Source organism: Streptomyces sp. NPDC027185 (genome assembly GCF_055567035.1).
The window spans coordinates 1-56,624 of record NZ_JBVHRF010000004.1; the positions used below are offsets into that span (position 1 = coordinate 1).

The window sequence follows — 56,624 nt, forward strand, 5'->3', positions numbered from 1 at the left end:
GTGCCTGTTTCACCAGGCTCTCCGGGCGCTTCCCTTCGGTCTTGCGTTTCCGACTCTATCAGATCCTTTCGGTCCTGATTTTCGCCGGTGCGGTCGAGCCTTTCGGCTTTTCCGCTATTTCACTCTAGCAGGCCTTTCCGGCCTCTCGAACCGCTGGCTTTCCGCAGGCATGCGGAATTGGATTCGATATTCCGAATCATGATTCGAGGAGTGCTGTCCACGACGCTTGATCACTTTTCTGTGATCGTGGCGCTCTCGGGCAGATCTCAGACAGTACAGGCCTCCCAAGGGCGAGGCAAATCGCGGGGCGCTGTTCGGCGCCGCTCTATGGGTGTCGTTCATGCGGAGGGGCTGATTCTTATGACTTACGCTCTGAACGGTGCGCCGTCCGGGACAGGTAGTGACGGCGGCCTGATGAATCTCCACCCCTGGGAGGCTTCCCATGACCACCGTGACGTCACCGCTCGCCGGACGCGCCATCGGACTCGCGGCTGTGCCCGACCCGGTGTTCGCCGGCGCGATGGTGGGACCCGGTACCGCCATCGACCCCAAGCGTGAGCCTTCCGAGGCCGTTGCCCCCGTGGACGGCGTCGTCGTCTCACTCCACCCGCACGCCTTTGTCGTGGTGGACGCCGAGGGGCACGGGGTGCTGACGCACCTCGGGATCGACACCGTGCAGCTCAACGGCGAGGGGTTCGAACTGCTCGTCAACAAGGGGGACACCGTGCAGCGCGGCCAGGCGGTCGTGCGCTGGGACCCCGCGCAGGTCGAGAAGGCCGGTAAGTCGCCGGTCTGCCCCGTCGTCGCGCTGGAGGCCGCGGCCGACTCGCTCGGCGAACTCCGCGAGGACGGCGATGTCGCCTCGGGCGACGCGCTCTTCTCCTGGCAGTAGCCGGGGGCCGTCCCACGACGGCGGGTTCGACATCCACCGCGGCGGCTCGCACCGCCGCATCAACCGGAGACGGGTGCAATGGAGACAACGCTGCGAGGCGTCGGCGTGAGTCACGGTGTGGCGATCGGCGAGGTGCGGCACATGGGGACGGCGGTGCTGGAGCCGCCGGCCAAGCAGATTCCGGCCGAGGAGGCGGAGCGTGAGCAGGGGCGGGCCCGTCAGGCCGTGGAGGCGGTGGCGGCCGATCTGATCGCGCGGGGCAACCTGGCCGGCGGCGAGGCACAGGCCGTGCTGGAGGCCCAGGCCATGATGGCCCAGGACCCGGAACTCATCGCCGACGTGCAGCGGCGGATCGCCGTCGGGAGCACCGCCGAGCGCGGGGTGTACGACGCGTTCGCGGCGTACCGGGCGCTGCTCGCGGGTGCGGGTGAGTACCTGGCGGGCCGGGTCGCCGACCTGGACGATGTGCGGAACCGGATCGTGGCGCGGCTGCTGGGTGTGCCGATGCCGGGGGTGCCGGACAGCGACGAGCCGTACGTCCTCATCGCGCGGGATCTGGCGCCGGCCGACACGGCGCTGCTCGATCCGACGCTGGTGCTCGGGTTCGTGACCGAGGAGGGCGGGCCCACCAGTCACAGCGCGATCCTGGCGCGGGCGCTCGGAGTGCCCGCGGTGGTCGCACTGCCGGGCGCGGGCGAGCTGGCCGAGGGCACCGTCGTCGCGGTGGACGGGAGCACCGGCGAGATCTTCGTCGAGCCGAGCGCCGCGAAGCGGGAGGAGCTGGAGACGGACGCCGCGGCGCGGAAGGCGGCGCTGGCCGCGTCGACCGGGCCCGGTGCCACCTCCGACGGTCACAAGGTGCCGCTGCTGGCGAACGTCGGCGGGCCCGCGGACGTTCCGGCGGCGGTGGAGGCCGGGGCGGAGGGCGTGGGGCTGTTCCGTACGGAGTTCCTCTTCCTGGACGACAGCGGGCGGGCTCCGTCCGAGGAGAAGCAGGTCGAGGCGTACCGGACGGTGCTGGAGGCGTTTCCGGAGGGCCGGGTCGTGGTGCGGGTGCTGGACGCCGGTGCCGACAAGCCGCTGGACTTCCTGACGCCGGCCGATGAGCCGAACCCGGCGCTGGGCGTGCGGGGGCTGCGTACCCTGCTCGACCACCCGGAGGTGCTGCGCACTCAGCTGACCGCGCTGGCGAAGGCGGCCGAGGGGCTGCCCGTCTACCTGGAGGTCATGGCTCCGATGGTCGCGGACCGCACGGACGCGAAGGCGTTCGCGGACGCGTGCCGGGAGGCGGGACTGCAGGCGAAGTTCGGGGCGATGGTGGAGATTCCGTCGGCGGCGCTGCGGGCGCGGTCGATTCTGCAGGAGGTGGAGTTCCTTTCGCTGGGGACCAACGACCTGGCGCAGTACACCTTCGCGGCGGACCGTCAGGTCGGGGCGGTGTCGCGGTTGCAGGACCCTTGGCAGCCGGCGCTGCTGGATCTGGTGGCGCTGTCGGCGGAGTCCGCGAAGGCCGAGGGCAAGAGCTGCGGGGTGTGCGGTGAGGCGGCGTCCGATCCGCTGCTGGCCTGCGTGCTGACCGGGCTCGGGGTGACGTCGCTGTCGATGGGCGCGGCCTCCCTTCCGTATGTGCGGGCGACGCTGGCCAAGCACACGCTGGCGCAGTGTGAGCGGGCGGCGGCCGCGGCGCGGGCGGCGGACACCGCCGAGGAGGCGCGGATCGCCGCGCAGGCGGTGCTCTCCGGGGAGTGATACCCGGCGGCGCCCTGCCGCGTGTGCCGTACCGGACGGCCGTCCCGCCCCTGTGGCGGGGCGGCCGTCCGGCGTATCGGGGGTGTGTGCCGCCGCAGGTCAGCAGTCGTGAGGCGCCGGTGGGCGGGTGAGGGGGAAGCCCTCGGCGTGGTCGACCTGGTGCTCGGGCGGGATGGGCTCGCCGGTCTCGGCGTCGGTGCAGTAGGCGGTGAAGACCTGGGCGGCGGTGAGCGGTTCGGGCCAGCCGTCGCGCAGGGTCCAGCCGCGGACGGTGTCGTGCGCGGTCGCGGTGGGGTCGTCCGACGGTGCCTGCGGGCGGGTGCTGCGGGAGACGACGCCGCCCGGGGTGCGGTGGACGATGCCGGCGGCCAGGACCGTGCAGAAGGTCAGGGACTCGGATTCCGAGAGGTGGTGGCGGCCCTCCTGTGAGGTGACGCGGAGGGCCGCAAGGAGGGGTGGCGGGCCGGCGGGGATGCTGCAGACCAGGTGATGGGTGCCGTCGCCGAGGCCGTCGAGGAGTTCCTTCAGCGCCTGGGTGGCGAGGACGAAGGCGGCGTGGGAGAGGTCTTCGCCGCACTCCCGGCAGGTGCCCGCCTGGGTGAGCCGGGTGGCGGCCAGGTCCCAGATGGTCCGTCGGCCGGTCTCCTCGGCCAGCAGCGGCAGGAGTTGGGCCAGGGGCTCACCGGCGTACGGGACCGTGGCGGCGGTGCAGGCGAGTTCGGCGGTGTAGCGGGCGCGGCTGTCCGTGCTGTCCGGGTCGATGCCCAGCTCCTGGCAGTACTCGGCGTAGCCGGCGGGGTCGAAGAGGGTGAGGGTGGTGCGCACGCCCTGGGCGGTCCGGGTGCGCAGGTGCTCCTCCAGGTGGCGGAGGTAGCGGGTGTGGTCGTCGAACGGGAAGGTGCGGTAGCCGCGCATGGCGGCGAAGGCTTCCGGGTCGGCGAGGACGGCGGCGGTGCCGGGGATTTCGCGGCGCAGCTGTTCCCGGGCGCGGCGGGTGGTACGGGACGCGGATGTCATGGCTCCCCCTGGTGAGTCGGACGTCCGCGGCGGTGTGGTACCGCCGCGGACTTCATTCGTCACTGAGAGTAATCGGGGGGTCTGACAACGGCGGGTGGTGCGGGTCGGTCCGTCACTTTCCGGGGTGGGTGCGCCGGTCGGCGGCGATGCGTTCGTAGAAGGTGAGGAGGGTGACGTCGTCGACGGAGCCGGGGTTGACGGCCTTGTCGAGGGGGGTGCCCTGGAGGAGGCGTTTGACGGGGACCTCGATGCGCTTGCCGGTGAGGGTGTGGGGGATGCCGGGGGCTTCGATGATGTCGTCGGGGACGTGGCGCGGGGAGAGTTCGGTGCGCAGGGTCCGCTTGACGCGGTCGCGGAGGGCATCGTCGAGGACGGCGCCCGGGGCGAGGTGGACGAAAAGGGGCATCCAGTAACCGCCGTCGGGGAGTTCGAGGCCGATGACGAGGGATTCGCGGATCTCGGGGAGGCGTTCGACGGCTTCGTAGATGTCGGCGGAGCCCATGCGGACGCCCTGGCGGTTGAGGGTGGAGTCGGAGCGGCCGTGGATGATGACGCCGCCCCGGGAGGTGCGGGTGATCCAGTCGCCGTGGCGCCAGACGCCGGGGTAGGTGTCGAAGTAGCTGTCGTGGTAGCGGCTGCCGTCGGGGTCGTTCCAGAAGCGGACCGGCATGGAGGGCATCGGGTTGGTGACGACGAGTTCGCCGACCTCGTCGGTGACCGGGTGGCCCTGGGGGTCCCATGCCTGGAGGTCGGTGCCGAGGCTGGGGGCCTGGAGTTCGCCGATGTGGACGGGGAGGGTGGGGACGGCGCCGGCGAAGCAGCTGCACACGTCGGTGCCGCCACTGACGGAGGCGATCCAGAGGTCGCCGCCGCCTTCGTGGAAGGTGTCGTGGAGCCAGCGGAAGCCGTCGGGGGGCAGCGGGGAGCCGGTGGTGGCGACGCAGCCGACGGAGGAGAGGTCGAGGTCGCGGGCGGGGTGGATACCGGCTTTGCGGCAGGCCATGACGTAGGCGGCGGAGGTGCCGAAGAGGGTGGCGCGGGTGGCTTCGGCGATGCGCCACTGGGCGGCGACGTCGGGGTGGCCGGGGCTGCCGTCGTACAGGACGATCGTGGTGCCGGTCAGCAGGCCGCCGATGAGGAAGTTCCACATCATCCAGCCGGTGGAGGTGTACCAGAAGAAGCGGTCACCGGGGCCGAGGTCGCAGTGGAGGCCGATCTGCTTGAGGTGTTCGAGGAGGATGCCGCCCTGGGACTGGACGATGGCCTTGGGCAGGCCGGTGGTGCCGGAGGAGTACAGGACCCAGAGCGGGTGGTCGAACGGGACCTGTTCGTAGACCGGTTCGGCGCTGTTCGTGGTCAGGTCCGACCAGTTCACAGCTCCCTCGGGCGCTTCGGTGCCGAGGAGCGGGATGTGGACGACGGCGCGGAGGGTGGGGAGCGCGGCGCGGAGTTCGGCGACGGTGGCGCGGCGGTCGTGTTCCTTGCCGCCGTAGCGGTAGCCGTCGACGGTGAACAGGACGACGGGCTCGACCTGCTGGAAGCGGTCGAGGACGCTGCGGGCGCCGAAGTCGGGGGCGCAGGAGGTCCAGACGGCGCCGACGGCGGCGGTGGCGAGGAGGGCGACGGCGGCCTGCGGGATGTTGGGGAGGTAGCCGCTGATCCGGTCGCCGGGGCGGACGCCGAGGTCGCGCAGGGCCGCGGCGAGCGAGGCGACCTGGTCGCGGAGGTCGGCCCAGCTGACGGGGGTGATCTCCTGGCGCTCGTCGGTGCAGAGCAGCGCGGGGGTGGCGGCGCGGTCGGGGTCGTCGGCGGTGCGCAGGGCGTGCTCGGCGTAGTTGAGGGTGGCGCCGGGGAACCAGCGGGCGCCGGGCATGGTGCGGTCGGCGAGCACGGCGCCGTACGGGGCGGTGAAGCGGACGTCGAACCACTCCGCGACCGCCTGCCAGAAGGCGGGGAGGTCCTCGGTGGACCAGCGGTGCAGGTCGGCGTAGCTGCGCTGCGGGTCGCCCGGGGTGGCGGCGGGCGCGCCGTGGTGGGTGGCGGCCCAGGTCTGGAAGCGGGTGACCTGTGCGCCGTCGATGCGGTCCGGACCGGGCTGCCAGAGGGGCGCCGGCTGCTGGGCGGGGGGCGGTGCGGTGGTCATGTCGAGGCTCCCGGACGGTACGCGTGGTGGGCGTCGGCCGCGCCGGGCGCGGGTGCGGGGGTGGCGCGGCCCTCCTGGACGATGCCATGTGATCGTCGTGTGCACCAGGGTCGCCCGGTGGGGCGGGGGCGTCCGGGGGTGCCCGGCGGGCCGGTGGGGCGGGTGGCGGCCCCGGGGTGTGGGGGGTTCGGCCGCCGGACGGCGCCCGGTGGACGCTCAGGTGAACGGAAGTTGAACGCCCCTCGGGGTGATCTCCGGGAATGACAGTCTGAGCAGCATGAACGGGCGTGATCTGGTGCGGTCGGTGCGGACCGTCGGTGCGGCGCAGGGGCTGCGGTCGGTGCGGGCCGCGTGGCGGCGGCGGAGGGCGGACGCGGTGGCGCTGCCCCGGGGCGGGCGGGAGCGGGCGCGGGTCCCCGGGGAGGCCGAGGGCGCCGAGCCGCAGCCGGGCGGTGGCGTGATCCGGTTCGCCCGGTCGTCGCTGCGGGTGCGGGTGGCGGCGGGCGGTGCGGTGTTCTGCGGCTGGGACGGGGCGGCGCCGGAGCCGTCGTACGCGCTGGCCGGGTGCCCGCAGGCGGATGCGCGGGCGGCGTTGGAGCCGGACACCGAGGGCGGCTGGCGGGTGGTGTCGGAGCGGGTGACGGTGGTGGTGTCGCGGCACGGGGCGGTGGAGGTGCGGACGCCGGGCGGGGTGCTGCTGCGGCGGGAGCTGCCTCCGCGGTGGTGGGACCGTACGGAGGCGGCCGGCGGTGCGGTACCGGGCACGGACCCGGCGCGCCCCGGGGGCGAGGGGGGTGACGGCCCCGGGGCGGGTGGTCGTTCGCGGTGGGTGCAGCGCTCGGAGGTGGCGGCGGACGCGCGGTTCTTCGGGCTGGGGGGACGGGCGTCCGGGCCGCGGCTGCGGGACGGCGTCTACCGGCTGTGGAACGCCGCGCCCGGTGGGCCGGGCGGCGCCGGGGAGGACCGTCTCGCGATGCCGGTGCAGCTGGTGGTGGCGGACGCCGGGACGCATCTGGTGTTCCACGACAACTCGTGGGACGGCCGGGTGACGTTGCGGGAGGGCCGGGAGGGCGCGGGGTCGGGGCACGACCGCCGGGGGGCGTGCGCGCTGCGGATGGACGGCGGGCCGCTGCGGTACTGGGTGCTGGTGGGCACGCCGGCCCGGGTGCTGATGGGCTGGGCGTCGCTGACCGGCGCGGCGTTGCCGCCGCCGCGCTGGGCGCTGGGCCCGCAGCACGCGCTGCGGGGCGGCGCCCCTCAGGTACGGCGGGCGGTGGCCACCCACCGGGAGCACGGGCTGCCGCTGGCCGCCGTCCATCTGGAGCTGGGCCCTGGGACGCGGCGCCGGGAGCGTACCGGCGAGCGGCCCGATGGTGCGGAACTTCCCGCGCTGACGCGGGAGTTGCGGGCCGACGGGGTGCGGGCCGTGGCGGTCGAGGGGCCGGCGGTCCCGGTGCGCGCGGGGGCGCGGGAGTACGACGAGGGGGCGGCCGCCGGGGCGTTCGTGCGCGATGCGCGCGGCCGGGAGGTGCGCGGGGTGACGGGGCCGGGTGAGTCGGTGTTCCCGGATTTCACGGATCCGGCGACGCGTGCCTGGTGGGGCGGGCGGTCCGCGGAGCGGCGGGCGCAGGGGTTCGCCGGCTCGGGGCACGAGCTGGCGGCTCCGGTGCCGTTCGCGGCGTTCGGGGAGGTGGCGCTGGAGCGGTCGGCGCGCCATGCGCTGGAGGGGCGCGGCGGGGATCACCGGGAGGCGCACAACGTGTACGCGCTCCAGATGGCGCGCGCCGGGCACGAGGGCGTGCCGGACGGCCCCGGGGAGCGGCCGTTCGCCTTCTCCCGTACGGGGTGGGCGGGGATCCAGCGGTACGGCGGGGTGTGGTCGGCGGACGCGGCGGCCGACTGGCCGGGGCTGCGGGCGTCGCTGGCGCTGGTGCTGGGCCTGGGGCTGTGCGGGGTGCCGCACAGCGGGCCGGAGGTGGGCGGACGGGGTGCGTCGGGGGCGGAGCTGTATCTGCGGTGGTGTCAGCTGGCGGCGTATCTGCCGCTGTTGCGCACCCGGCAGGACGCGGGGCCGTGGAGGTTCGGGGCGGAGGTGCTGGCCCATGCGCGGGCGGCGCTGGCGGAGCGGGAGCGGCTGGTGCCGTACCTCGCGACCCTGGGGCAGCTGGCGCGGCTGACCGGCGCGCCCTGTGCGCGGCCGGTGTGGTGGCGGACGCCGCACGACCGGGCGCTGCGGGACTGCGAGGACGCGTTTTTGCTGGGTGACGCGCTGCTGGTGGCGCCGGTGCTGGAGCCGGGGGTGCGGACGCGGGTGGTGCGGCTGCCGCGGGGGCGGTGGTACGACACGGTGTCGGGGCGGGCGTACGACGGGCCCGGTCCGGTGCGTCTCGCGGCGCCGCTGTCGCGGATACCGGTGCTGGCGCGGGCCGGGGCGGTGCTCCCGGTGGCGGGCGCGGACGGCGCCACGGAGCTGGAGGTCTGGGCCCCGGTCGCCGGGCGTGGCGGGGGCGGGCTGGTCGTACCGGACACCGGCGGTGAGCGTCCGGAGGCGGCCCGTTTCGTCTCCTGGCTGGAGCGGGGCCGGGTGGTGGTGGAGCGTCAGGACGGCGGCCCGGTGGAGTACCGCGTCCGGGTGCGCGGGGCGGGGGCGGCGGCGGGGTGAGGGGGCCGGTCCGGGCGGGCCGGGGTAGATGCCGGGCGCCGCGCGGGTAAGGAGGGGGCGGCCGTGAGGCGCCCCGGACGCTCCGACGGCCCGGCCTCCCCGAGCTACGCGCAGGCGGGCTCCGCTTCCCTGGGCGCCCCGGCCTCCCGGGCCCACGGCACCCGCCTCCGGGAGGTACCGGCTCCCCGCCTTCCCTGGCGGGCGCGCACCGCACCCAGCCCCCGTGTCCGCCCTGCCTCGGGGCCAGGGCCCCTCGGCCCTCCCCCACGAGGGCTTCCCTCCCCGTCCCTGTGCTGGTAGACGGTCTCCATGCGGAAGACACATGAGGCATGTGAGGTACGTGAGGCAGAGGTCTCCGGGGTGGTGCGACGCGTCGGGCGGGGCTCCGGGGGCGGGCGGCGGCTGAGGCTGCTGGTCCGGGGGCTCGCCGTGGGGCTGGCCGCCGTGGCGGTGGCGGCCGTGCTTCCGGGCGGGGCGGTGGCCTCCCCGGTGGCGGGCGGGGCGCAAGGCGGGGAGCCGCGCGCCCCCGAGGAGTTCGTCGCGCTGCGGGCGGTGGACCCGACGATCATGCAGGAGATGCGGTACTTCACGCCCCACGACTTCATGGGCGTACGGGTCACCGGATACCGGGAGCCGACGTGTCTGGTCACCCGGGACACCGCGAGGGGCCTCCGCCGGGCGCAGCGGGCGTTCCTGCGGCGCGGCTACTCGCTCAAGGTGTACGACTGCTACCGGCCGCAGCGGGCCGTGAACCACTTCATGGCCTGGGCGAAGGACCTCGGTGACCAGCGGATGAAGGGCGAGTTCTACCCCCGGATCGACAAATCGACGCTCTTCCGGGACGGGTACATCGCCGAGAAGTCGGGGCACAGCCGAGGCAGCACCGTCGACCTGACGCTGGTGAAGCTGCCCGCGCTCCCCACCCGGCCGTACGTGCCCGGTGAGCCGCTGTCGCCGTGCTACGGCCCCAAGGAGGCGCGGTTCCCGGACAACTCCCTGGACATGGGGACCGGCTTCGACTGCTTCGACACGCTCGCGCACACCCTCGACCCGCGGATCAAGGGGGAGCAGCGGGCCAACCGGCTGTTGCTGAAGCGGGGGATGGAGCGGGCCGGATTCACCAACTACGCCGCCGAGTGGTGGCACTACACGCTCACCCCGGAGACGTTCCCGGACACCTACTTCGACTTCCCGGTGGCGTGGCGTTCGCTCGCCGGGAGGCGGTGAGCCACCGGGCCGCCCGGGGCGGGTACTGACACCGGCCCGCCCCCGCGGCTACCGTGCGGGCATGACGGACACCACGGAGCGCGACGCCGCACCCGCCCGCGGCGAACACCCCTGCCCGGCGGGGACGTTCGCGTCGTACGAGGAGTTCTGGCCGTACTACGTCGCGATGCACGCGAAGGCCGTGACCCGGTGGGTGCACCTCGCGGGGACGCTCACCGGGCTCGCGGTCACCGCCTACGGGGCGGTGCGGCGCCGGCCCCGGCTGCTGCTCGGCCTGCCGGTCATCGGCTACGGCACCGCCTGGCCCGCGCACTTCCTCATCGAGCGGAACAATCCGGCGACGTTCGGGCATCCGGCGTGGTCGTTGCGGGGCGACGCGCAGATGATCCGGATGATGCTCGCCGGGCGGGACGCGGAGCTGGGCCGGATCGCCGCCGCCTGGCACGCCGCCCACGGCCGCTGACGCCCCGCCGCACGGTCACGTCTTCCCCACCCTCCGGAATCCTGCGTGAACAGCGCGTGAACCGGGCCCGTTCGGCGCCCCGGGGGCGGCATGCTGCTGCCGTGCCTGCCTGGACGGACCAGCTCCGATTCGCGTACCAACCCGTCGTGAACCTGGCGACCGGCACGGTCGCCGCGCTGGAGATACTCGCCCGCCCCGAAAGCGGTGACGTGCTGGCCGCCGCGCGCCGCTCCCCCGAACTGGACGCCGAACTCGCCGCGCTCGCGCTCCGTGCCGCGGCCGTCCAGGAGGTACCGCTGCCGCTGCACCTCAACGTGTACACGACGACGGTCGCCGCCGCGGGGCTGACCCCGCTGAGCAAAGCCGTGCACGACGCGGGCCGCCGGCCGTGGGAGATCACCCTCGACATCGGCGGGCCGTACTCCGGACTGCCGCACCGGGCGCTGGGCGACGGCGTGACGCGGCTGCGGGAGGAGGGATACCGGATCTGCGTCGACGGTGTGGGGGACGGCGATCCGCCGCTGCGGCTGCTGGGCGTGCTCGCCCCCGATCTCGTCAAGCTCGATGTGCCGCTCTGCGCGGAGCTGGTCTCCGCGCCCGGCGCGCGGGCCGCGGTGGCGGCGATGCGGCAGCTGTGCGCGCAGCTCGGCGGGTTGCTGGCGATCGAAGGGGTGGAGACGGAGCGGCAGTACGCGGCGGTGCGCGACGCCGGGGTGCAGCTCGCGCAGGGACACCTCTTCGCACCGCCGGCCCGCCGCCCGGCCACCGAGGTGTACCTGCCGCCGTCCGCGCCCGCCCCGGTGCCGCCGCACGACGCCCGGACGGGCCCGCCGATCGCGCAGTTCCTGCAGCCGGCGGCGCTGTTGCCGGTCTCCGCTTCGGCGGGCGCGGTCCGCGACCACCTCACCGCCTTCCCCGACGTCTCCGGCATCCTCCTGGTGGACACCGACGGGGTGCCGGTACGGGCCGTCGACCGGGACCGGTTCCTGCTGTCGCTGTCGGGTCGGTACGGCCACGCGCTCTACGCGGACCGCCCGGCGCTGCGGCTGGCCGACCGGCCCCGTACGGTCCGGGCGGACGCGACCGCCTGGGAGGTGCTGGACGTGATCACGGACGGCGACCGGTCGCGGACCGGGGACGATGTGGCGGTGGTCGACGCGCACGGCCGGTGTGTCGGGGTGGTGCATCTGGCCGACATCCTGCGGGCGTTGGCCGAGAGCCGGGTGGAAGAGGCGGCGCGGCTCAATCCGCTGACCCGGCTGCCGGGCTCCGACGCCGTCAACTGCGAGGTGGACCGGCGGATCGCGGAGGGGCGGCCGTTCGCGCTGAGCTGGCTGGACGTGGACGGTTTCAAGCAGGTCAACGACGGTGCGGGGTTCGCCGCGGGCGATGAGCTGATCCGGTCGGTGGGCCGGGCGCTGGCGGAGGTCGCCGGACGGGAGCCGGACGCGCGGGTGGGCCACATCGGCGGCGACGACTTCCTGGTGCTGGCCGAACCGGGCGGTCTGGAGCCGTTCGCCGCCGCGCTGCTCGACGTCGGCTGGTCGGCCGGAGGCGCGCCGGTGACGCTGTCGCTGGCGACGGTGGTGTGCCCGCCGGGCAGTGTCACCGGGCACGGTCAGGCCGCGGCGGCGCTGGCCCCGCTGAAGAAGGCGGCGAAGGCGCTGACCGGCGCGAGCTGGGTGGTGGGCCGCCCGGACACCGAAGGCACCGAAACGCGGCGCGGCACCCCCGCGGCCGTCCCGGGCGACTGAGCCCGGACCGCGCCGGGTGGGCCGCACCCGTCAGGACAGGGCGGGTTCGCGCTGCTGGGCGCTGGTGCGCATGGCGTGCCGGACGACGGTGATCAGCACATCCCGGACGGATTCCTTGCTCCGGGCGTCGCAGAGCAGGACCGGTACCTCCTCGTCGAGGTCCAGCGCTTCGCGGATGGCGTGCGGCGGGTGCTGCTCCGCGTCGTCGAAGCAGTTGACGGCGACGGTGAAGGGCAGTCCACGGCGCTCGAAGTAGTCGATGGCGGCGAAGGAGTCGGCGAGCCGCCGGGTGTCGGCGAGGACCACCGCGCCGAGCGCGCCGAGCGCCAGCTCGTCCCAGAGGAACCAGAAGCGGTCCTGGCCCGGCGTGCCGAACAGGTAGAGGACGAGGGCGTCGTTGACGGTGATACGGCCGAAGTCCATGGCGACGGTGGTGGTGGTCTTGGACTCCACACCGTCGAGGTCGTCGACCGGGCGGCCCGCCTCCGTGAGCCGTTCCTCGGTGCGCAGCGGTTTGATCTCGCTGACCGCGCCGACCATCGTCGTCTTGCCGACGCCGAATCCGCCCGCGACGAGGATCTTCAGGGTCGTCGGATCGACGGCTGACGACCGGCGGCGACGTTCAGAACGCCCGAGGACCATGGGTTGCTTCTCCCGAATGTGCCGATGATGCCGCTGACGACCCGCGGCGCCCGGCCGTGGGGGCCGGTGCGCGGCCTGCGGTGGTGAGGAACGGTACAACGTCCGCCCCGCCACGCCCACTTGTACGGCCGGAGCGGTTCGCCCGGACGGGCCGGACGTCCGCAAGTGTCCCGAAAGGCGGGTTCCGCGCCGGGCAGCGGACGGCCGGAAACCGGTGCCCGCCGCCCGGGAGGTCAGGAGTGGCGGCCCAGGTGCTCGACGAGGAGCGCGGTGACCTGCTCGGGCAGTTCCTCGGGCAGCCAGTGGCTGGCGCCGTCCAGCGCCTCGAAGCGGTAGGGCCCGTCCACCCACTCGGCGGTCAGCTCGGTGGCCCGGCGGCCGAGGGCGATGTCCTCGGTGCCCCAGACGTAGAGGGTGGGCACGGTGATCCGTTCGGCGGGCAGTGCGAAGGTCTCCGCCGGCTCGCGGTACCAGTTGAGGGAGGCGGTCAGCGCACCCGGCTCGGAGAGGCGGGCGATGTTGGCCTCGACGAGGGCGTCCGGCACATGGCCGCCGAACGCCTGCCGCATCAGCGAGGCGCCGTCGGCGAGCAGGCTCTCCTCGGCGGTGCCGGGGGTGCGGAAGAGCGCCACGTACTCGGAGCGGCGCTGCTGGTCGGCGTCCTCGGTCACCGCGCGCCGCAGCGCACCGGGGTGCGGGGTGGCCAGCGAGGTCACCGAGCGGAGGCGGTCGGGGTGGGCGCCGGCCAGCACCCAGGCGAGCAGCCCGCCCCAGTCGTGGCCGACGAGGTGGAAGCGGTCGGCGCCCTGGGAGTCGGCGAACGCCAGGGCGTCGGCGACGAGTTCGGTGACGGCGTAGGCGGCGACGCCTTCGGGGCGGGCGCCGGGGGCGTAGCCGCGCTGGTCGACGGCGAGGGCACGGTAGCCGGCGGCGGCGAGACCGGGCAGCACCTCGGACCAGCAGTCGGCGAACTCGGGCCAGCCGTGCAGCAGCAACACCAGTTCACCGTCGGCCGGACCGGCGGCGAGGGCGCCGTGGGTGTGCGGGCCGACCTGGATCTCCAGGCGCTCAAGAGGGTACGGCGAGGTGTCCGCGGTCATGTCGGCTCTCTTCTTCGTAGGACCCCGACCGGGGTGATGGCGCGTCAGCAGGACCGTAACAAGGGGGCGCCGACGGGACGGCGCCGGGCCGTGGCCGGACCCGGGCCGTCCGTCACGCGGCCGTTCACAGGGCGCGCAGCCCGTCGATCACCTCGCGCAGCACCTGTTCGTCGGGGAGTTCGGCGGGCGGCACCGGGCGGGTGAGGTGGACCAGCCCGGCGTCCAGCAGATCGCCGATGAGCACCCGCACCACGCCGACCGGCAGGTCGAGGTCGGCGGCCAGCTCGGCGACCGACTGCGGCGCCGCGCGGCACCATTCGACGATGTCGAGCTGCTCGGGCGTGAGCGTGTGGTCGCCGTCCGGCGCGTCGTACCGGCTCTCCGTGATCACCAGGGCGATCAGGTCGAGGCGGTCCTCGGACTCCGTGCGGGTGCGCCCGCGCGTCATCGCGTACGGGCGGACGACGGGGCCCGCCTCGTCGTCGTACCAGCGTGCCGCTCCGCCGTGGCGGGCGGCCGGTTCGGCCTGTCCGGTCATGTCCTCACCGCTGTCACCTGCCGGTGGGCGCACCATCGCGCGCGGCGGTGGCCAGGTGCGTGCCCACCCGCTTGACGAGGAGCGTCATCTCGTAGGCGATCAGGCCGACGTCGGACTCGGCGTCGGCGAGGACGGCGAGGCAGCTGCCGTCGCCGGCCGCGCTGACGAAGAGGAACGCGTCGTCCAGTTCGACGAGGGTCTGGCGGACCCGGCCCGCGTCGAAGTGGCGGCCGACGCCCTTGGCCAGGCTGTGGAAGCCGGAGGCGACGGCGGCGAGATGCTCGCCGTCCTCGCGGGTGAGGTCCTTGGAGGCGCCGGTGGCGAGGCCGTCGCTGGAGAGGATGAGGGCCTTGCGGATGCTGCCGACCCGCTCGACGAGTTCGTCGAGGAGCCAGTTCAGCTCACCCGAGCCCTGCGGCGTGAGCGATGCGGTGGTGGCTGCTGCCTGCGGTGCGGTCATGGACCGTCCCCTCCCGGTGTGGTTCTGGATGCTGTCGTGTCCCCGTCGTCCCCGTCGCGGCCGGTGGCGTCCCGGGGCGCGGGGTCATCGGGCTCAAGGTCCTCGCCCGTGTCGCGGCGGCCGCGCCGCCAGCCGCTCTGGAGCGCGGCCATCCGCTTGCGGACCTCCTCGGCGTCACGGTCGTCGTCGGCCGCGGCCGGCGGTCCGTCACCGGTCCGGCGGTCCGGGTCGTTCCGCAGCTGCGGGGCGAGGCTGGCCTGCCGCACCCGGCGGGGCAGTCCGCCGGGCGTGTTCCCGGGGGCGGTGGGGCGGTCCGCCGGGCCGTCGCCGCCGGACGCCGCCGGGGGGTCCGCGTCGGCCGGGCGGGGGTGGCCGGACGGCTCGGTGTCCGGGTCACCGGGTCCGCCCGCGTGGGCGCGCGGTTCACCGTCGTCGACGGTGCGGCCGTGGTCGGAGACGAGCACCGGCGGGCGCGGGCGGCGGCGCGGCAGCGGGGCCGGGCCGTCGTCGGGTGCCTGGTGCTCGGCGGGGGCCAGCCGGGGCCGCGGGACCAGGGCGGGCGACGGGGTCGGGCCGGTGGGCGCGGTGCGGCGGCCGCGGGTGTGGGCGCGGAAGACGCCGTCCTCGTCGTCGAGCGGTTGCGGGGCGCCGGCGGATTCCGGCCGCCCGTCCGCCACGGCGCGGGGGCCGTGGGCGCGGGCCTCGGCCAGTGCGGACGGCTCGCCGGTGACCGGTTCGAGGCGGGGCAGGACGGGGCCCTTGTCCAGGAGGACGCTGCCGGTGTCCTCGCCCTCCCCGGCCTCGGTCAGCAGGGCGCCGGGCAGGAGGACCACCGCGGTGGTGCCGCCGTACGGCGAGGGCTGGAGGGAGACGCGGACGCCCTGGCGCTGGGCGAGGCGGCTGACGACGAACAGGCCGAGCCGGTCGGTGTCGGACAGCTCGAACTCGGCGGTCTCGGCGAGCCGGAGGTTGGCGTCGAGGAGCTGGTCGGGGGGCATGCCGAGGCCGCGGTCGTGGATCTCCAGGGTGAAGCCGTTGGCGACGCGTTCGCCCACGACCTGGACGGCGGTGTGCGGCGGGGAGAACACCGTGGCGTTCTCCAGGAGTTCGGCGATGAGGTGGGTGAGGTCAGAGACGGCGGGGCCCTCGACGGCGAGCCGGGGCAGCCGCCGTACCTCGATGCGTTCGTAGTCCTCGACCTCGGCGACGGCGGCGCGGACCACGTCCATCAGCCGGATGGGGTTGCGCCACTGCCGGGAGGGGGCCGCGCCGGAGAGGATCACCAGGCCCTCCGCGTGGCGGCGCATACGGGTGGTGAGGTGGTCGAGGCGGAAGAGGTCGGCGAGTTCGTCGGTGTTCTCGGTGCGGCGCTCCATGGCGTCCAGCAGAGTGAGCTGACGGTGGAGCAGCACCTGGCTGCGGCGGGCGAGGTTGACGAAGACCTCGGAGACACCGCGCCGCATGTCGGCCTGTTTCACCGCGGCTTCGACGGCGGCCCGCTGGAGGGTGTGGAGGGCCTGGCCGACCTGGCCGGTCTCGTCCGGGCCGAACTCCCGCCGGGGAACCTCCGCCTCGATGTCGACCCGCTCGCCCGCGGCGAGGCGCCGCATCACGGCGGGCAGCCGGACGCCGGACACCTCGTGGGCGGTCCGGCGCAGTTCGGTGAGGTCCTTGACGTGCCGGCGGGCGATGCGGGAGGAGACGATCAGGGAGATCAGCAGGGCGACGAAGCCGAGGACACCGGCGACGGCCGCCTTGGCGACGACGGCCAGGGCGACCGGCCGGACCCGCTCGCGGTAGTGCTCCCCGGACTCCTGGCCCATGCGCTGGAGGTCGTCGAGGACGGTGGAGGCGAGGACGTCCCAGCGTTCGGCGTTGACGGCGTCGGGGGCGGCGTCCGCGCCCGCCGCCACCACGGCGTCCTCCGCCGTCTCCAGTTCGCGGATCTTGGCGGAGTGCCAGTAGTCCTCGTAGGCGGCGCGTTCGCGGGGCGGCAGGAGGGGCAGGTTGGTGCGCATCAGGACGCGGCGTTCGGCGATCTCGTCGGAGACGGTGCGCAGGTCGATCTTGGTCATCCGGCCGGAGGCGAGCGCGGCGGAGAGCAGCGCGTCCTCACGGGCGAACGCCTCCCGGGCGCGGTCGAGGGTGACCAGCGCGCGGCCCTGCTTCTCCAGGTCGACGTCGTGCAGCACGCGCAACGCGACGATCAGGTCGTACTGCGCGTCGATCATCGAGGCGTACGCCTCGAACGCCTCGTCGCGGGAGGTGGTGTTGTCCTCGACCTGGTGGCGCAGGGAGGCGAGCGGGGAGAGCGCTCCGACCGCGTCCCGCAGGGCGGTGGCGGTGGTGCGGCCGAGGTCGTCGTGGACGTCGGGTGCCTCGGCCTCGGCGCGGAGCCGGGCGAGGGATTCATCGGTGGCCCGGGTCTGCTGCTGGAGTTGGGGCAGGGCATCGGCCTGTCGCCGGTCGGCGAGGTACATCAGGCTCTGCCGCCGCTCACGCTGAAGATCCTCGACGAGGTTCATGGCGGGGCGGCCGAGGCTGCGGATCACCCGGCCTGTGGTGAGCAGTTGGTCCGCCTCGCGCCCGGTGACGTACGTCGCGAACGCCCACATGGCGCTCAGGGACACCATCGGTACGAGCAGCAACGCCACGATCTTCCGGCGGATCGACTTCCCGCGAAAGCGCATGGCCTCCCCCAGTCAGCCCCGGCGGCCGGGGGTGGTGTTCCGTCAACAAACGGCGCGAGCCTACTACTGCACGGCGGCCAACCCGAAGACCCGGCCGGACCTGGGAGGAAAGTCCGGGCGGGGATCGCCCGGTCTTGTCCGTCGATTCCCGGACAAGGCGGCCGCCGAGCGCCGGTGTGGCACCCGGCGCCCCCGGCCACCGTCCCGCGCCGTGGCCGGAATTGCCCCACCCCGGGTCACCCGTGCGTGGCGGCGTGGGTGACGATGGCGGCGGCGCCGGACGTCCGGGCGGCACGCGGCCGTCACCGGCGGGCGCCCCGCGCGCCGGGCGGAGTCCGGGGCGGCGGTCCGTACGGGGAGGGTGAGGCGTTGAGGGACACCGGCAGGCGCCCGTTGTGGCAGGAAGAGCCCGCGGCCCGGCGGCGGATGGCCGATCCGGTGCGGACGGCGGCGGTACGGGCGGTGATCATCGTGGCGCTCACCCTGATCCAGGCCATGATCGCGTTCCTGGGGACGCTGGCCGGGTCGTGGCTGGCGTTCCCGGCGGTGATCTGCTCGATAGCCAGCACGGTAGTGGCGACCTGGGCGGTGCTCGACGTCTGGGTGACCCGACAGGTCTGGACCCAGCGGTACGGCGTGCAGTCCCAGCCCAGCAGTACGGCGCGGGAGTTGCGCCGGGAGCGGCGGCGGGCACGGCGGGAGGAGCGGCGGGCCGGGGGCGCCGTCGGCTGACGGGCGGCGGCGGGCCCGTCGCTCCTCCCGCCGGTTCAGGCCACGGCGTCGTCGCGCACCGCGGGGCGTACGTGGAGGACGCCGTCGATCACGGTGACCTCGTGGGTGCGGACCGGGCGGCGGGCCGGCAGGCAGGTCGCGGCGCCGGTGCGCAGGTCGAACAGGGCGGCGTGCAGCGGGCATTCGACGAGGCAGCCCTCGACGTACCCCTCGGAGAGGGAGGCGTCCTGGTGGCTGCAGAGGTCGTCGACGGCGTAGAAGCCGCCGTCCTCGGCGTGGAAGACGGCGATGGCGGGTGTGTGGTCGCCGACGGTGATCCGGACGGCTTCGCCCTCGGGAAGATCGTCGGTGCGGCAGACGGGAATCATCTGGTCCCCCTCGCGCTGATCGGTATCATGGCGTTGTGAATAACGCATCGTGGAGCACGATGCGCAACAGAATCCAGGCCGTGGGGCGGGGGCGTCAAGGTCTTCGGGCCGTTTCTCCCGGCCCCGGCTCGCCAGGGATCCCGGGCCCCTCACGCGCCCCACGGGCTCCCTCCGACGCGCCTTCAGGGGCCAACGGACGGTGACAGGAAGTCCATGTCGAACACGAGCGATACCGCAGCGGAGCGGCCCGACGAGCGGCGCGGCGGGGCGGGTTCCGTCCAGTCCGTGGACCGGGCGGTGAGCGTGCTGGAGCTGCTCGCCCGCCTCGGTGAGGCCGGAGTGACCGAGCTGTCCGAGGAGTTGGGCGTCCACAAGTCCACCGCGTTCCGGATCCTGGGCGTGCTGGAGAACCGCGGACTGGTCGAGCAGGAGAAGGAGCGCGGCAAGTACTTCCTCGGCGCGGGGGTGCTGCGGCTGGCGGGCGCCGCCGCCATCCGTCTCGACATCTCGCAGGAGGGCCAGCCGGTGTGCCGGGCGCTGGCGAACGGCACCGGGGAGACCGCCAACATCGCGGTGCTGGACGGTGACGCGGCGGTCAACATCATGCAGGCGCGCGGCTCGGCCGCGGTCACCGCGTACAACTGGCTGGGCCGCCGTACCCCGCTGCACGCCACCGCGAGCGGCAAGGTGCTGCTGGCCCATCTGCCGCGCGAGCGCCGGGAGCGGTTGGCGGGGCGGAAGCTGGCCCGGTTCACGGAGCACACGCTGACCTCCGCCGCCGCGCTGCGCGCGCAGCTGACCGGCGCGTTCGAGGACGGATTCGCCTGCTCCACCGAGGAGTTGGAGATCGGTCTGAACGCGGTGGCGGCGCCGGTGCGGGCGCACGACGGCGCGGTGATCGGCGCGATCGGTGTCTCCGGACCGGCGTACCGGATGCGCCGCGCCCTCCTGCCGGAGCTGGCCGAGCGCGCGGTCGAGGCGGCGGCGGACCTCTCCCGGCGGATGGGGCACGCGGGGTGAGGGCCGGTCAGGGCCGGTGGGGCGAGTGGCGTTCGGTCGCCGGGAAGCCGGCGGGGACACGGGAGCTGACCGGTGCGACGAGGGGGCCGGGTGCGCGGGCCGGAGCCACGCGGGAAGGCCGGGCCGGACGCGGGACGCGGGCGCGGACCGGCCCGCCGGACGGCCCGGCGGAACGTAGGCCGCGGGGCGCGGCCCGGCCGCCCCGCGGCCCCCCGGGTGGCGCAAGACGGCCCTTGACGGATCGGGGGCGGACTTCCAGCATGTCTCCTATCGCGCAACTCGACGCGCGATGGGCAACATCGGGGCGGGGGCGGTCCACCGGCCCCCGCACTCCCCCACGCCTGCGCAGCGCACCACCCCTCCCAGGCATCCGTGCCGACTCTCTCGTGCACCCGCCCTGCCCGCGTCGGCAGGCGCTGTTTAGGAGTGAGACATGCCGCACGAAGTCCGCGCCGCCGTCGCCGTCGCCCCGGGCACACCCGTCGAGGTGCTGCCGGTCCTGGTGCCCGACCCCGGCCCCGGCGAGGTCCTGATCTCCGTCCAGGCGTGCGGGGTCTGCCACACCGACCTGCACCACCGCGAGGGCGCCGCCGGCGCCGCCTTCCCCTATCTGCTCGGCCACGAGGCGGCCGGGATCGTCGAGGCGGCCGGGCCGGACGTCGCCGATCTCGCCCCCGGCGACTTCGTCGTCCTCGCCTGGCGGGCGCCCTGCGGCCGGTGCCGCTCCTGCCGCCGCGGCCGCCCCTGGTACTGCTTCGACTCCCGCAACGCCGCGCAGCCGATGACGCTGCGCGACGGCACCGTGCTCACCCCGGCGCTCGGCATCGGGGCGTTCGCCGAGAAGACCCTGGTCGCCGCCGGGCAGGCGGTGAAGGTCGATCCGGCGGTGACACCGGAGGCGGCGGGCCTGATCGGCTGCGGGGTGATGGCCGGGTACGGCGCCGCCGTGCACACCGGGGGCGTCGGCAGCGGTGACACCGTCGCGGTCATCGGCTGCGGGGGCGTCGGCAACGCCGCCATCGCCGGTGCCTCCCGGGCCGGGGCGCGCCGCGTCATCGCCGTCGACATCGACGACCGGAAACTGGACGCCGCCGAACGCTTCGGCGCCACCGACACCGTCAACTCCCGCGGTACCGATCCCGTCGAGGCGGTCCGCGCGCTCACCGCCGGGTTCGGCGCGGACGTCGTCATCGACGCGGTCGGCCGTCCGGAGACCTACCGGCAGGCGTTCTACATGCGCGATCTGGCCGGGACGCTGGTCCAGGTCGGCGTACCGGAGCCGGACACCCGCGTCGAACTGCCGCTGGCCGACCTCTTCGCCCGCGGCGGCGCCCTCAAGGCGTCGTGGTACGGCGACTGCCTGCCCAGCCGCGACTTCCCCGTCCTGATCGACCTCCACCTCAGCGGCAAACTCGACCTGGACCGCTTCGTCACCGAGACCATCGGCCTCGACGACGTCGAACCCGCCTTCACCGCGATGCGGCGCGGCGAGGTACTGCGGTCGGTCGTGGTGCTGTGAGGGCCGCTCGCATCCGTACGGACGCGGGCGGCCCGGCCGGACGAGGGCGGGCGCGCGGCTGAACCGCCGTGCCGGGCGGTCCGGCCGGGACGGGCGGCAGGCGGCGGGCCTCCCGCCGTGCGGGTCAGCCGCCCGGGGCCGGCTCCGGGGACTCCTCCGGGCGCTTGTACATCCGGGTAGCGGTGATCTGGCCGTGCACCGCCTCGCCGGACGGATCGGGCTGCGGCAGGCCGGGGCGCAGGTGCTCCTCGACGCTGATGTACTTCAGGCCCGCCCGCAGGTCCGCGTCATTGCGCAACCTGATGACCAGCGGGAACTCCGCCAGCGCGGTGGTGTCGAACAGGCCGGTGGTGTAGAGCAGCTGGACGCCGAGCGCGTCCGCGACGGCCCGCTGGAGCTCCAGCAGATACGTGGCGTTGGCGCGGCCGATGGGGTTGTCCAGGAAGAGCGTGCCCGCGTGGCGCTGCTTGTCGCGGCCACGGTCGTTGCTGCGCAGCGCGGCCATCGTGCAGTACAGCGCGATGGCCGCGGTCAGCAGCTGGCCGCCGGAGAAGACATCGCCCATCTGACCGACCGGCACCCGCTCGGCGCGCAGCACCGCGTCCGGCTTGAGGATCTCCACGGCGACGCCGCGCGGCGCCAGTGCGGCGGCCACCCCGCGCAGCAGCAGGGACATGCCGTCGCGCCGCAGATCGCTGTTCTTGCGGACGGCGGCGCGGGTCGCCTCGTCGATGACCTCGCCCAGCCGCTCGGTGAGGGTGGCCTGGTCCGGGTCGTCGAAGCGGATGCGCAGGAACTCCTGGCCCGACCACTCCCCCAGCCCCTCCGGCAGCCGGGACAGGCGCTGGGCGGAGCGGAGCGTGGTCAGCGAGGACTCCACCAGACCGCGCAGCCGGTCCACGATGGAGTCGCGGTTGCGCTCCAGTTGGTCCAGCTCGTCGGTGAGGACCCGCAGCCGGGGCGCGAACGCCTCCGCCCACTTCGCGGCGTGCTCCGGCAGCGCCGCCGCGGGCAGCTCCCGGATCTGCTGCCGCGCCGGGGTGCGGACCTGCTCGAAGCGGGTGGCGTTGGCGTGCCGGACGAGGACGTCGCAGGCATCGCGGACGGCGGCGTCGGCGGCGGAGAGGTCCTGGGCGCAGCCGCGCAGTGAGCGGCGGGACTCGGCCGCGGCCCGGCGGCCCTCCTCCAGCCGTCCGGCGTACGGCCGGGCGGGCTCCTCCGCGAGGTCGTCGGCGGGCTGGGCCTCGCGCAGCAGATCGCGCAGGAGCGCCGCGGTCTCCTCGAAGCCGCCGGCCGCCTCCTCGGCAGCGCGGTGGCCGCGCAGCAGCTCGTCGTGGTGGGCGCGGGCGGACTCCAGCGCCTCGGTGGCGGTGGCCAGTTCGCCGGCGGCGGTGCGCAGCAGTTCTTTGGCGCGTTCCGCGTCGGCGGGCACCTGATCCTCGGGGAGGTCGGTGTGGGCCGTGCCCTCGGCGGGCGCCAGCCGTTCGGCCTCGCCGCGCAGCCGGCCCAGCTGTTCGCTGGCGGTCGAGGCGCGCGTCTCCAACATCGCGACCAGCGCCTCGGCTCGGCCCGCGGCGGCCTGCCGGGACGGGCCGTCGGCGGCGTCCGGGCTCTCCAGCAGCGCCTCGGCGCGGGTGCGGACCTTGTTGGTCAGGCGGTTCAGCTCGGCGAGGGCGGCGGATTCGTCGCCCTCGGCGCGGGCCTGTTCGGCGCGGAGGTCGGCGCCGACGCCGACCTTCTCGTACAGCTGGGAGGCGGCGCGGTACGCCTCGCGGAGCGCGGGCAGCGAGGTGGGGGCGCCCTCGGCGGCGGGGCCGAGGTCGTCGGGGACACCGGCGATCTCGGCGCGTTCGGCGCGCAGGGCGCGGGCGGTGCGGTGGGCGTCGTCGGCGGCGCGCTGGGCGGCCCGGCGGTCCTCGTCCGCGGCGCGGGCGCGGTCCACGCACTCCTCGGCGCGGGCCTCGAACTCGGCGGCCTCGTCGGCCAGCTCCCGCATCCGGGACTGCCAGCCGGCGCGCTCGCGCAGCCGGTGGGCGAGGCCCGCGAGGAGGTCGGCGGAGCGGCGGGCGCGCTGGGCGGCCTCCTGCCGTTCGTCGCGGACGGCGCTCGCCTCGGCGGCGGCCTCGTCGGCCTCGGTGCGGGCGGCGCGGGCCTCGGTCAGCTCGGCGGCCGCCTCCTCCGCCGCCGTACGGGTCCGCTCGGCGTTCTCGGCCAGCTCGGCGAGGTGGCCGGCCGGGCAGCCGGCGCGCCAGGAGGTGAGGCGGGCGGCGAGGGCGCGGTCGGCGGCGAGGCGGGCGGCGAGGGCACGGATCTCGTCGTCGCGGCCGACGGCGCGGGCGCGCAGGGCGCGGCGCTCCTCGTCGGCGGCGGACTCGTCGTGCATCGCCGGGTTCGGCGGGACGAGGAAGACGCCGGAGTCGGCGGCGGAGGTGTCGGGGGCGGGGGCGAGAAGGGCTTCGGAGGTGCCGACGGCGACCGCGGAGCGGGGCAGCAGCGCGGCGGCGGCGAGGATCTCCCGGGCCCGCGCATGGGTGCCCGGATCGGTGATGATCACGCCGTCGACCAGCTCGGGCCGGGCGGCGAGCACCCGGGCGTGGTCGGCGGGGTCGACGGACTGGGCCAGATAGCGCCAGCCGGGCAGGGCGGGGACGCCGTGTTCGCCGAGGTATTCGACGGCGGCCAGGACGTCGGGGCCCGGGGGCAGCAGTCCGCCGTCGCCGAGGGCGCCGAGGATGCGGGCGTCGTCGGCGGCTGCGGTGCGCAGGTCGAAGAGGTGGCGCTCGGCGGAGGCGACGCCGTCCTCCAGGAGTTCGCGCAGGGCGTCGGCGTTGCGGTCCAGTTCCTCGGCGGTGAGCGGGCCGGACGGGGTGCCCTCGGGTGGACCGCCGTCGGCCGGGGTGTCCGTGGCGCCGGTCTGCGGCAGGCCGAGGAGGTCGGCGAGGCGCGGTTCGGCGCCGAGGGCGGCGGCGGTGGCGCGCTCGGCCTCCCAGGCGCGGGCGGCGGCGGTGGCGGCGTCCTGGGCGCGGGCGGCGGCCAGCTCGGCGGTGGTGTGCCGGGTGGTGGCGCGGCGGGCGTGGTCGGTGGCGGCGCGGGCGGCCTCGCGGGCGGTGTCCCAGGCGGCGACGGCGTCCTTCTCGGCGTCGGCGGCGGCGAGGGCGGCGCGGGCCGGGTCGGCGTCCGGGGCGGTGTCGTCGAGCCAGCCGGCGCGGACCGCCTCGGCGGTCTCCTCGGCGACCTCGGCGAGCCGCTGCCCGAGGTGGTCGGCCTCGCTGCGGGCGCGCTGGGCGTGGGTGGCGGCGGCGGTGGCGTCGCGGTGCGCGCTCTCCCCGGCCTCCTGGAGGGCGGCGGAGCGCTCCTCATCCTCGGCCGCGAGGCGTTCGCCCGCCTCGGCCGCGGTGTGCAGGGCGCGGACGAGGTCGGCGGCGGCGGTGGCGCGGGCGGCCAGGGCCGGGGCGGCGTCGCGTTCGGCCTCGCGGATGGCGGCGGCGACGCGGGCGGATCGGTCGGCGGCGGCGCGGTGGCGCAGTACCGTCTCGGCGGCCTGCCAGGCGCTGTGGAGCGTCCGGGCGTCGTTCAGCTCGCGGCGCTGGGCGGCGGCGCCCTTCTCGGCGGCGGCCAGCGCCAACGACGCGTGGCGGTAGGCGAGTTCGGCGGAGACCAGGGCGCGGCGGTCGCGGAGGCGTTCGGCGTCGGTGGTGCGGTGGGCCGCGGCGGCGACCTGTTCGGCGAGTTCGGCGGCGCGGCCGTGCTCCTCGGTGGCACGGGCGTGCAGCTGCCGGGCGAGGGCGCGGGTGCGGCGTTCGGCGCCGGTGTGGACCTGGCGGGCCTGTTCGCGGCGGTCGGCGGCCTCGGCGATGGTGGTGAGCAGGTCGAGGGAGCCGGCGGTGAACTCGCGCTCGGCGGTCAGCTCGGCGCGGCGGCCGAGTTTGTGGGCGAAGCCGTGGACGAGGTCGGCGAGGCCGTCGGTGTCGCGGGTGTCGGTGACGGCGCGGAGCAGCAGGTCGGTGAAGTCGGAGTCGTTCTTCACCGCGAAGAGGCCGGCGGCCTCGCCCTCGTCGGCGTTCATCTCGCGCTGGTAGCGGAAGAGTTCGGGGTCCAGACCGAGGTCGCCGAGGTGTTCGTTCCAGCGTTCGTGGATCTCCTCCCAGACGACGTCGAGGCCCGGGTAGTTCTTGCCCGCCTCGGTGAGGACGTCGCGGAAGCCCTTCATGGTGCGGCGGCGGCCGCGGGCACCGGAGGCGCCGTCGCCGTCCTCGGTGCGCGGCCGGACGACGGTGGCCTCGGCGACGGGCAGCGCGTCCAGGCTCATGCCGGGGCCGGGGCGGAAGCTGTACCACGCCTCGGCGAACTTCCGCGGGTCGTTGGAGACCTGGCGGCCGCGCCACTCGCTGACCTTGCCGACGACGACGGACTCGCCGGTGACGGTGTGCTGCCACTCCAGGGCGACGTGGCCGCAGTCGTCGGCGAGCAGGAACTTGCGCAGGACGCCGGAGCTGGCGCCGCCGAGGGTGTTGCGGTGGCCCGGCAGCATCACCGAGAAGATCAGTTTGAGCAGGACGGACTTGCCGCCGCCGTTCTCCAGGAAGAGGACGCCCGCGGGGGCGGGGCGGCGCGGCGGACCGGTCGGTTCGTCCTCGAAGAAGTCCGCCTGGGCCGGTGCGGGCTGCGGTACGGGGGCGCCGACGCCGCGCAGGTCCAGCACGGTGTCGGCGTAGCGTGCGCCGGCCGGTCCGATGGAGTAGAGGCGGACCCGGGACAGCTCGTACATGGCGGACTTTCGTTGTCGGAGGTGGGCGGGGAGCGGCGGCGGACGGTCAGGGGTTGTGGAACGGGAGGCCGGCGTCGGCCACCAGGTCGAGCGCGTCGCTCTCCTCGCCGGGCAGCAGGGAGGCGGTGCCGTCGGCGACGGGGACGACGCCCAGCTGGAGCAGTTCGCTCATCGCGGCGCCGCCGGCCAGGTCGCGGACCTGGAGCTGGTAGCGGGCGGTGGTGCGGTAGGTGCCGCCGGCGTCGTCGCCGGTGCGCTGGAGGAAGCCGGAGTCGACGAGGAAGGTGACGGCCTTGGCGATGATGCCGGTGGTGGAACCGGCCAGCCGCCGGGCGTCCTTGGTGGCGCCGGTGGCGCTGCGGCGGGCGTAGACGCGCCAGGCGGCCTCCAGACCGGGGGCGCCGGTGGCCGGGTCGGTGTTCTCGCCGCTCTCGGCGGCGCGCTCCTCCAGGCGGCGGCACGCCTGGCGGACGAAGGCGTCGACGCCGTTGACGGTGAGACGGCCGATGTAGCCGTCGTCGGCGAGGTCCTCGGGGCGGGGGAAGGCGAGGGCGGCGACGGCGAGGTGGGCCAGTCCGTGCAGGAAGCGGTCGGCGGAGTCGGCGGAGGCGCGGCGGGCGTAGTCGCCCATACGGACCGCGAAGACGGAGTCCTCGGCGGCGGTGACGGCCATCCCGGCGCGGGTGGAGACCTCCAGGACGACGAGGCCGAGCCCGGCGGCGACGGCGTCGGCGAGCCGGGCGAAGGCCGGGTCGTCGCGGTGGCGGCGCAGCAGCTCGGCGTATTCGGCGTCGCGGGCGGGCAGCAGCTTGGGCTGGAGGCCGAAGGCGACGAGCCGGGCCGCGTCGGCGGCGTCGGCGGGGGTGACCGGGGCCGCGGCGGCCCCGTCCGCGGTGGCGCCCCGTCCGGGCGCGGACGCCTGCTCCGGCTGCGGCACCTCATCGGCGGCGTACTCGGTCACGGTCGGGGCTCCTTGCGGGGGACGGACGGGGCGGGGCGGGCGGGCACCGTACGGACGCGGCCGGCGGCCGGCGGGCGGCACCGGTCCCGTACGGGCCGGGGCGCGGGCATCAGGCCACCTCCGAGCGGTCGGCGGCCATGCCGGCGGCGTCCAGGAGGGCGGTGCCGACGATGAGGTCGGCGCCGCCGAACTCGGGGTCGGTCAGCTCTTCACCGTCGTCGACGGCGAAGAGGAGTTGGGCCTCGCCCTGGCGGTAGGCGGTGCCGACCGGGGGGCTGGCGGCGTGCACCGCGAGGAGGGCCACGAGATAGGCGAGGTCCGGATCGCCGGTGCGGCGGGCGTCGGCGAGCAGACCGGAGAGGCGGCGCGGGGCGTCGGCGGGCAGGTCCAGCAGGGCCATGGCGGCGTCGAGCTGCGCCTCGCTGAAGCGGCTGTCGTCGGGGGTGGCGACGAGGTCGGGCTCGGGCATCTCGGCGCCGAGGTGCTCGCGCTCGGCGGGCGGGGTGAGCAGGGTGTCGACGAGGTCGCCGACGCGGACGGCGGCGGGGGTGCGCAGCCCGGTGCCGTGGGTGAAGAACGTGTCGGTGACCCGGCGGGCCTGCTCGGTGGGGAGCGGCAGCAGCGGGGCGACGAGCTGGCCGTAGAGGTCGAGGCCGGAGCGGGCGGTGGGGGCGGCGAACGCCTGGCGGTCCTGCTCGGCGCGGAAGAGCGGTCCGGCCTCCAGCAGCCGGGACTGGAGCTGGGTGTGGCGCCGGATGCAGTCCTTGACGATGTCGACCAGCTCGGCGGCGCGGCGCTTGTGCTCGGGCTCCTCGGTCTCGTCGCGGGCCTTGCGGATGTTGGTGAGGATGGCGTTCTCGTGGCGGTAGCGGTCGGCGACGTGGTCGAGCGCTTCGGCGATCATGTCGGGGACCGTCTCCAGCCAGTCGACGGCGCGGACGTTGCGCCGGGTGGCGTCGAGGGTGCGGCGCAGCGTCTCGGCGTACTGGACGGTGCGGTAACGGGCCTGTTCGGCGGCGAGCTGGGCGTCGGCGAGGCGGCCGCGGCTGATCAGCACCTCCAGCTTGACCTCGGCGGCGATCTGGGCGCTGGTGACGTCGGTGTCGAGGGCGCCGACGAGGACGTTGACCGCTTCGTCGGTGGTGCGCAGGAAGACCGCGCCGCCGGCGCCGGGGACCTCTTCGATCAGCTTGAAGTCGTAGTCACGGCGGACGTAGGTGCCGGTGGTGTCGAACGTGCCGTAGACGGCGCGGAAGCCGCGGTCGACGCTGCCGACGTTGAGGAGGTTCTCCAGCACCCAGCGGGCGACGCGCTCGTGCTCGGCGGCGGGGCGGCCGGGGGCCTGGGCGGCGATGCGGGGCAGCACCCGGGCCACTATCTCCTCGTGGTCCGCGCCGGTGTCGAAGTCCATGTGGAGCGTGACCAGGTCGATGACGGCGAGCGCCACCTCCGCCATGGCGTACCCGCCGTACTCGCCCGCGAGGTTGGCCTTGCGCGCGTCGAGGTCGTGCAGCGGCGCGGTGCACGCGAGGGCGCGCAGGCGGCGGGCCAGGCCCTCGTCGGCGGCGGGGCCCGGCGCGGGCCGGTGGGTCCCGGCCGGCTGGGGCGCGGCGGCCCCCGGAGCTGGAAAAGTCACGTCGCACAGAGTAAGCGCTCGCACTGACAACGGACGAAACGGCGGCGCCCCGGGCTGCCGCAGGGGCGCGTTCCGGCCGGTCAGCCACGGTGAGCGGGCCGCCCACGGCCGGTGACCGCGCGTACCCGGACCGCGTCGGCGGACGGTCCGGCCCGCCGTCCGCCGAGCCACGGACCGGGCCGGGGTCAGTGGGTGGCGCCGCCCGGCAGCCGCAGGTCCTCGCGGGTGGTGGCGGCGGTCGCCGCGATCTCGCGCAGCGCGCGGGCGGCGGTCTCCACCGGCAGCGACGGCTGCGCCCGGCCGGTGACCTGCTCGGGGGCGTAGGGGACGTGGACGAAGCCGCCGCGCACGGCGGGCAGCTCGGTGGCGATGAGGTGGGCGAGGGCGTAGAAGACGTGGTTGCAGACGAAGGTGCCTGCGGTGTGCGAGAGCGAGGCGGGCAGCCCCGCGGCGCGGACGGCGGCCACGCACGCCTTGACCGGGAGGGTGGCGAAGTAGGCGGCGGGGCCGTCCGCGACCACGGGTTCGTCGATCGGGGCGGCGCCCGCGTTGTCGGGGATGCGGGCGTCGTCGAGGTTGATCGCGACGCGTTCGACGGTGATGTCGGGGCGCCCGCCGGCCTGCCCGACGCAGATGACGACGTCGGGCCGGTGCTCGGCGACGGCGGCGCGCAGCACGCGGGCGGCCTCGCCGAAGACGCAGGGCAGTTCGGCGGTGCGCAGCTCCAGCCCGGCGGGCGGTTGCGCGGCGGCGGCGCGGACCGCCTGCCAGGACGGGTTGGTCTTCTCGCCGTCGAACGGTTCGAAGCCGGTCAGCAGGACCCGGGTCATGCGGTTCTCCTCGGTGGGGGCGGCCGCCCGGTACGGCGGGCGGCCGGGTGGCGGGTCGGGGGCGGCCCGTCCGGTGGCGGCTCGGTCAGAAGGCGAAGAGCGCCATGATCACGATGTTGCAGCCGAGCAGGACGCCCGCGGTGGGCAGCTGCGCCTTGATCGGCCCGTACTGGTCCTTCAGCTCCAGGAGGGCGGCCGGGACGATGTTGAAGTTGGCGGCCATCGGGGTCACCAGCGTGCCGCAGAATCCGGCGAGCATGCCGAGGGCCAGGACGGCGGGCGCGTTGCCGTGGAAGTGCTCGACGAGGACGGGCCAGCCGACGGCGGCGGTCATGACGGGGAACGCGGCGAAGGCGTTGCCCATGATCAGGGTGAAGCCGAACATGCCGAGGCAGTAGACGACGACGGCGATGTAGAGGGAGTCGTCGGGCAGCACCGCGGTGGTGATCTTCCCGACCTGGGTGCCGACGCCGGAGACCTGGAAGATCGCGCCGAGCGTGGCGAGCATCTGCGGGAGCAGCATCGCCCAGCCCATGGACTCCAGCATCGAGCGGCCGGAGGTGACCGGCACCGACAGCCGCTTCTCGCGCAGCATGACCATGGCGACGACGAGTGCGACGGCGGAGCCGATGCCCAGCCCGAGGATGGTCTCGCTGCCCTCCTGGAGGACGGGCTCGCCGCCGACGCGGAGCCGGGCGACGCCGACGGCGCAGACCAGCGCGACCACCGGGATGGTGAGCGCCGGGACGAAGAGGCGGCTGCCGAAGCGGGCGGCGTGGGCGGTGCGTTCGGCGGGGGTGGTGGTGCGCGGGGCGCCGCGTCCGGTGAGGCCGCAGCCCGCGAGGAGGACCATGACCAGAACCGCGGCGCCCAGGGGTTCGGCGGGCGCGCGGCCATCGACGACCCAGCTGCTGTAGATGAATCCGGCGCCGATCAGGCCCCAGAAGGCGGCGGTGCCCACGCGTTTGGTGTTGCTGCGGTCGGTGAGCATCTGCCCGGCCATCGCCAGGAAGCTGAGGCCGACCAGCCAGTAGAACCACTCTGCCTTGATCATTCGGTGGCCTCCGCCGCGGTGGACTTCCCGGCGTCGCCGGTGGGGTGGACGGGTCCGGCGGGGCGGGTGCTCCCGACGCCGGCGGTGCGCAGTTCGCGCTCCAGACGGCGGTCGAGGCGGAGCATCTGCCAGCCGTGGACGACGAACGCGCAGACGGCGGTGGGGATGGCCCACAGCGCGAGGTGGAGCGGTTCGAGGTGGGTCCCGTAGGTGGTGTTGACGAAGCCGGTGATCAGCAGGATCGAGCCGACGGCGAGGAAGACGTCCTCGCCGAAGAACCGGCCGACGTTGTCCGCCGCGGCGGCGCACGAGCGGATCCGTTCGCGGGCGGCGTCGGTCAGCGTGCCGTGGCGGCGTTCGGCGGCGCCCTCGGCCATCGGGGCGGCCAGCGGGCGGACGGTCTGGGCGTGCCCGAAGACGTCGGTGAGGCCCAGTGCCGCGCCGATCTGCCGCATGCCGAGGTAGAGGGCGAGGAACCGCCCGGTGGTGAGCTTGGCGAAGCGGGCGATCAGGTTGCGGGCCTGTTCCTGGAGGCCGTAGCGCTCCAGGAGGCCGATGACCGGGAGGGTGATGGCGAAGATCGTCACCGACCTGCTGTCGGCGAAGCCCTTGCCGAAGGCGGCCAGCACCTCCTGGGGGGAGAGTCCGCCGAGGAGACCGGCGACGATGCCCGCGGCGCCGACGACCAGCAGGGGGTGGCGTTTCGTGGCGAAGCCGATCACGACCACGAGCACGCCGAGGAGCACGATCATGGGCCCGCCTTCCGCGTACAGGACCTCACGCGGACCGTGAGGATCGTTGAATGGATTGCAGCGGAGGCTAGGCGATTGTTCAACGATCCGACAAGGGGTTCGGGGGCGGGAACTTCCGGCGGCCTCCGGCTCCGTCGCCCGCCGGCCCCGGGCGCCGCCGTCCCCGCCCCCGCGTTACCCCTCGGCGATGAGCCGCGCGTACGCCCCGGAGAGCTGGAGCAGCGAATCCTCCAGGTACGAGCGGAGCAGCTGCTCGGCGGCGATGACGTCGCCCTCCTCCAGCGCCTCGACGATCTGCCGGTTACGGGTCAGATACGGCGCGTGGAAGCGGCGCGGGTCGTCCATCACGTGGAAGACCAGGCGGAGTTCGGCGAGCACCCCGCGCATCAGCTCATCGGTGCGGGGGCTGCCCGCCAGCGCCGCGACGCCCTGGTGGAAGCGGATGTTGGCGGTCGACAGCTCCTGCCAGGCGCGCTCGCGCACCGCCGTCTCACCGGAGCGCACCGCCGCCTCGATCGCCCCGATCGCCGCCCGCGTCGCCTCGTCGTACGGCCCCTGGCCCAGACCGCGGACGGCGGCGCACTCGACGAGCAGGCGGACCCGGTAGATGTCGGCCAGGTCCTCGACGGTCACGACGCGGACGAAGACGCCGCGGTTGAGGCGGTGGACCAGCAGCCGTTCGTGGGTGAGCAGGCGGAACGCCTCGCGCAGAGTGTTGCGCGAGACGCCGAGGGCGCCGCCGATGCTCTCCTCGGAGAGGCGGGCGCCGGGCGGGAAGTAGCCCTCGGTGATGCGGTCGCGGAGGATGTCCGCGACCCGCTCGGCGGTGCCGGAGCGGCCGAGCAGCGCCCGGTCGTCCGCCAGCCCCCCGACATCGACCGGCCGCCGCCGCTCCGTCTTCGCCGCTCCGCCGGCCATCCGGCCCACCCCGCTTCCGCCGTGGCGCCGGTCGTGCCGGCGCCGTCTCGATCGTTCTCCCGTCGGAAGTCAATCCCAGAAGCCGGATCGGAACAACACACCTCTTGTCGGATCGTTCAACGATCGCTACCTTGGGCGCGACGCCGGTCGGCCCGTGCCCTCCGGGAGCGCCTCCGTGGCCCCGGACCGCCGGCCCGCCCCCGCTCCCCCGCGGCCACCGCGCCCCCTGCCACCGAGCCCTGGAGCGGACACCCATGAGTGACCTCGCCGTCCAGCCCGCCGTCATCGACCTCAACGCCGACCTCGGCGAGGGCTTCGGACGCTGGCAACTGACCGACGACGACGCCCTGCTGTCCGTCGTCACCAGCGCCAACGTCGCCTGCGGCTTCCACGCCGGGGATCCCGGCACGATGCGCCGGGTCTGCGAGCGCGCCGCCGCCGGCGACGTCGTCATCGGCGCCCAGGTCTCCTACCGCGACCTGGCCGGTTTCGGCCGCCGCGCCATGGACGTCCCCGCGGACGAACTGGCCGACGAGATCGCCTACCAGATAGGCGCGCTGGAGGTCTTCGCCAAGATCGCCGGGGCCCGCGTCGCCTACGTCAAACCGCACGGCGCGCTCTACAACCGCTGTGTCCACGACGCCGAACAGGCCGCCGGCGTCGTCGCCGGGATCCGCGCCGCGGGCGGGTCGCTGCCGGTCCTGGGCCTGCCCGGCTCCCAGCTGCACGCGGCGGCGCGCGCGGCCGGACTGCCCGTCGTCGACGAGGCGTTCGCCGACCGCGCCTACACCGCCGAGGGCACCCTCGTCCCGCGGAGCGAGCCCGGCGCGGTCGTCCAGGACCCCGAGGAGGTCGTCCGGCGCGCCCTGGACATCGCCCGCGACGGCACCATCCGCTCCCGCGACGGCCGTCCGGTCACGGTCCGCGCCCGGTCGCTCTGCCTGCACGGCGACACCCCAGGCGCCGCCGCGATCGCCCGCCGGGTGAGGGCCGCGCTCGGCGACGCCGGCGTGGTGGTGCGGAGCTTCGTATGAGGCCGCTGCCGGTCGGCGCGCACGGACTCCTCCTGGAGCTGGACACCGACGGCGAGGTCGGCGCGCTCCACGCCGAGCTGCTGCGGCGCGCCGCCGCCGGAGAACTGCCGCCCGTCACCGAGATCGTGCCCGCCGCCCGGACCGTCTTCCTGGACGGGCTCGACGACCCCCGAGGCTTCGCCGCCACCCTCGCCACCTGGGACATTCCGCCGCTCACCGGCGCCGACCGGCCGCGGGTGGAGATACCGGTGGTCTACGACGGCCCGGACCTGGCCGATGTCGCCGCGCTGTGGCACACCACCCCGGACGAGGTCGTCCGCCGGCACGCCGCCACCGTCTTCCACGTGGCGTTCTGCGGCTTCTCGCCCGGCTTCGGCTACCTCACCGGACTGCCCGAGGAGTGGCACGTGCCGCGCCGGGCCACCCCGCGCACCAAGGTCCCCGTCGGCGCGGTCGCGCTCGCCGGACCGTACACCGGCGTCTACCCGCGCTCCTCCCCCGGCGGCTGGCAGCTCATCGGCCGTACCGACGCGGTGCTGTGGGACCCGGCGCGGGAGAGCGCCGCCCTGCTCACGCCCGGCACCCAGGTCCGGTTCGTCCCCCTGGCCCGCGACCCGGAGGCCGCCCGATGACCGATCACTCCTGCCTCGTGGTGCGCGCCGGCGCCCTCACCACCGTTCAGGACCTCGGGCGTCCGGGCCACGCGCACCTGGGCGTGCCGCTCTCGGGCGCCCTCGACGCCCCGGCGCACCGCCTGGCCAACCGCCTCGTCGGCAACCCGGGGACGGCCGCCACCTTGGAGACCACGCTCACCGGGTGCGCCGTGCGGATGCGCCGCGCCACCACCGTCGCGGTGACCGGGGCGCCCTGCCCGGTGACCGTCGACGGGCGGCCCGCCGCCTGGGGCGCCCCGGTCCGGGTCCCGGCCGGTGCGGTCCTCGACGCCGGGCCCGCCGCCCAGGGGCTGCGCTCGTACCTGGCGTTCGGCGGCGGTGTCGCCACCGGGCCGGTGCTCGGCAGCCGCGCCACCGATCTGCTCTCCGGGCTGGGCGGCGATCCGCTCACCGACGGTACGGCGCTGCCGCTCGGTACCGTGCCCGCCGTCCCCGCCTGGGCGGACGCGGTCCCGCAGCCGGGCCCGCCCGCCGAACTGCTGCTGCCCTACCGGCCCGGCCCGCGCGACGACTGGTTCACCGCGCACGGTCACCGCACCCTGGCCACCGGCCGCTTCCGCGTCTCGGCGGCGAGCAACCGCATCGGTCTGCGCACCGAGGGCCCGCCCCTGGAGCGCGCCCTGACCGGCGAACTGCCCAGCGAGGGCATGCCGTTGGGCGCCCTCCAGGTGCCGCCGGACGGACTGCCGGTGCTCTTCCTGCACGATCATCCGACGACCGGCGGCTATCCGGTGATCGGCGTCGTCCCCGCCCGTCACCTGGCCGCCGCCGCCCAGGCCGTACCGGGCACCCCGATCCGCTTCCTGCCGCTGCGCCGGGGGTGAGCACGGGCCACCACCGGCGTACGGACCGAGCCGCCGCGCCGGAGGGGAGGCCGCGCCACGACCGGTGTCCCGGGGGCCGAGCCGACCGGCGTGCGCCCCGGGCCGCGCGCCCCCGCTCACGCCCCACCGGCCCGGTGGCCGGCTCTCCGCTCACTCCCCGCCCGCCCCGGCGGCCGGCTCCCCGTACCCGCCGCCGCCCGGCGTCCGTACCACCAGTACATCGCCCGGTCCCACCTCGGCGGCGTCCCGGCCGCGCAGCCGCTCGACGGTGCCGTCGGCGCGCCGCAGAAGGTTCTCGCCGAGCGCGCCCGGGGCGCCGCCCGCCATGCCGTACGGCGGGACGCGCCGGTGGCCGGTCAGCAGGGCGACGGTCATCGGTTCCAGGAACCGCAGCCGCCGCTCGACGCCGTCGCCGCCGTGGTGGGCCCCGGCGCCGCCGCTGCCCCGCCGTACCGCGAAGGCGTCGACGCGTACCGGGTAGCGCCACTCCAGCACCTCGGGGTCGGTGAGCCGGGAGTTGGTCATATGGGTCTGGACGGCGTCGGTGCCGTCGAAGTCCGGGCCCGCGCCGGAACCGGAGGCGAGCGTCTCGTAGTACTGCACCCGGTCGTTGCCGAAGGTCAGGTTGTTCATCGTGCCCGAGCCCTCCGCCTGGACGCCCAGGGCCGCGTAGAGGGCGCCGGTGACCGCCTGGGAGGTCTCGACGTTCCCGGCGACCGTCGCCGCGGGGTGCTCCGGCGCCAGCATGCAGCCGTCCGGGATCCGGACCTCGACCGGTTTCAGACAGCCGCTGTTGAGCGGGATGTCCTCGGCGACCAGGGTGCGGAAGACGTAGAGGACCGCGGCCATCACCACCGAGCGCGGCGCGTTGTCGTTGCCCGGCTGCTGCGGGGAGGTGCCGGTGAAGTCCAGTACCGCGGTGCGGGCGGCCCGGTCGACACGCAGCGCGACCTTGATGTGCGCGCCGCTGTCGGTGACGTAGTCGCAGCCGCCGTCGGAGAGCGTGGCGATGATCCGGCGGACCGACTCCTCGGCGTTGTCCTGGACGTGCCCCATGTAGGCGCGGACCACGTCCAGGCCGAACTGCGCGGTCATCCGGCGGAGTTCGGTGATGCCCTTCTCGTTGGCGGCGATCTGGGCGCGCAGATCGGCGAGGTTGGCGTCCGGCGCCCGCGAGGGGTACGGGCCGGACGTCAGCAGCGCGCGGGTCTCCGTCTCCCGCAGCTTCCCGTCCCGGACCAGCAGCCAGGTGTCGAAGAGGACACCCTCCTCCTCGACGGTCCGGCTGAACGCGGGCATCGAGCCGGGCGTGATCCCGCCGATCTCCGCGTGGTGCCCGCGCGAGGCCACCAGGAACAGCAGCTCCCGCCCGGCGTCGTCGAAGACCGGGGTGACGACGGTGACGTCCGGCAGGTGGGTGCCGCCGTGGTACGGGTCGTTGACCGCGTAGACATCGCCCGGCCGCAGGTCGGCGCCGCGCCGCCGCAGCACCTCCTTGATCGACTCGCCCATCGAGCCCAGATGCACCGGGATGTGCGGGGCGTTGGCGATGAGGTTGCCGTCCGCGTCGAAGAGCGCGCAGGAGAAGTCGAGGCGCTCCTTGATGTTGACGGAGTGCGCGGTGTGCTCCAGGCGGACGCCCATCTGCTCGGCGATGGCCATGAAGAGGCTGTTGAACACCTCCAGCAGCACCGGATCCGCGGCGGTGCCGACGGCCGCCCGCTCCGGACGGGGCTCCGCCCGCCGCAGCACCAGATGCCCGGCGTCCCCGACCACCGCCCGCCAGCCCGGCTCGACGACCGTCGTCGCGTCCTCCTCCGTGAGGAGCGCGGGCCCGGTGACGGCGTCCCCGGGCCGCAGCCCGCCCCGCACGAACAGCGGCGTCCCGTGCCAGGCGCCGCCCGCGTACATCCGGACCGTGGCGGCGGGCCGCATCCCGCCCGTACGCGGGCCGGGCCGCTCGGCACCGGAGCCCGCACCGCCCGCCGCGCCGGTCGCCTCGACCGTCACCGCCTCGGCGACCAGCGGTTTGTCCATGGTGAAGGCGTAGCGGGCGCGGTGCAGGCGGGTGAAGGCGGCGGTCATCTCCGCCACCGTGGCGAGCGGGACGCCGAGCGCGGTGTCGGTCCCGGCGTAGCGGATCAGCACCCGGGCGCGGGTGGTGACGCTCTCGGCGGGCACCCCCTCGCCGGTGAGTTCGCGCCGGGTGAGATCGGCCAGTTCGTCGCAGACCGCCCGGACCCGCTCCGCGGCCGCCGCGCCGTCCAGCTCCGCCTCGACGGCGCGCTCGCGCATCGCGGTGGCGTCCGCGACGCCGATGCCGTACGCGGAGAGCACCCCGGCGAGCGGCGGGATCAGCACCGTGCCGATGCCGAGGGCGTCGGCGACGGCACAGGCGTGCTGGCCGCCGGCGCCGCCGAAGCTGGTCAGCGTGTAGCGGGTGAGGTCGTGGCCGCGCTGGACGGAGATCTTCTTGACCGCGTTGGCCATGTTGAGCACGGCGATGTCCAAGAACCCCGCGGCGACCTCCTCCGGTCCGCGGCCGTCGCCGCTCTCCCGGGCCGCCCGCGCGGCCAGCTCGGCGAAGCGGGTACGGACCACGTCCGCGTCGAGCGGCCGGTCGCCGTCCGGCCCGAAGACCGCCGGGAAGTGGCCGGGCTGGATCCGGCCGAGCATGACGTTGGCGTCGGTGACGGTGAGCGGGCCGCCGCGGCGGTAGCAGGCGGGCCCGGGGTCGGCGCCCGCCGAGTCGGGGCCGACGCGGTAGCGGCGCCCGTCGAAGTGGAGGACGGAGCCGCCGCCCGCCGCGACGGTGTGGATGTTCATCATCGGCGCGCGCAACCGCACCCCGGCCACCGCACTGTCCAGGGCCCGCTCGAACTCGCCGGCGTAGTGCGAGACATCGGTGGAGGTGCCGCCCATGTCGAAGCCGATGACCCGGTCGTGGCCGGGCCCCGCCTCGGCGGCGGCGCGGACCATCCCGACCACACCGCCCGCCGGTCCGGACAGCACCGCGTCCTTCCCCCGGAAGTGCGCGGCCCGCCGCAGCCCGCCGTTGGACTGCAGGAACATCAGCCGGATGCCCGGCAGCCGCTCGGCCACCTCGTCGACGTACCGGCGCAGCACCGGTGAGAGATACGCGTCGACGACGGTGGTCTGGCCGCGCGGTACCAGCTTCATCAGCGGACTGACCTCGTGCGAGCAGCTGACCTGCCCGAACCCGGCCTCGGCGGCGAGCGCGGCGACGGCCCGCTCGTGGGCGGGGTGGCGGTAGCCGTGCAGCAGGACGACGGCGGCGGCGCGCAGCCCGTCGGCGCGGGCCCGCGCCAGCTCCTCGCGGAGCGCCGCGGTCTCCAGCGGCCGCACCACCGCGCCGTGCGCGTCCAGCCGCTCGGGCACCTCGATCACCCGCGCGTACAGCGGCTCGGGCAGCACGATGTGCCGGTCGAAGATCCGGGGGCGGTTCTGGTACCCGATACGCAGCGCGTCGCGGAAGCCCTCGGTGACGAGGAGGACCGTCGGCTCACCGGTCCGCTCCAGCAGGGCGTTGGTGGCGACGGTGGTGCCCATCTTCACGACGGCGACCCGATCGGCGGGGACCGGCTCCCCCGGCGCGAGCCCCAGCATCCGCCGGATGCCCTCCACCGCCGCGTCGCGGTACCGCTCGGGATGGTGCGACAGCAGCTTCGCGGTGACCAGCCGCCCGTCCGGCCGCCGCCCGATGACATCCGTGAAGGTGCCCCCGCGATCGATCCAGAACTCCCAGCGCCCGGCCATCCGGCCATTGTGGCAGCGAATTTCGGACACACCCGGGGACGCCACGGGCGCGCCGCCACGGAGCCGGGGCACGAGCCGTGGCGCGCGGCCCACCGGACAGAACCCGGCGTACAGGCCGGTACGGAGGCACGGTCCTGCGCGCCCGTGGCGCCGTGGCCGCCCCTCAGACCGCGGAGGCGTCCGGTCCGAACCGGCTGCGGACGGCGGTCTGCACCTCGGCCTCCTCGGCCGGATCGGCGGCGAGGCGGCGGAGCTGTTCGACGACCCGGACATCGCCGGTCGCGGCGTGCCGGGCGGCCAGCTCCCGGGTGGTCTCCTCGCAGTCCCAGAGGCATTCCACCGCGAACCCGGCGGCGAAGCCGGGATCGGTCACGGCGAGCGCGGCGGCGGCGTGGCCCCGCAGCTCGGAGGAGGCGGTCTCGCGGTAGACGTGGCGCAGCACCGGCGCCGCACAGCCGACCCCGAGCCGCCCGACCCCGTCGACCAGCTCCCGCAGCGCCCCGGCGTCCGGACCGTCGGCGCGGACCGTACGGCGCAGCGCGGCCAGCACCGCCGTGGCGTCCCGCGCGTCCCCGCGGCGGGCGAGGACCGCGGCGGCGGCGCCGCCCAGCCGGTCGTCGCGGCGGGCCCAGCCCCGGGCGCGGGCGAGGACGGCGTCGGAGGTACGCATCCGGGCGAAGGCGCCGAGCGCGGCGGCGACGGGCACCTCGCCCGCCGCCGGGTCACCGGCGGTGGCCTCGACGAGGTCGAGGGCGTCGGGGTCGCCGCGCTCGGCGAGGTGGTGCAGGACGGCGGCGCGGGCCGCGTCCGGACCGGTCCGCGCGGCGCTCAGCAGCGCGGGGCGGTCCTCGGGCCCGGCGACGGCGCCCAGGCAGCGGGCGGCGGCGAGGTACCGCTGCTCCGCGGCGCCGGGCGCGCCCTCCTCCGCCCAGCGCAGGACGTCGGCGACGCTCCAGCCGGGGCGCGGTCCGCGCGGGCGCAGCTGCCGCTGCCAGCGGTCGAAGGAGCCCTGCTCCCCGGCGGCGGACAGGCGTGCCGCGTGGCGCGGGTCCTCGGCCCACAGCCTCCAGGGGCGGGGTTCGAAGGCGTCGCGGACGGCCGCGGCCAGCGCGGCGTCGCCCTCGGCGGTGGCGGGGAAGCGGGCGAGCACGGCGGGGGCGAGGGCCGCCAGACCCGCGTCGTCGTCGCGGAGCGCCAGCTCGTCCAGGGCCCACCGCCAGTTGCTGCCGGTGGCGGCGTAGGCGCGCAGCAGCAGCCGGGCGGCGTCCCGGCCGTAGGCGGCGAGGTGGCCGAGGACGGAGAGGGCGAGGCCGGTGCGCTCCTCGGCGGTGTCGACACCGTCGTCCGGGTGGAAGAGGTGCCGTTCGATCGCGTCGAGTCCGCCGTCGAGCTGCATGTAGAGGCGCGCGTAGTAGAGGGAGCGGTTCTCCACCTGCCAGTCGCGGCGGGGGTCGCGCCGCACGCAGTCGTCGAGCGCCGCGAGCGCCTCGGCCCGTGGCGCCGCGAGGGCGTGCAGGGTCCCGTCGCCGCGGCCTCGCTGGAGGAGGCCGAGCAGGGTGCCACTGGGCGCTATGTCTGGATCGAACATGAGGTCAGCATCCGGTGCGGGGGACGGGCTGGCAACGGGATTTCCGCCGACCGGCATTCTTGCCGGTGACCGCGGGCCGTATGCGTCGTTCCCAGCGTGGATCGGTGGGCGCGGCAGCGCGACGGCGGGCGCAGCCTAGCTCGGAATCTGTCATTCCGCCGATTCGGCCGGTGAGACCCCGAGCGGCTTCGGGGGCATATGCCGACCGCAACGCCGTATCGGGTCATGCCAAATCACTTACAGACCGTCGCAGCCTGTGCAAGAGTCGTTACCCGGCCCTCACACCAGCCCCCGGGCGCGCTCTGTCGGCCAGGACAGGACCGCCGTGGCCGGCGCCGCCATATCTCGGAGAATCGATGCCGTCCCCCCTCTTCGCGGACCGCCCGTCCGCCCAGCCACCCGAGCGCGACACGGTCGAGGCCCTGATCAGCCAGGCCCGCCTGCTGCGCGGTGGCCTCGACGCCGTCCGCGCGTCGTCGGCGACCGACGACGCTCCCGTCGATCCGCAGCTGCGCTGGCAGCGCGCGCTGTGCGACCTCGCCGTCCACCACCTCGACGATCTCGGCGGCCACCTCGACCAGCTCAGAGAGGGACTGCCCCCGGAGGAGACCGACGGCACCCGGTACGCCGGGCCGCTCGCGCCGCCCGCCGAGGAGGAGCAGCCGCGCGGATCGCTGCTGAGCCGGGTGGGCAGCGCGGAGTGGAACCTCCTCACCGACGAGGTCAACTGGTCCGACGAACTGTTCGCCATCCTCGGCCGGGAGCCGTCCGACGGCCCGCTGACCCTCGACGAGCTGCCCTCCCTGGTCTTCGCCGAGGACCAGCAGCGGCTGGCCACGATGGTCACCGACTGCCTGGTGGACGGCCGCCCCATCGACGGCGAGTTCCGCGTCGTCCGCCCCGACGCCCGGGTCCGTACGGTGCACATGACCGGCGAGCCGGTGCTGGACGCGGACGGCTCCACGGCGTGCATGTGGGCGGTGCTGCGGGACGTCAGTGAGCTGCGGCGCAGCGAGCGGGCGGTACGTGAGAGCCGTGACTCGCTCCAGCGCAGGCGGCACGCGGCGCGGACGGAGCACCGGCTCGCGGTCGAGTTGCAGGAGGCGGTGCTGCCGCCGTGGCGCGGGCCGCTGCGCTTCCCGCAGGGCGGCCCGGTCGCCCTCGATCTGGCCGGGCACTACCTCCCCGCCGACACCAGCGCGCTGATCGGCGGCGACTGGTTCGACGCCCTGCAACTCCCGGACGGCACCACGCTGTTGAGCGTCGGTGATCTGACCGGGCACGGCGCCAGCGCGACGTCCGGGATGGCGATGGCGCTGGGCGCGCTGCGCGGGATGGCGGTGGCCGGAAACCGCCCGGGGCCGCTGATGGGCTTCCTCAACCAACTGCTGGACTCCGCCGTACAGCCCGCGCTGGGCAGCGCGGTCTGCTGCCGGTTCGACCCGGCCACCCGGGAGTTGGAGTGGGCGCAGGCCGGTCACCCCGCGCCGCTGCTGTTCCGCGGCGGCGCGGGGCGCGCCCTGGACCCGCCGGAGGGCGTCCTCCTCGGGGCGACCCCGGGCGCCGCGTACGGTCAGCGCACCGAGCGGCTGGCCCCCGGCGACCTGCTGGTGCTGCACACCGACGGCCTGCTGCCGCGCCGTACGCACGGACCGGACGCGGCGCACGAGGCGACCGAGCGGCTGCTCGGTCTGGCGCCGCGCCTCACCGCGGCGCGGGACGCGCAGGAGTGCGTCCGGCTCGCCGTCGAGGAGTTCGGCACCACCGCGCGGGAGGACGACGCCTGCCTGCTGATCGCCCGGGTCGGCTGAGAGAGCGGTGCACGGCCGGCCGGGGCGCCGGGCGCGCGGTGACCGGATCCGGCGGCTCGGTCACCCGGCACCTCCCGGCCGCCGGTCCGCCCCGGCGGGTGCGGGCCGCACCGGCTCCGGCGGCGTACCGCACCGGCTCAGACCGAGAGGTTCGCGCCGAGGCGGGCGTCGAGCGCCGTCGCCGGGGCGGGCACCTTCGCCTTCCCCCGTGGCTTCGGCATCACCTCGTCGATCTCCGCGCGCAGCTCCTTGATCCGGCCGTTGCCGGCGTACTGACCGGCGAGGCGGTACATCTCGCGGAGCCGGTCCCAGGTGCGGTGCGAGGAGTTCTCGCCGATGGCGGCCAGCGCCAACCGGGCGTAGCGGTCGGCCTGTTCGGGATCGTCGCCGATGAAGCAGGCCGACGCCATCGAGAGGTAGTCGAAGATCTGCGCCCGGCGGCGGCCGTTCTCCCGTAGCTGAAGGGCCTGTTTGGCGTGGCTCTGGGCGAGGGCGGCGACCGACGGATCGTGTTCGGCGAGGGTGCGATAGGTCAGCGCCTCCATACCGTGCAGATCGGCCTCGTCGAACATCTGCATCCAACTGGGCGGCGGCACATCGCCCTTGTCGGAGACGAACAGTTCCTCGGCCTCGCCCAGGGTGTGGCGGACGGCGTGGCCGTTGCCCTTGGCCGCGTGGGCCCATGCCTCGATGGTGCGCAGCATGGCGCGGGTGCGGGGCAGCGCCTGTTCGCCGGAGCCGGATGAGGCCAGTTGCATCAGGTCGAGCGCGTCGTCCGGGCGGCCCAGGTGGACCATCTGGCGGGCGGCGCGGGAGAGCGCCTCACCGGCGCGGGGCCGGTCGCCGCCCTCCCGCGCGGCGTGTGCGGCGATGACGAAGTACTTCTGCGCCGTGGGCTCCAGGCCCACGTCGTGAGACATCCAGCCGGCCAGGACGGCGAGGTTGGCGGCCACCCCCCACAGCCTGCGCTGGAGGTGGTCGGGGTGGTGGTAGGCGAGCATGCCGCCGACCTCGTTGAGCTGGCCGACGACGGCCTTGCGCTGGAGGCCGCCGCCGCGGGAGGCGTCCCAGGCGCGGAACACCTCCACGGAGCGTTCCAGCGCGTCGATCTCCTGGGAGCCGACGGGCGCCGCCTCGTAGCGGTCGAGGCCGGTCTGGTCGTAGTGGTGGGAGGCGTCGAAGCCGGAGGCGGTGAGGGGGTGGGGGTCGGGGTGTGCCGCCGCGCCGGAGCGCGGTGCCGGGTCGGTGTGCAGCCAGTTGTCCATGGCGCCGGTCAGTGCGGAGCCCGCGGCGAGCGCCGCGCCCGCGCCCACCAGACCGCGTCGGTTGAGCATGAGGTCCATTCCCGTGAATTCCGTGAGGACCGCGGCGGTCCGCTCGGGAGCCCACGGCAGCCCGTCGTCGGACTGCCGCCTCCCCGTACGGCCGCTCCGGGCGAATCCGAGATCCTCGGTGGTTACGACACGGCCGAGGCGCTCGGTGAACAAGGAGGCCAGCACCTTCGGCACGGGATCTCTGGGGGTCTCCCCCATGTCGATCCAGCGCCGCACCCGCGAGGTGTCGGTCGCCAGCTGCGGATGGCCCATGGCCGCCGCCTGCCGGTTGACCAGTCTCGCCAGTTCGCCCTTGGACCAGCCGGTCAGTCCGAAAAGGTCCGCGAGACGGGTGTTCGGCTCCCTGCCCACGTCAAGCCCCCAGGTTCCTCGACTGCGTTGACAGTAACCGCCGTTGACATGGGCCGCGAGCATTCGCCAGGGGTTCGCCAGGGTGCGCCACATGGTCTGCCACCCGCGCCCGTGTGTTGTGTAGACGTGCCGCCCCCGGCCCGGTGGTCAGGCCGCATTCCCCAGGGTGCGCGTTCTGCTCCAGGGGCACGCCGAACCGGCCTTCTGCACGAGGTCCGTACGGCGGCTCCGGCCACCGGGCCGGGAGCGCACCACTCGTCGGCGCACGAAGGGATCCGTCTCACCCATGTACGCAGCATCGTCCGCCGTGACCGCCACCGTCCGGACGTACCGTCACCAGCCCGCGGGCGGCCGGCCGTACCCCGATCCGGCCGCCGGTGCGCAGGCGGTGTCCGGTCTCGCGGGCGGCCGGGTCCGGCGGGCGGGCGCGGTCGCCCAGCCGCTGAGCGGGCGGCTCGATCTGTCCGGTCCGCAGGGCGCCCCGCTGCGTGCCGCCGTCGCCTCGGTGCACCGCATCTGCCCGGAGTTCCACCCGGTGCAGGTGCTGCGGCGCGGCGGCCGGTCGGTGCTGCTGGTGGGCACGACGGGGCGGACCACGGCGGTCGCGAAGTGTTTACTGGACCACTCCCCGGCCTGGGTCGAGCGGTTCCGGCAGGAAATAGTGGCGTACCGGGCGTTCGTCCGGCACCGTCCCCCGGTGCGGGTGCCGCGGCTGGTCGCCGCCGACCCGGACAACTGCACGCTGGTGGTGGAGCGGATGCCGGGCCGGGTCGCCGCCCTCCAGCGCCACCCCTCCGAGGCTCCGGCGCGCGGGGACGTCCGCGCGGCGCTCGGCGCGATCTGCCGGATCAACCTCTGGCGGCCGCCGCCCGGACTCTTCGACGCGCCGCTGGACTACGGGCGCCGGATCGCCCGGCACCACGCTTCGGGGCTGCTGACCGACCGGGACCTGGACGATCTGCGCAAGCTGCTGCGCGGCATCCCGGCCGGTCAGGGCCAGTTCTCGCACGGCGACGCGCTGCTGAACAACGTCCTGCTGTCGCCGATGGGCCCGGTGCTCCTCGACTGGGACAGCGCCGGGTGGTACCTGCCGGGCTACGACCTGGCGACGCTGTGGGCGCAGCTCGGCGAGGCGCCCGGGGCGCGCCGGCAGATCAGTCAGCTGGCGCAGGCGGCGGGCCCGGCGGCGCGGGACGCGTTCCTGGTCAATCTGATGCTGGTGCTGACGCGGGAGATCCAGCGGTACGAGAGCGCGGTGCAGCGCACGATGCGGGAGCCGGTGCCGGAGGGCACACCGGCGGCGGGCGTCCCCGGCGCCCTGTCGGCGGGTGAGGAACAGCGGCTGTTGCTGCGGCGGTTGCACGACGACTCCCAGATGGCCCGGCGGGCGGTACGGGCGGCGGTCGGCACCCGCTGAGCGGTCAGACGTGGGACGGAGGGGCGGTGCGTCCGGGAGGGCGCGCCGCCCCTCTGCCGTGCGGCGGCGCGGACTCCGGTGCGCGGTTCCGCGGCCGTCACTGGTCCATTCCACTGACGCCCCGCAGGCCGCGGGCCGATCCCGGGAAGACTGCCTCCGTACCGCGCTGACATGCGAAATCCCGCGGTGGCCGGGTGATTGACGGATGGTCGGACAGCCGATACCTCTAGGCCGGTCGGGCTCGTGGAGCGAGTCCCGGCCCGTTCGGACGTCTGCGCATCACCCGTCACAACGCCCCGGCCGGGGCCGGTCCCAGGAGGTTGCCTTGCGAAGACTGCGAAGAGACCGGAGCGACGGACCGGAGGGCGGGCGGCACGTCTCCCGCCCGGCCGCACGCCGCACCGCGACGGCCCTCGCCGCCGGGGCGCTGCTGCTGCCGCTGGTGTCCGCCACCGGACCGGCCGGGGCCGCCGAGCCCGCGGCGGACGGCCTCCAGCGGGCCTTCACCGAGGCCGCCGCCCGCTACCACGTGCCGAGCAGTGTGCTGCTGGGCGTCGCCTATCTGGAGTCCCGCTGGGACACCCACGGCGGGGCGCCCAGCGTGGACGGCGGCTACGGGCCGATGCATCTGACGGACGCCCGTGCGGCGGTGGCCCGGACGGCGGCGCGCCGCAGTGAGGCGGACGGTGATCCGCGGGGCGACGCCGCGCGGCCGGTGGCCGCCGGGCGCCGGGCGGCCGCGCCGCGGCGGCTGCCCGCCGAGCTGCCCGCGCGGCTGCGGACGCTGCCGCGGGCGGCGGAGCTGACCGGCATCCCGGCGGCGCGGCTGCGCAGCGATCCGGCGGCGAACGTGCTCGGCGGCGCGGCGCTGCTCGCCGCGGAGCAGCGCGCGCAGGGGGCGGCGCCGGACGCCGGTCCGGCGGGCTGGTACGCGGCGGTGGCGCGGTACGCCGGGGCGGGTGACGCCTCCGGCGGGCGGGCCTTCGCCGACGAGGTCTTCGCCACGCTGCGGCAGGGGCAGGCGCGGACGACGGACGCGGGGCAGCGGGTGACGCTGGCGGCGCAGCCCGCGCTGCGTCCGGACGCGGCGCAGGCGAAACGTATCGCTTCGGCGGGCCGGCGGGCCGGCGTACCGGCGGCGCGGCCCGAGTGTCCGGCGTCGGTGGCGTGCGAGTCGGTCCCGGCGCCGTACGAGAGGTTCGGGGACGGTGACTACGGCAACCACGACAAGGCCGACCGGCCGAGGGATCTCACGGTCGACACGATCGTCATCCATGACACCGAGGGGTCGTGGGAGACCTCGCTGAAGCTGGTCCAGGATCCGACGTATGTGTCGTGGCACTACACGGTGCGCTCGGCCGACGGGCTGATCGCCCAGCACGTGCCGACGAAGGACGTCGCCTGGCAGGCGGGGAACTGGTACATCAACTCCCACTCCGTCGGGATCGAGCACGAAGGGTTCCTGGCGGCTCCCGACGCCTGGTACACGGAGGCGATGTACCGCAGCTCGGCGCGGCTGGTGACGTATCTGAGCCGGAAGTACGGGGTGCCGCTGGACCGGCAGCACATCCTGGGGCACGACAACGTGCCGGGGACGCAGACGTCGGCGATCCCGGGGATGCACACCGACCCCGGCCCGTACTGGGACTGGGCGCACTACTTCACGCTGCTGGGCAAGCCGTTCGCGGCGCAGCGGCGGGCGGCGGGCGATCTCGTCGTGATCCGGCCGGACTACGCGGCGAACCGGCCGCCGTACACGGGGTGCGAGAAGGCGGGCGCGCCGTGTGCCGCGCACGGGTCGGAGGCGGTGCGGCTGCGCGTCGCGCCCGAGGCGGACGCGGCGCTGGTCGCGGACGTGGGGCTGCGGCCGGACGGCGGGCCGTCGACGACCGATGTCAACGATGTGGGGGCGCGGGCCAGCACCGGTCAGCGGTTCGCGTTCGCCGGGCAGCGGGGTGACTGGACGGCGATCTGGTACCTCGGGCAGCGGGCGTGGTTCGAGAACCCGGCGAAGCGCCCCACGGCCTTCCGTACGGCGGGGGCGACGGTGACGCCGAAGGCGGGGCGGGCGACGATCCCGGTCTACGGGCGGGCGTACCCGGAGAAGGCGGCGTATCCGGCGGGCGTGCCGGTGCAGGAGATCTCGCCGCTGCCGTACCGGCTGCACGCCGGGGAGCGGTACGCCACCGGCGGGAGCGTGCGCGGGGACTACTTCTCCGCGCCCGGTTTCGACACGGCCGGCCATGCCGTGGTGCGGGGCGAGGACCGGTACTACGTGATCCAGGTGGGGCACCGGATCGGGTATGTGCGGGCCGCGGATGTGGACGTGCGGCGGGGCGGGGCGTAGGCACCCGCGCGGGGGGGCCGGGGGCGGTGGTCCGCTCCCGGCCCTTCGCCGTTCAGTGCTGCTGGAAGAGTTCGGCCGGCAGCGGCTTGAGGAGGGCGTAGAGGTCGTCCGTGATCGGGCGGTCCCAGCTGGCGATGGTGACCAGCACGCCGTCGCTGCGGTCGAACTGGGCGCAGGAGATGCGGCTTTCGGAGCACTTGATGCGCTTGACGATGAGGAGGTTGTCGTCGTGCATGACGGGGGTGTCCTCGCTCTCGACGACCTCCACCGGCTCGTCGTTGCCGAGCGCCGCCAGCAGCTGGGCGACCTCGAACGGCACCTCGCCGTCGTCCAGCTCGCGGGCCGGGGAGCCCTCCGGGAGGTTCCCGATGATCATCGCGGGGCCGCGTCCGCCGAACAGGTCGTAGCGGAGGAAGACGCCCTGGCAGGTGCCGTCGGGGGCGGGCAGCAGCCCGGCTCCGAGGTTGCCCGGCCAGTCCCCGGGATCCATGGCGAGGACGTCGAAGTCAGGCCCGGCGGGCGTGGCTGCGCTGCGGCGGCGGAGGAAGGACATGCCGCCATCGTACGTGTCCGGACAGCGGTGGGCGGACCCGGAGGCGGGGGCCGGAGGGAGGGGTCGGGCGCGGGGTGGTGGGGGGGGTCCGGGCGGCGGGCGGGCCACTGCCGCGGGAGGCGGCGGCCCGGCCGGGACGGCGGCCCCGGGCGGCCGGGCGGTACGCGGGCAGGCGGGCGGGTGCCTCGGCTCCGGGCGGCCCGGTGGGGCGGGGTCCCGGTCGGGCCGGGGAGGTGCCGCCCGCCGCGGTTTCAGTTCGGTGGCTCGTCGCCCACCAGCCACATCGAGAAGAACTGGGCGCCGCCGCCGTAGGCGTGGCCCAGGGCGCGGCGGGCGCCGTCGATCTGGTGCTCCCCGGCCCGGCCGCGTACCTGGAGGGCGGCCTCGGCGAAGCGGAGCATGCCGGAGGCGCCGATGGGGTTGGTGGACAGCACGCCGCCGGAGGGGTTGACGGGCAGGTCGCCGTCGAGGGCGGTGGCGCCGGACGCGGTGAGTTTCCAGCCCTCGCCCTCGGCGGCGAAGCCGAGGTTCTCCAGCCACATCGGCTCGTACCAGGAGAACGGGACGTACATCTCGACGGCGTCGATCTCGCGGCGCGGGTCGGTGATGCCGGCCTGGCGGTAGACCTCGGCGGCGCAGTCGCGGCCGGCGCGCGGGGAGACGAAGTCCTTGCCGGCGAAGAGGGTGGGCTCGCTGCGCATCGCCCCGCCGTGCAGCCAGGCGGGCGGGTGGGGGGAGCGGGCGGCGCCGGTGCGGTCGGTGAGGACCATCGCGCAGGCGCCGTCGGAGGAGGGGCAGGTCTCGGAGTAGCGGATGGGGTCCCAGAGCATGGGGGACGCCTGGACCTTCTCCAGGGTGAGGCCGGCCTCGTGGAGGTGGGCGTAGGGGTTCTTCAGGGCGTTGCGGCGGTCCTTGTACGCGACGAGGGAGCCGATGGTGGCGGGGGCCTTGCTGCGGCGCATGTAGGCGCGGACGTGCGGGGCGAAGAAGCCGCCCGCGCCGGCGAGCAGCGGCTGCTGGAAGGGGACGGGCAGGGACAGGCCCCACATGGCGTTGGACTCGGACTGTTTCTCGAAGGCGAGGGTGAGGACGGTGCGGTGGACGCGGGCGGCGACGAGGTTGGCGGCGACCAGTGCGGTGGAGCCGCCGACGGAGCCGGCGGTGTGCACCCGGATCAGGGGTTTTCCGGTGGCGCCCAGCGCGTCGGCGAGGAAGAGTTCCGGCATCATGACGCCCTCGAAGAAGTCGGGGGCCTTGCCGAGGACGACGGCGTCGATGTCGCGCCAGTCGAGGGCGGCGTCGTCGAGGGCGCGGCGGGCGGCCTCCCGGACGAGCCCGGCGAGCGAGACGTCGCGGCGGGCGGCGACGTGGGCGGTCTGGCCGATGCCGACGACGGCCACGGGCTCCTTGCTCATGACTCCCCCTCCAGGACGGCGACGAGGTTCTGTTGCAGGCACGGGCCCGAGGTGGCGTGGGCGAGGGCGCGGGCGGCCTCGCCGCGCTGGATGCGGGCGGCGGCCTCGCCGATGCGGATCAGGCCGGCCGCCATGACGGGGTTGGCGGCGAGCGCGCCGCCGGAGGGGTTGACGGCGGTGGCGTCGCCGAGCCGCAGGGCGCGGCGCAGGATCACCTCCTGGGAGGTGAACGGGGCGTGCAGTTCGGCGAGGTCGGCGGGGCGGTCGAAGGCGCCGGCGTGCTCGGCGGCGAGGCGGGTGGAGGGCGAGGCGGTGAGGTCGCGGACGCCGAGGGAGTGCGCCTCCACGCGGTGGTCGATACCGCGGATCCAGGCGGGGCGGGCGCACAGGTCGCGGGCCCGGTCGCCGGCGGCGAGGAGCACGGCGGCGGCGCCGTCGCCGACGGGCGCGCAGTCGCCGCGGCGCAGCGGGGCGACGACGTGCTCCCCCTGCGGGCGGGCGCCGCGGAGCTGGGCGTGCGGGTTGTCCGCGGCGGCGGCGCGGGACCGGGCGGCGACGGCGGCCAGCTCGTCGTCGCAGGTCAAGCCCGCGTCGAGGAGGGCTTGGGCCTGGAGGGCGGCGAGGGCGACGGAGTCGGGCCACAGCGGGGCGAGGTAGTACGGGTCGAGCTGGCGGGTGAGGACCTCGCGCAGGTCGCCCGGGGAGGACTTGCCGTAGGCGTAGACGAGGGCGGTGTCGGCCTCGCCGGTGAGGAGGGTGACCCATGCCTCGTACAGCGCCCAGGCGCCGTCCGTCTCGACGTGGGATTCGGCGATCGGCGGCCAGGCGCCGACGGCGTCGAGGGCCATGGTGAAGGAGAAGGCGCGGCCGGCGAGGTAGTCGCAGGAGCCGGAGCAGGTGAAGCCGATGTCGCGGGCCCTGAGGCCGGTGGCGGTCAGGACGTCGTGGAGGACGGGCAGGACCATCTCCGCCTCGGAGACGTCGCGGCTGTCGGCGGTGTGGTCGCTCTGGGCGAAGGCGACGACGGCGATGTCACGGGCCGGGGCCGGCATCAGATCAGCTCCTTGTAGCTGTCGTGGTCGGCGTCGGGTTCGCCGGAGGGCCGGTAGTGGTCGGGGTAGCGGCTGCCGTCGCGCCAGACGGGTTCGACGCGCAGCCCCATGCGGACCTGGTCGTACGGGATACCGCCGATGCGGGCGTGGAGCGGCAGTCCGGCGCCGTCGAGGGCGATGTGGGCGTAGACATAGGGGACCTCGATGTCGAGGTTGCGGGCCTTGATGTTGACGATGCAGAAGGTGGTGACGGTGCCGCGGGGGCCGACCTCGACCTGGTCGGTGGTGGCGACGCCGCAGGTGGGGCAGGCGCCGCGGGGCGGGACGTAGACCTTGCGGCAGGCCGGGCAGCGCTCGCCGAGGGTGCGGCGTCCGGCGAGGCCGCCGAGGTAGCGGGACTGGGCGCGGCCGGGCGCGTAGGTGTAGTCGAGCCGGGCGGGGAGGGTGACGCCGGTGACGGGGTCGGCGAACTCGCCGCTGTGCGGGGCCGGTTCGGCGGGTTCGGGCGCGGGCCCGTCGTCCGGGACGAAACAGGCGATGTCGGTGACGGCTCCGGTGCGTTCGGCGGCCCAGCGGATGCGGACGCGCATCCCGGTGCGGACGGCGTCGGGCCCGGGGGCGTCCAGGGCGTGCAGCAGGGCGGTGTCGGCGCCGTCGAGGCGGACGAGGACCCAGGCGAAGGGGGTGGCCAGCGGCTGGCCGCGGCGCGGCGCGGGGTTCCAGGCCCAGGTGGTGACGGTGCCGGTGGGGGCGACCTCGACGAGGTCGCGCAGCTCCTCGCCGGTATGCGGGTCGTACTCGGTGGGCGGGACGACGGTGCGGCCGGCGGCGGTGCGGATGCCGAGGACGGTGCGTTCGCGCAGCCCGGTCAGGAAGGCGCCGCGGACGGGACCGAGGGAGCGGGTGAAGGGGAACTCCACGACGAGGGGGGCGGTGAGGGTGTCCGCGGGTGGTGTGCTGGGCTCGGGCGTGACCTCTGGCATGCGGGCTCCTTGGGTGGGCGCGGGGCCGGGGCGCACGGGTGCGGCGTGCGGCGGGTGTTCCCGGTGGCGGGGCGCGGGCCGGGTGCGCGGTGCGGTCAGGCGCGCCGGAAGACGGGCGGGCGTTTCTCGGCGAAGGCCCGCGCGCCCTCCTTGGCGTCGGCGGTGTCGAACACCGGCCATCCCCGGGCGAGTTCGGCGGCGAGGCCGTCCGCCTCGGACAGGTCGGCGCTCTCGTACACGGACGCCTTGACCGCCTCCACGGCGAGCGGGCCGCAGGCGTTGATCCGTTCGGCGATCTCCAGGGCCTTCGCCAGCGCCCCGCCGTCGGGGACGACATGGCCGATCAGGCCGATCCGGGCGGCCTCGGACGCCGGGTAGGGGCGGCCGGTGAGCAGCATCTCCAGGGCGTGGGTGCGCGGGATCTGACGCGGCAGGCGGACGGTGGAGCCGCCGATCGGGAAGAGCCCGCGGGCGACCTCGAACAGGCCGAAGACGGCACTCTCCCCGGCGACGCGGATGTCGGTGCCCTGGAGGATCTCGGTACCGCCGGCGACGCAGTGGCCCTCGACGGCGGCGATGACCGGTTTGCGGGGGCGGTGGTGGCGCAGCATCGCCTTCCAGTGCAGGTCGGGGTCTTCGCGGAGCCGTTCGCGGTGGTGCTCGCCGGTCATGTCGTCGCCGGCGAGGGCCTTGAGGTCCATGCCCGCGCAGAAGGTGCCGCCGGCGCCGGTGAGCACGACCGAGCGGACCGTGTCGTCCTCGTCGGCGGTGCGCCAGCCGTCGTACAGGCCGACCAGCATCGGCAGGGAGAGCGCGTTCTTCGCCTCCGGCCGGTCGAGGGTGAGCACCAGGGTGGCCCCTTCGCGGTGCACGGTGAGGTGTTCCGTCCCGCCCATGTCCGTCTCCCGTCTGTGGACGCAGAACAGGGTGCAGGAGCGGTACGGCGACTTCAAGAGTTTTCTGACACTCAGTCAGATTTCTTCGCCGGAGCCCTTCCCTGCTGCCGCGGGCGCCGCTCTAATGGCCGCCGAGCCGCCGCCCGGCACGGTCTGGAGGAGACGTGGAGTACAACCTGGCCGACCTCTTCGAATCGATCACCGACGCGGTCCCCGACCGCGAGGCGCTGGTCCACCTCGACCATCCCGGCAGCGGCGCCGAACGGCGGCTGACCTACGCGCAGCTGGACCGCGCCGCCAACCGCCTCGCCCACCACCTCGCCGCCCAGGGCGTCGGCCCCGGCGACCACGTCGGACTCCACCTCTACAACGGCGTCGAGTACCTCCAGACCCTCTACGCCTGCCTGAAGATCCGCGCCACCCCCGTCAACGTCAACTACCGGTACGTGGCGGACGAGTTGGCCTATCTCTACCGGGACGCCGACCTGGTGGCGCTGGTCTTCGACGGCGAGTTCACCGCGCGGGTGGCCGCCGCCGCCCCGCACGCGCCCGGACTGCGCCACCTCGTACGGGTCGGGCAGGCGCCCGCGGGGGCGCCGGTGCCGGAGCCGGTGCCGGTGGCGTTCGCCGACGCGGAGGCGGCCGGGTCGCCGGAGCGCGGGTTCGCGCCGCGCTCCGGCGACGACCGGTTCATCATCTACACCGGCGGCACGACCGGGATGCCCAAGGGCGTCCTCTGGCGCCACGAGGACCTGTTCTTCTCCGGGATGGGCGGCGGCGCCCCCACGGGGGAGCCGGTGACACGGCCGGAGGAGGTCGCGGAGCGAGTGGCCGCCGGGGGCGACGGCATCGTCTTCTTCCCGACGCCGCCGCTGATGCACGGCACGTCCACACTGACCGCGTTCATCGCCTTCCACTTCGGCCAGAAGGTCGTCCTGCACCGCAAGTTCGTGCCCGAGGAGGTGCTGCGGACCGTGGCGCGGGAGAAGGTCACCAGCATCTCCCTGGTCGGTGACGCGATGCTGCGGCCGCTGACCGACGCGCTCGCCGGTCCGCTGCGCGGCACCGACTGCTCCTCGCTGTTCAGCGTCTCCAGCTCCGGCGCGGTGCTGTCGGAGACGGTCCGCGCGCAGTTCACCGCGCTGGTGCCGCACGCGATGCTGCTCAACAACTTCGGCTCGTCGGAGTCCGGTTTCAACGGCACGGCGACCGACGACTCCGGGCCCGACCGGGGCTTCCGGGTCCGGGTCAACCCGCGGACCGCGGTGGTCGACCCGGCGACGCGACGGCCGGTGGCACCCGGTGAGGTGGGCCGGATCGCGCTGCGCGGCCACGTACCGCTGGGCTACTACAACGACCCGGTCAAGAGCGCCGAGACCTTCTTCGAGGCGGACGGCGACCGCTGGGTGCTCCTCGGCGACATGGCCACCGTCGGCGCGGACGGTGTCGTCACCGTCCTGGGCCGAGGCTCGCAGTGCATCAACTCCGGGGGCGAGAAGATCTACCCGGAGGAGGTCGAGCAGGCGCTCAAGGCCCATCCGGACGTCTACGACGCGCTGGTGGCGGGGGTACCCGACGCGCGCTGGGGCAGCCGGGTCGCGGCCGTCGTCCAGCTCCGGCCCGGCGCTGCTCCCCTGGACACCGAGGCGGTCCGTGCCCACTGCCGCGCCCGCCTCGCCGGGTACAAGATCCCCCGCACCGTGGTCGTCGCCGAGCGGATCCGGCGCTCCCCCAGCGGCAAGGCGGACTACCGGTGGGCGAAGGCGGTGGCGGCGGGCGGGGGCGAGGGGTGAGAAGCCGCGGACGCGCCGGGGGCCGGGACCGGCCGGATCACGGGACCGGTACGCCGTCCGGGGCCAGATCGCGCCGCATCGCGGTACGGAGGGCGTCGAAGGCGTCGTTGTAGGCACCGGTGAGCCGTTCGTAGGTGGCGTCGCCGGCCACGGCGCCGTCGGCTATGCCGTCCCGGAGGTCCCGCAGGGCGCGGAAGACGGCGACGGCGCCCGCGGCGACCGCGGGCGGCGCCATGATCTCCATCTCGTAGCGCGGGCCGTAGGCGTCGGCGCACGCCTCCCGCGCCCGGTGGCCCCGTTCGGCGTGCGGCCGGCCGGTCTCCCGGGCGAGGACGCGCAGATCGTTTCTCGCCCGTGCCGACGCCACGAGGAAGTCGCGGTACAGCTGACGCCGCGTCACACCCCACTCGTCGGCCCGCTCCCGCCGCCCGCGCCGGTGCTCGACCAGCAGCGCGCTCCCCATCGCGATCGCCGCTCCCAGTACCGTCGTCAGCAAGGTCATCCAGCTCATGGGGCGGAACCTAGCGGGCCCCGGCGCGCCGGGGAGCCCGGCGGGCGAAGGCCCGTCAGCCCTCGCACACCGACCGCACCGCGCGCCCCAACGCGCGGGTGTGCAGGGCGTCCAGCCGCTGCTCGAACCGCACGCCGGTGGCGGCCGCGCCCAGGACCACCGGGCAGTACGGTGCGGAGCGGGCGTCCGGGGAGGCGGCGACGGCGCGGACCAGCGCCTCGTTGACGCGGTTGATCTCGGTGCGGACCTCCGCCAGGTCGGGGCGCTCCGTCGGGGCCCGCCCCGGCTCCGCCGTCCAGACGCGGTACAGCCCGCGCTGGACGACCTTGCTGGCCTCGATCTGGTCGCGGAAGATCCGCCGGGTGGCCGCCGGATCGGCGCCGAGCCGCTCGGCCTGCGCGGCGACGGCGTCCAGCACCTCCCGCTCCCGCGCCGGATCGTCGATCGGCCCGCCGGTGCCCCACTTGGCCGCCGCGACCAGGTCGCCGAGGGCGGCCCGCTCGGCGGAGAGCGCGGCGAGCGGCCGGAGCCGGCGGTACGGGCCGGGGGCGGCGGGCCCCGTCGCGGACGGTGCGTCCGGGGCCCGGACGGCGTGCGACGGGGCGGCGGGCGCTCCCGCCGGGGCGGCGGCCGTGGCGGAAGCGGCCTGGGCGGGGCCCGCCCCGGCGAGCAGGAGCGCCGCGCTCGCGGCGGCGGGCAGGAGGCGGCGCGTCGAGAGGGTCAGCTGCACCTTTCGGCCTTTCTCACGTGGTGTTGCCGGGAGCCGCACCGGTGGCCGCACCCGGACCGGGCGATGAGCTTACGGGCCGCCGGACCGGCCGGACACCGCCCGTGCCCGCCCGCGTCCGGCCGGTCGCGGGTGGTGGCCGGTGGCCGCCGGGCCGCGCCGGCTGCCACGATGAACGGCCATCGAGGAGAGGCGGGAGCGGCCATGACCACCTGGGACGCGGAGTCGTTCGACCGGTTCGAGCGGGAGGGGTGGGCCGGGCGCGGTGCGGCGTACCGCGAGGGGTTCGCCCGGCTCAGCGCCCGGTTCGCCGGGCCGTTGCTGGACGCCGCGGGCGTCGGGCCCGGCAGCCGTCTGCTGGACGTGGGGTGCGGCCCCGGCCCGGTGGCGGCCGCGGCGCTGGGACGCGGGGCGAAGGTGACGGCGGTGGACGCCTCGCCGGAGATGGCCGCGCTCGCGGCCACGGCGGTCCCCGGGCTCGACGTCCGCGTCGCCCTCCTCGACGCGCTGCCGTTCGCCGACGGGGAGTTCACCGCCGTGACCGGCAACTTCGTCATCAACCACCTGGGCGACCCGGCCGCGGGCCTGGCGGAGGTGCGCCGGGTCCTGGCGCCGGGCGGGCGGACCGCGCTGACCTGCTGGGACCAGGAGGCGATGCGGGCGCTGGCGCTGTTCGGGGAGGCGCTGGCGGAGTCGGGGGTGCCCCGGCCCGCCGAGGCGCCCGAGACCGCGCCGTTCCTCGCCGGGTACGGTGCCGCCGAACGGCCCGCGGCCTTCCGCCGGTTGCTGGACGCGGCCGGTTTCGCGGACACCGACGTCGAGACCGTACGGCTGCTGCACCGCGTCGACCCCGGCCGGTGGTGGGACGACGTCACGGCCGGGACCCCGATGACCGGGACGGTCATGAGCCGCCTCGACGCCGCCTCCCGCGCGGCGGTACGCCGGATCTACGACCGGAAGGTGGCCGCGCACGCGGTGGGCGACGGCTTCGTGGCCCTGCCCGCCGTGGCACTGCTGGGCAGGGCCACCCGGGGCGAGTGACGGCGGGGCGGCCCCGGCGCGCCCCGCCGACCGGCCACGGCCGGCTTCCCGGCGCCGGCCCGTCCGTCCGTCAGCTCATCGTCGGGTCCCCCTTGATCAGGGCGAACGGGGCGCCCCACGGGTCCTGCAGCGCGGCGAGGCGGCCGACGTGCGGGACGTCGGTCGGCGGGATCTGCACCCGGGCGCCCAGCTCGGTGGCCATCTCGAAGGTCGCGTCGCAGTCGGTGACGCCGAAGTACGGATGCCACTCCGAGACCGCACCGGCCTCCAGATGCTCGCTGCCGAGCTGCATCACCCCGCCCTGGCCGGTGTCCTCGCCGCGGCCGGTGGCGGGCGCGGAGACGATGTCGTAGACCGCCCCGCCGCCCATCGGCATGGACCGGTAGCTCCAGGAGAAGACGGCGCGGTAGAACTCCTCGGCCGCCGCGCTGTCGGTGGTGTACAGCTCCGTCCAGCACAGGGAGTCGGGTGCCATGACGGTCTGGAGGCCCAGGGTCTCCCCGGGCTGCCAGACGCCGAAGTCGGCGCCGGTGGAGTCGGTGAAGGCGGCCATGCGGCCGGCGGTGAAGACGTCCCCCGGCTCCATCCGCACCGCTCCCCC

At 75.4% G+C, this 56,624-nt stretch carries 43 protein-coding genes (1 of these 43 running past the window's edge); 17 read left to right on the plus strand and 26 right to left on the minus strand.

From position 1 onward, the window contains the following. Nucleotides 1-442 precede the first annotated feature (442 nt). Both ACZ4M8_RS13590 and ptsP read left to right on the plus strand, forming a co-directional pair. Complete coding sequence (locus ACZ4M8_RS13590) at nt 443-892, plus strand: PTS sugar transporter subunit IIA (RefSeq protein ID WP_467606584.1); 450 nt, start codon at nt 443-445, stop codon at nt 890-892. A 78-nt stretch (nt 893-970) separates the two neighbouring features. Further along, nucleotides 971-2,641, plus strand: coding sequence for a phosphoenolpyruvate--protein phosphotransferase (ptsP, locus tag ACZ4M8_RS13595; RefSeq protein WP_467606586.1), 1,671 nt, complete (start codon nt 971-973; stop codon nt 2,639-2,641). 99 nt (nt 2,642-2,740) lie between these two features. Here ptsP and ACZ4M8_RS13600 read toward each other — a convergent pair whose 3' ends face one another. Both ACZ4M8_RS13600 and ACZ4M8_RS13605 read right to left on the minus strand, forming a co-directional pair. Next, nucleotides 2,741-3,658: a hypothetical protein gene (locus tag ACZ4M8_RS13600; protein WP_467606589.1), complete on the minus strand. Its 918-nt coding sequence runs from the start codon at nt 3,656-3,658 to the stop codon at nt 2,741-2,743. 112 nt (nt 3,659-3,770) lie between these two features. Further along, complete coding sequence (locus ACZ4M8_RS13605) at nt 3,771-5,801, minus strand: acetoacetate--CoA ligase (protein ID WP_467606592.1); 2,031 nt, start codon at nt 5,799-5,801, stop codon at nt 3,771-3,773. A 277-nt stretch (nt 5,802-6,078) separates the two neighbouring features. On the opposite strand from ACZ4M8_RS13605, the gene ACZ4M8_RS13610 reads away from it, so the two are divergent. The 4 genes from ACZ4M8_RS13610 (at nt 6,079) to ACZ4M8_RS13625 (ending at nt 11,907) form a co-directional block, all read left to right on the plus strand. After that, nucleotides 6,079-8,463, plus strand: coding sequence for a glycoside hydrolase family 31 protein (locus ACZ4M8_RS13610; protein ID WP_467606594.1), 2,385 nt, complete (start codon nt 6,079-6,081; stop codon nt 8,461-8,463). A gap of 309 nt (nt 8,464-8,772) precedes the next feature. After that, a complete protein-coding gene (locus ACZ4M8_RS13615; RefSeq protein WP_467606597.1) occupies nt 8,773-9,690 on the plus strand; it encodes a M15 family metallopeptidase in 918 nt (305 codons plus the stop codon). Between the two features lie 61 nt (nt 9,691-9,751). Beyond that, entirely contained in the window at nt 9,752-10,153 is a 402-nt protein-coding gene (locus ACZ4M8_RS13620) for an Mpo1-like protein (protein WP_467606599.1), read from the plus strand. Nucleotides 10,154-10,254: 101 nt separating this feature from the next. Beyond that, nucleotides 10,255-11,907 carry an EAL domain-containing protein gene (locus tag ACZ4M8_RS13625; RefSeq protein WP_467606601.1) on the plus strand — a complete coding sequence of 551 codons (1,653 nt, stop codon included), beginning with the start codon at nt 10,255-10,257 and terminating at the stop codon, nt 11,905-11,907. Nucleotides 11,908-11,937: 30 nt separating this feature from the next. On the opposite strand, the gene ACZ4M8_RS13630 is transcribed toward ACZ4M8_RS13625, so the two are convergent. The 5 genes from ACZ4M8_RS13630 to ACZ4M8_RS13650 form a co-directional block, all read right to left on the minus strand. Further along, the gene (locus ACZ4M8_RS13630; RefSeq protein WP_467606602.1) at nt 11,938-12,549 is read right to left on the minus strand and encodes a GTP-binding protein; all 612 of its coding nucleotides are present in this window, start codon (nt 12,547-12,549) and stop codon (nt 11,938-11,940) included. A 233-nt stretch (nt 12,550-12,782) separates the two neighbouring features. Further along, a complete protein-coding gene (locus ACZ4M8_RS13635) occupies nt 12,783-13,649 on the minus strand; it encodes an alpha/beta fold hydrolase (protein WP_467606604.1) in 867 nt (288 codons plus the stop codon). 124 nt (nt 13,650-13,773) lie between these two features. Then, nucleotides 13,774-14,187 (minus strand): DUF742 domain-containing protein, encoded by a 414-nt coding sequence (locus tag ACZ4M8_RS13640; RefSeq protein ID WP_467606606.1) that lies wholly within the window; start codon nt 14,185-14,187, stop codon nt 13,774-13,776. A gap of 13 nt (nt 14,188-14,200) precedes the next feature. Further along, on the minus strand, nt 14,201-14,647 hold the full coding sequence (locus ACZ4M8_RS13645; protein WP_467606607.1) for a roadblock/LC7 domain-containing protein: 447 nt from the start codon (nt 14,645-14,647) through the stop codon (nt 14,201-14,203). Continuing rightward, the gene (locus ACZ4M8_RS13650; RefSeq protein WP_467606610.1) at nt 14,644-17,337 is read right to left on the minus strand and encodes a sensor histidine kinase; all 2,694 of its coding nucleotides are present in this window, start codon (nt 17,335-17,337) and stop codon (nt 14,644-14,646) included. The genes ACZ4M8_RS13645 and ACZ4M8_RS13650 overlap by 4 nt, the downstream gene beginning before the upstream one ends. A 369-nt stretch (nt 17,338-17,706) precedes the next feature. Here ACZ4M8_RS13650 and ACZ4M8_RS13655 point away from each other — a divergent pair, with 369 nt between their 5' ends. Further along, a complete protein-coding gene (locus tag ACZ4M8_RS13655) occupies nt 17,707-18,069 on the plus strand; it encodes a hypothetical protein (RefSeq protein WP_467606613.1) in 363 nt (120 codons plus the stop codon). Nucleotides 18,070-18,104: 35 nt separating this feature from the next. On the opposite strand, the gene ACZ4M8_RS13660 is transcribed toward ACZ4M8_RS13655, so the two are convergent. Continuing rightward, nucleotides 18,105-18,437: a bifunctional 3-phenylpropionate/cinnamic acid dioxygenase ferredoxin subunit gene (locus tag ACZ4M8_RS13660; RefSeq protein WP_467606616.1), complete on the minus strand. Its 333-nt coding sequence runs from the start codon at nt 18,435-18,437 to the stop codon at nt 18,105-18,107. A gap of 213 nt (nt 18,438-18,650) precedes the next feature. On the opposite strand from ACZ4M8_RS13660, the gene ACZ4M8_RS13665 reads away from it, so the two are divergent. Beyond that, nucleotides 18,651-19,457, plus strand: coding sequence for an IclR family transcriptional regulator (locus tag ACZ4M8_RS13665; protein ID WP_467606618.1), 807 nt, complete (start codon nt 18,651-18,653; stop codon nt 19,455-19,457). Nucleotides 19,458-19,890: 433 nt separating this feature from the next. Beyond that, nucleotides 19,891-20,976, plus strand: a complete 1,086-nt coding sequence (locus ACZ4M8_RS13670; protein ID WP_467606621.1) for an S-(hydroxymethyl)mycothiol dehydrogenase — start codon at nt 19,891-19,893, stop codon at nt 20,974-20,976. Between the two features lie 124 nt (nt 20,977-21,100). On the opposite strand, the gene ACZ4M8_RS13675 is transcribed toward ACZ4M8_RS13670, so the two are convergent. From ACZ4M8_RS13675 to ACZ4M8_RS13705, 7 genes are all read right to left on the minus strand, one after another. Further along, nucleotides 21,101-25,744, minus strand: a complete 4,644-nt coding sequence (locus ACZ4M8_RS13675) for a hypothetical protein (RefSeq protein WP_467606624.1) — start codon at nt 25,742-25,744, stop codon at nt 21,101-21,103. Between the two features lie 46 nt (nt 25,745-25,790). After that, nucleotides 25,791-26,705, minus strand: coding sequence for a hypothetical protein (locus ACZ4M8_RS13680; protein WP_467606626.1), 915 nt, complete (start codon nt 26,703-26,705; stop codon nt 25,791-25,793). Nucleotides 26,706-26,814: 109 nt separating this feature from the next. Then, nucleotides 26,815-28,341: a hypothetical protein gene (locus tag ACZ4M8_RS13685; protein ID WP_467606627.1), complete on the minus strand. Its 1,527-nt coding sequence runs from the start codon at nt 28,339-28,341 to the stop codon at nt 26,815-26,817. Between the two features lie 185 nt (nt 28,342-28,526). Further along, nucleotides 28,527-29,171, minus strand: a complete 645-nt coding sequence (pcp, locus tag ACZ4M8_RS13690) for a pyroglutamyl-peptidase I (protein WP_450958825.1) — start codon at nt 29,169-29,171, stop codon at nt 28,527-28,529. Nucleotides 29,172-29,256: 85 nt separating this feature from the next. Further along, the gene (locus tag ACZ4M8_RS13695; RefSeq protein ID WP_467606629.1) at nt 29,257-30,225 is read right to left on the minus strand and encodes a DUF979 domain-containing protein; all 969 of its coding nucleotides are present in this window, start codon (nt 30,223-30,225) and stop codon (nt 29,257-29,259) included. Continuing rightward, entirely contained in the window at nt 30,222-30,977 is a 756-nt protein-coding gene (locus tag ACZ4M8_RS13700; RefSeq protein WP_467606631.1) for a DUF969 domain-containing protein, read from the minus strand. Before ACZ4M8_RS13700 ends, ACZ4M8_RS13695 begins: the two co-directional genes overlap by 4 nt. Before the next feature lie 174 nt (nt 30,978-31,151). After that, nucleotides 31,152-31,895 (minus strand): GntR family transcriptional regulator, encoded by a 744-nt coding sequence (locus tag ACZ4M8_RS13705; protein WP_467606633.1) that lies wholly within the window; start codon nt 31,893-31,895, stop codon nt 31,152-31,154. Nucleotides 31,896-32,149: 254 nt separating this feature from the next. On the opposite strand from ACZ4M8_RS13705, the gene ACZ4M8_RS13710 reads away from it, so the two are divergent. From ACZ4M8_RS13710 to ACZ4M8_RS13720, 3 genes are read left to right on the plus strand one after another with little or no spacing between them, the layout of a single operon-like run. Further along, nucleotides 32,150-32,929, plus strand: a complete 780-nt coding sequence (locus ACZ4M8_RS13710; RefSeq protein WP_467606636.1) for a LamB/YcsF family protein — start codon at nt 32,150-32,152, stop codon at nt 32,927-32,929. Further along, the gene (pxpB, locus tag ACZ4M8_RS13715; protein ID WP_467606638.1) at nt 32,926-33,561 is read left to right on the plus strand and encodes a 5-oxoprolinase subunit PxpB; all 636 of its coding nucleotides are present in this window, start codon (nt 32,926-32,928) and stop codon (nt 33,559-33,561) included. The genes ACZ4M8_RS13710 and pxpB overlap by 4 nt, the downstream gene beginning before the upstream one ends. After that, nucleotides 33,558-34,427, plus strand: a complete 870-nt coding sequence (locus tag ACZ4M8_RS13720) for a 5-oxoprolinase subunit C family protein (RefSeq protein ID WP_467606641.1) — start codon at nt 33,558-33,560, stop codon at nt 34,425-34,427. Before pxpB ends, ACZ4M8_RS13720 begins: the two co-directional genes overlap by 4 nt. A 150-nt stretch (nt 34,428-34,577) precedes the next feature. Here the strand turns inward: ACZ4M8_RS13720 and ACZ4M8_RS13725 are convergent, their stop codons facing one another. Beyond that, a complete protein-coding gene (locus tag ACZ4M8_RS13725; protein WP_467606644.1) occupies nt 34,578-38,204 on the minus strand; it encodes a hydantoinase B/oxoprolinase family protein in 3,627 nt (1,208 codons plus the stop codon). A gap of 163 nt (nt 38,205-38,367) precedes the next feature. Next, nucleotides 38,368-39,792, minus strand: a complete 1,425-nt coding sequence (locus tag ACZ4M8_RS13730; RefSeq protein WP_467606646.1) for a HEAT repeat domain-containing protein — start codon at nt 39,790-39,792, stop codon at nt 38,368-38,370. A gap of 356 nt (nt 39,793-40,148) precedes the next feature. On the opposite strand from ACZ4M8_RS13730, the gene ACZ4M8_RS13735 reads away from it, so the two are divergent. Beyond that, nucleotides 40,149-41,603 (plus strand): PP2C family protein-serine/threonine phosphatase, encoded by a 1,455-nt coding sequence (locus ACZ4M8_RS13735; protein ID WP_467606648.1) that lies wholly within the window; start codon nt 40,149-40,151, stop codon nt 41,601-41,603. Nucleotides 41,604-41,740: 137 nt separating this feature from the next. Here ACZ4M8_RS13735 and ACZ4M8_RS13740 read toward each other — a convergent pair whose 3' ends face one another. Beyond that, nucleotides 41,741-43,288 carry a DNA-binding protein NsdB gene (locus ACZ4M8_RS13740; RefSeq protein ID WP_467606651.1) on the minus strand — a complete coding sequence of 516 codons (1,548 nt, stop codon included), beginning with the start codon at nt 43,286-43,288 and terminating at the stop codon, nt 41,741-41,743. 286 nt (nt 43,289-43,574) lie between these two features. On the opposite strand from ACZ4M8_RS13740, the gene ACZ4M8_RS13745 reads away from it, so the two are divergent. Then, nucleotides 43,575-44,705, plus strand: a complete 1,131-nt coding sequence (locus ACZ4M8_RS13745) for an aminoglycoside phosphotransferase family protein (protein ID WP_467606654.1) — start codon at nt 43,575-43,577, stop codon at nt 44,703-44,705. A 325-nt stretch (nt 44,706-45,030) separates the two neighbouring features. Then, nucleotides 45,031-47,052 (plus strand): N-acetylmuramoyl-L-alanine amidase, encoded by a 2,022-nt coding sequence (locus tag ACZ4M8_RS13750; protein ID WP_467606656.1) that lies wholly within the window; start codon nt 45,031-45,033, stop codon nt 47,050-47,052. A 52-nt stretch (nt 47,053-47,104) separates the two neighbouring features. Here ACZ4M8_RS13750 and ACZ4M8_RS13755 read toward each other — a convergent pair whose 3' ends face one another. The 5 genes from ACZ4M8_RS13755 to ACZ4M8_RS13775 form a co-directional block, all read right to left on the minus strand. Beyond that, the gene (locus ACZ4M8_RS13755) at nt 47,105-47,605 is read right to left on the minus strand and encodes a hypothetical protein (protein WP_399094725.1); all 501 of its coding nucleotides are present in this window, start codon (nt 47,603-47,605) and stop codon (nt 47,105-47,107) included. A gap of 251 nt (nt 47,606-47,856) precedes the next feature. Then, nucleotides 47,857-49,020 (minus strand): thiolase domain-containing protein, encoded by a 1,164-nt coding sequence (locus tag ACZ4M8_RS13760; RefSeq protein ID WP_467606659.1) that lies wholly within the window; start codon nt 49,018-49,020, stop codon nt 47,857-47,859. After that, nucleotides 49,017-50,072 carry a thiolase domain-containing protein gene (locus ACZ4M8_RS13765; protein ID WP_467606661.1) on the minus strand — a complete coding sequence of 352 codons (1,056 nt, stop codon included), beginning with the start codon at nt 50,070-50,072 and terminating at the stop codon, nt 49,017-49,019. The genes ACZ4M8_RS13760 and ACZ4M8_RS13765 overlap by 4 nt, the downstream gene beginning before the upstream one ends. Further along, nucleotides 50,072-51,055: a Zn-ribbon domain-containing OB-fold protein gene (locus ACZ4M8_RS13770; RefSeq protein WP_467606664.1), complete on the minus strand. Its 984-nt coding sequence runs from the start codon at nt 51,053-51,055 to the stop codon at nt 50,072-50,074. Before ACZ4M8_RS13770 ends, ACZ4M8_RS13765 begins: the two co-directional genes overlap by 1 nt. Nucleotides 51,056-51,150: 95 nt before the next feature. Further along, on the minus strand, nt 51,151-51,951 hold the full coding sequence (locus tag ACZ4M8_RS13775; protein ID WP_467606665.1) for a crotonase/enoyl-CoA hydratase family protein: 801 nt from the start codon (nt 51,949-51,951) through the stop codon (nt 51,151-51,153). A gap of 164 nt (nt 51,952-52,115) precedes the next feature. Here ACZ4M8_RS13775 and ACZ4M8_RS13780 point away from each other — a divergent pair, with 164 nt between their 5' ends. Next, nucleotides 52,116-53,744: an acyl-CoA synthetase gene (locus ACZ4M8_RS13780; protein ID WP_467606667.1), complete on the plus strand. Its 1,629-nt coding sequence runs from the start codon at nt 52,116-52,118 to the stop codon at nt 53,742-53,744. Nucleotides 53,745-53,781: 37 nt separating this feature from the next. On the opposite strand, the gene ACZ4M8_RS13785 is transcribed toward ACZ4M8_RS13780, so the two are convergent. Beyond that, nucleotides 53,782-54,255 carry a hypothetical protein gene (locus tag ACZ4M8_RS13785; RefSeq protein WP_467606670.1) on the minus strand — a complete coding sequence of 158 codons (474 nt, stop codon included), beginning with the start codon at nt 54,253-54,255 and terminating at the stop codon, nt 53,782-53,784. A 55-nt stretch (nt 54,256-54,310) separates the two neighbouring features. Continuing rightward, nucleotides 54,311-54,985 (minus strand): gamma subclass chorismate mutase AroQ, encoded by a 675-nt coding sequence (gene aroQ, locus ACZ4M8_RS13790; RefSeq protein WP_467606672.1) that lies wholly within the window; start codon nt 54,983-54,985, stop codon nt 54,311-54,313. A 201-nt stretch (nt 54,986-55,186) separates the two neighbouring features. Between aroQ and ACZ4M8_RS13795 the strand changes: the two genes are divergently transcribed. Beyond that, nucleotides 55,187-56,023, plus strand: a complete 837-nt coding sequence (locus tag ACZ4M8_RS13795) for a class I SAM-dependent methyltransferase (protein WP_467606674.1) — start codon at nt 55,187-55,189, stop codon at nt 56,021-56,023. Between the two features lie 70 nt (nt 56,024-56,093). Here ACZ4M8_RS13795 and ACZ4M8_RS13800 read toward each other — a convergent pair whose 3' ends face one another. Further along, a protein-coding gene (locus ACZ4M8_RS13800; protein ID WP_467606676.1) for a VOC family protein crosses the window boundary here: on the minus strand, nt 56,094-56,624 show its 3' portion. The gene runs 270 nt beyond the window's last position; the window shows 531 of its 801 coding nt (coding positions 271-801); its start codon lies beyond the right edge, outside the window; the stop codon is at nt 56,094-56,096.

What these genes read in the sequence shown, in the direction of transcription:
- ACZ4M8_RS13590 (WP_467606584.1), top strand. Translation starts at nt 443, where the DNA reads ATGACCACCGTGACGTCACCGCTCGCCGGACGCGCCATCGGACTCGCG.
- ptsP (WP_467606586.1), top strand. Translation starts at nt 971, where the DNA reads ATGGAGACAACGCTGCGAGGCGTCGGCGTGAGTCACGGTGTGGCGATC.
- ACZ4M8_RS13600 (WP_467606589.1), bottom strand. Translation starts at nt 3,658, where the DNA reads ATGACATCCGCGTCCCGTACCACCCGCCGCGCCCGGGAACAGCTGCGC.
- ACZ4M8_RS13605 (WP_467606592.1), bottom strand. Translation starts at nt 5,801, where the DNA reads ATGACCACCGCACCGCCCCCCGCCCAGCAGCCGGCGCCCCTCTGGCAG.
- ACZ4M8_RS13610 (WP_467606594.1), top strand. Translation starts at nt 6,079, where the DNA reads ATGAACGGGCGTGATCTGGTGCGGTCGGTGCGGACCGTCGGTGCGGCG.
- ACZ4M8_RS13615 (WP_467606597.1), top strand. Translation starts at nt 8,773, where the DNA reads ATGCGGAAGACACATGAGGCATGTGAGGTACGTGAGGCAGAGGTCTCC.
- ACZ4M8_RS13620 (WP_467606599.1), top strand. Translation starts at nt 9,752, where the DNA reads ATGACGGACACCACGGAGCGCGACGCCGCACCCGCCCGCGGCGAACAC.
- ACZ4M8_RS13630 (WP_467606602.1), bottom strand. Translation starts at nt 12,549, where the DNA reads ATGGTCCTCGGGCGTTCTGAACGTCGCCGCCGGTCGTCAGCCGTCGAT.
- ACZ4M8_RS13635 (WP_467606604.1), bottom strand. Translation starts at nt 13,649, where the DNA reads ATGACCGCGGACACCTCGCCGTACCCTCTTGAGCGCCTGGAGATCCAG.
- ACZ4M8_RS13640 (WP_467606606.1), bottom strand. Translation starts at nt 14,187, where the DNA reads ATGACCGGACAGGCCGAACCGGCCGCCCGCCACGGCGGAGCGGCACGC.
- ACZ4M8_RS13645 (WP_467606607.1), bottom strand. Translation starts at nt 14,647, where the DNA reads ATGACCGCACCGCAGGCAGCAGCCACCACCGCATCGCTCACGCCGCAG.
- ACZ4M8_RS13650 (WP_467606610.1), bottom strand. Translation starts at nt 17,337, where the DNA reads ATGCGCTTTCGCGGGAAGTCGATCCGCCGGAAGATCGTGGCGTTGCTG.
- ACZ4M8_RS13660 (WP_467606616.1), bottom strand. Translation starts at nt 18,437, where the DNA reads ATGATTCCCGTCTGCCGCACCGACGATCTTCCCGAGGGCGAAGCCGTC.
- ACZ4M8_RS13665 (WP_467606618.1), top strand. Translation starts at nt 18,651, where the DNA reads ATGTCGAACACGAGCGATACCGCAGCGGAGCGGCCCGACGAGCGGCGC.
- ACZ4M8_RS13670 (WP_467606621.1), top strand. Translation starts at nt 19,891, where the DNA reads ATGCCGCACGAAGTCCGCGCCGCCGTCGCCGTCGCCCCGGGCACACCC.
- ACZ4M8_RS13675 (WP_467606624.1), bottom strand. Translation starts at nt 25,744, where the DNA reads ATGTACGAGCTGTCCCGGGTCCGCCTCTACTCCATCGGACCGGCCGGC.
- pcp (WP_450958825.1), bottom strand. Translation starts at nt 29,171, where the DNA reads ATGACCCGGGTCCTGCTGACCGGCTTCGAACCGTTCGACGGCGAGAAG.
- ACZ4M8_RS13695 (WP_467606629.1), bottom strand. Translation starts at nt 30,225, where the DNA reads ATGATCAAGGCAGAGTGGTTCTACTGGCTGGTCGGCCTCAGCTTCCTG.
- ACZ4M8_RS13700 (WP_467606631.1), bottom strand. Translation starts at nt 30,977, where the DNA reads ATGATCGTGCTCCTCGGCGTGCTCGTGGTCGTGATCGGCTTCGCCACG.
- ACZ4M8_RS13705 (WP_467606633.1), bottom strand. Translation starts at nt 31,895, where the DNA reads ATGGCCGGCGGAGCGGCGAAGACGGAGCGGCGGCGGCCGGTCGATGTC.
- ACZ4M8_RS13710 (WP_467606636.1), top strand. Translation starts at nt 32,150, where the DNA reads ATGAGTGACCTCGCCGTCCAGCCCGCCGTCATCGACCTCAACGCCGAC.
- pxpB (WP_467606638.1), top strand. Translation starts at nt 32,926, where the DNA reads ATGAGGCCGCTGCCGGTCGGCGCGCACGGACTCCTCCTGGAGCTGGAC.
- ACZ4M8_RS13720 (WP_467606641.1), top strand. Translation starts at nt 33,558, where the DNA reads ATGACCGATCACTCCTGCCTCGTGGTGCGCGCCGGCGCCCTCACCACC.
- ACZ4M8_RS13725 (WP_467606644.1), bottom strand. Translation starts at nt 38,204, where the DNA reads ATGGCCGGGCGCTGGGAGTTCTGGATCGATCGCGGGGGCACCTTCACG.
- ACZ4M8_RS13730 (WP_467606646.1), bottom strand. Translation starts at nt 39,792, where the DNA reads ATGTTCGATCCAGACATAGCGCCCAGTGGCACCCTGCTCGGCCTCCTC.
- ACZ4M8_RS13735 (WP_467606648.1), top strand. Translation starts at nt 40,149, where the DNA reads ATGCCGTCCCCCCTCTTCGCGGACCGCCCGTCCGCCCAGCCACCCGAG.
- ACZ4M8_RS13745 (WP_467606654.1), top strand. Translation starts at nt 43,575, where the DNA reads ATGTACGCAGCATCGTCCGCCGTGACCGCCACCGTCCGGACGTACCGT.
- ACZ4M8_RS13755 (WP_399094725.1), bottom strand. Translation starts at nt 47,605, where the DNA reads ATGTCCTTCCTCCGCCGCCGCAGCGCAGCCACGCCCGCCGGGCCTGAC.
- ACZ4M8_RS13760 (WP_467606659.1), bottom strand. Translation starts at nt 49,020, where the DNA reads ATGAGCAAGGAGCCCGTGGCCGTCGTCGGCATCGGCCAGACCGCCCAC.
- ACZ4M8_RS13765 (WP_467606661.1), bottom strand. Translation starts at nt 50,072, where the DNA reads ATGCCGGCCCCGGCCCGTGACATCGCCGTCGTCGCCTTCGCCCAGAGC.
- ACZ4M8_RS13770 (WP_467606664.1), bottom strand. Translation starts at nt 51,055, where the DNA reads ATGCCAGAGGTCACGCCCGAGCCCAGCACACCACCCGCGGACACCCTC.
- ACZ4M8_RS13775 (WP_467606665.1), bottom strand. Translation starts at nt 51,951, where the DNA reads ATGGGCGGGACGGAACACCTCACCGTGCACCGCGAAGGGGCCACCCTG.
- ACZ4M8_RS13785 (WP_467606670.1), bottom strand. Translation starts at nt 54,255, where the DNA reads ATGAGCTGGATGACCTTGCTGACGACGGTACTGGGAGCGGCGATCGCG.
- ACZ4M8_RS13795 (WP_467606674.1), top strand. Translation starts at nt 55,187, where the DNA reads ATGACCACCTGGGACGCGGAGTCGTTCGACCGGTTCGAGCGGGAGGGG.